The sequence below is a fragment of the Streptomyces sp. NPDC008139 genome, from assembly GCF_042957025.1.
Classification (GTDB): Bacteria; Actinomycetota; Actinomycetes; order Streptomycetales; family Streptomycetaceae; genus Actinacidiphila.
The window spans coordinates 172,055-226,962 of sequence record NZ_JBIBHM010000001.1 but is presented as its reverse complement, the minus strand read 5'-3'; the positions used below and the strand labels follow the sequence as shown (position 1 = coordinate 226,962).

Below are 54,908 nucleotides of genomic sequence, written 5' to 3'. Positions count from 1 at the left end.
GGCTGGGCGAGGCCGTCGCGCTCGCCGCCGTCACGTGCGACCTCGTGTCGGGTGACGCGGCGACGGCGGACGGCGCCGCCGTCAGGGCGGCCAGTGCCAGGACGGCGACGGTGGCCACGGTGGTGGCGCGGCGGCGCAGGAGCATGAGGAACACCCTAACGTCCCGGTGCCGCGCTATACGGCCCGGTACGTCACCGGGTCGGACCCCGGCACCGGCTCGGCGCGCCCCGCCTTGGTCAGCCGCCGCAGGTGCGCCTCGGTCTCGGAGACGGCGATGGTCCGCGAGGACGTGGGGATCCGTGACCAGGGACGGTTCCAGGGCAGCGCCTCGGCGAGCTGCCAGGGGGTGCGGGGGCCGGGGGTGATGAGGGCGAGGAGCTCGGCCAGGCGCGCGGCGTGGTGCTCCAGGAGTTCGCCGACCCGGTCGGCCGCGCCCGCGAAGGCGTACTGGTGCGCCGGGAGCACCTGGGCGGGGGCCAGGCGGGCGATGCGTTCGAGCGAGTCGAGGTAGTCGCCGAGCGGGTCGGTCTCGACGACGGCGTCCGGGTCCTCGTACAGGCCGATGTGCGGCGAGATCTCCGGCAGGAGGTGGTCACCGGAGAACAGCCGGCGGCTCTCCTCCAGATACAGGCAGACGTGCCCCGGCGTGTGGCCGGGCGTCCACACCGCGCGCAGCCGGCGGCCCGCCAGCGGCAGCGGCTCGCCGGGGACGATCTCGCGGTCCGGCAGCGCGGGCGGCCGTCCCGGCAGCGCCTGCCCGCCGTACTCGCGCAGCGGCGCCAGGTGCTCCTCGGGCGCGCCCGCAGCCGCCAGCCGCGCCAGCAGGTACTCCACCCACACGCCCGGCTCGGCCTCCCGTGTGCGCCGCACCACGTCGATGTCGGCCGCGTGCATGGCGATCCACGCCCCCGACGCCTCCCGCACCCGCGCGCTCAGCCCGTGGTGGTCGGGATGGTGGTGCGTCACCAGCACCCCCAGGACGTCAGCCACCGACGTGCCCGCCTCCCGCAGCCCGCGCTCCAGCGCCGCGAACGAGTCCGGATGGTCCCACCCGCTGTCCACCAGCACCGGCCCGTCGTCGGTGTCGAGCAGATGCACCAGCGTGTACCCGAGCGGGTTGTCGGGAATCGGCACCGGCACGCTCCACACCCCGCCGCCGTGGTCGACCACCCGCCCCCGATCCTCCCGCCGGCCAGCCGTGCCGTGGTCCGCCATGGGATGGCTCCTCTCCGGCCGCCGCCGGGCGTGCCGCGTCCATTGCCCACTATAACGAGAACTGGTATCAGTTCTGACTGAGCGTCAGAAATGGTTCGAGCGGAGACAGCGAGAGCGGCGGAGGCGACAGCGATGAACGATCCCGGTCCTGGTTCCGACTTCATCGAGCACGGAAAGCTGTTCATCGGAGGGGCGTTCGTCGATCCGGCGGGGGACGGGGGGACGATCGAGGTCGTGTCGCCGCACACGGAGCGGGTGTTCGGACGGGTGCCGCACGCGTCGCGGGCGGATGTGGACCGGGCGGTGGCGGCGGCCCGCACCGCGTTCGACGAAGGGCCCTGGCCCCGCACGACGTTGGCGGAACGGATCGAGGTCGTCGGCCGGATCAAGGACGCCGTCCTGGTCAGGCACGAGGAGATAGCCCGGCTGATCAGCCGGGAGAACGGCTCCCCCGTCTCCTGGAGCGTCCTGGCCCAGGCGCTCGGCGCGATGATGGTCTGGGACGCCGCGATCACCGTGGCGCGCGACTTCCGTTACGAGGAGCGGCGGGCCGGAGCGCTCGGGCCGATCCTGGTACGGCGCGAGCCGGTCGGCGTCGTCGCGGCCGTGGTGCCGTGGAACGTGCCGCAGTTCACGGCGGCGGCGAAGCTCGGGCCCGCGCTGCTCGCCGGGTGCACGGCTGTGCTCAAGCCGTCGCCGGAGTCGCCGCTTGACGCGTATCTGCTGGCGGAGATCGCGCAGGAGGCCGGGCTGCCGGACGGGGTGCTGAACATCGTGCCCGCCGGACGCGAGGTCAGCGAGTACCTGGTCGGCCACCCCGGTGTGGACAAGGTGTCGTTCACCGGCTCGGTCGCGGCGGGCAAGCGGGTGATGGAGGTGGCCGCGCGTCATCTCACGCGCGTGACACTGGAGTTGGGCGGCAAGTCGGCGGCCGTGATCCTGCCGGACGCGGACCTGACGGCGGCCGTCGCCGGGATCGTGCCCAACGCGTGGATGAACAACGGCCAGGCGTGCGTGGCCCAGACCCGCGTCCTGGCCCCCCGCACCCACTACGACGAGATCGCCGAGCGGCTGGCGGCGGCGGCCTCCGCGCTGGTGGTCGGCGACCCGCTGGACCCGGCCACCGAGGTCGGCCCGCTGGTCGCGGAACGCCAGCGGCAGCGCTCCCTGGACTACATCGCGATCGGCCAGCGCGAGGGCGCCAAGGTGCTGACCGGCGGCGGCCGGCCGAGCGGCCTGGACACCGGCTGGTACGTCGAGCCGACGCTGTTCGGCGACGTCGCGCCGGGGATGCGGATCGCCCGCGAGGAGATCTTCGGCCCGGTGATCTGCCTGCTGCCGTACGACGACGAGGCCGACGCCGTACGCATCGCCAACGACTCCGACTACGGCCTGTCCGGCAGCGTGTGGACCTCCGACACCGAGCACGGCATCGACATCGCGCGCCAGGTGCGTACCGGCACGTACTCCGTCAACACCTTCAGCCTCGACATGCTCGGCCCCTTCGGCGGCTACAAGGACTCAGGTCTCGGGCGGGAGTTCGGGCCCGAGGGGTTCAGCGAGTACCTGGAGCACAAGATGATCCACCTCCCGGCCGACTACCCGGCCGCCCCGGCGCAGGAGGCCGCCGGGGCAGCGGGCACGGCGGGCGACACGGCGGGCGGCACCGACTGATGGGCGACCGCTGGCACGTGGACGTGGACCGGTCCGTCTGCATCGGCTCGGGACTGTGCGCGATCGGCGCCCCCGGCGCCTTCGTGCTGGGGGGCGTGCCCCGCCAGGCCCGCGCGGTGGAGGCGGAGGCGGACGCCTCGGAGGGCCTCCTCGCGGCGGCCGAGAGCTGCCCGGTGGAGGCCATCACCCTGACCGTGCAGGGGTCGGGAGAGCCGGTCTTCCCGCCGGAGGAGTGACCGGACGGACGGTGCGAACAGCCCGCCCGGCCGGAATCATCCGGCCGGGCTACCCGTCGTCACCCTTGCGGCCGTGCCCGGGCCGGACCGGCCCGGCCCGGGCACGGCGGCCCGGGACCGCCCCCGCCTCACCCGCCGCGTTTGATGGCCCGCAGGAAGCGGGCCAGCGCGGTCGGCGTCGTACACAGCACGACCCCTGGGTCGTCGCTCTCGCGGAGCAGGACCGCGCCGCCGTCCTCGGCCAGCTCGACGCACTCGCCCTGTTCCTGCGAGTACGTGGACTTCTGCCAAACGAGCGGCGCGGGCGCGATCATCGGCGGGCCTTTCAGAGGTCTTGGGAGATGTCGCGGATGAAGTCCCGTGACCGGGACTGATCCAGCGCAACCTCCGCGAGAGTGTTGTAGAGCACGCGGTAATTGGACAGATGCGGTGCCGCGTGCAGAAAGCTGATGCCGTGTGCGGAGTCGATCTGAACGGTGTCGAGCGGCCGTACCGGACCGCTCGCGTAGAGCATCGCGTGGCCGGAACCTATGTGACCGTCCACCGCGAAGGGGATCACCCGCACGCTGATGTGCGGCAGATGGCTCAGCTCCTGGATGTGTTCGAGCTGGGCGCGCGCCACCTTCCCGCCGCCGAACCGCATGCGCAGCGCGGCCTCGTGGATCAGCGCCTCGTACGGCGGCGCCGTCTCCCGGTAGAGCACTCCCGAACGCTCCATGCGCTGGGCCACCCGAGCCTCCAGCTCGTTGTCCGGCAACGGCGGGATGGCGTAGCCGAAGACCGTACGGGTGTAGTCCTCGGTCTGGAACACACCCGGAATGTGGGTGATCTGGATGGTACGGAGCCGGGTGGCGTGGTGTTCGAGCTCGGCGATGTCCAGCAGTCCGGCCGGTACGACGCCGCGGTAGGTCTCCCACCAGCCCTTGCGGCCCTGGCTGTTGGCCATGACCACGAGCGCGTCGATCAGCGCGGTGTCGCCGCACTCGTAGAACGCCGCGAGTCTGCGTAACCGCTCCTCGCTCACGCCGAGCCGCCCGGCCTCGATGTGGCTCACCTTCGCCGGGTCGGTGCCGAGCAGCCGCGCGGTGTCCCGCGCGGTGATCGCTGCGGCTTCCCGCATTTTCCGTAGCTCCGCACCGAGGCGCTCCTGGCGGGCGGTTGCGGTGCTTCTGAGCGGCATGGTGTCCCTTCTGAATGGTGGTTCCGAGTCTGCCGTTCCGCTCACGCGGGGTCCAGATCGTTTCTGGAAATTTCGGAGACAAGGTTGCAGTGGGGCATTATTGCCCCATATGCTGCGCGCGCTTACGCGCACGCGGACAGTCAACTCCCTTGAGGTGTAAGTGTGTTGACCGGGTATCGGTTACCGGCGATCCCGCTCCGACGGTACGACGCGCGACGGGTCGGCGAGGACCCGGTGAAGGTCCCGTGAAGGGGGCGTGAGGCCCCGGTCGCCGGGCGGTGGCGGCCGGAGACGGCCGCGATCTTCACCCGCGATCCTCGGCCGGGAGCGCGCCGGGCCGCGCCCGCGCGGGCGCTACTCGGGGGACGTCAGGTCGATCAGACGGCAGACCGTCTGGATGTCGATCTTCACCTGGGCGATCGAGGCCCGGCCGGAGAGCCAGGTGACCAGCGCGGAGTGCCAGGTGTGCTCGATGACCCGGACGGCCGAGAGCTGCTCGGCCGTGGGGGGCGCGTCCAGGCCCATCGCGTCCAGGATGATCGCCGTGGTCAGCCGCGAGACGGTGTCGACCTCGGCGCTGACCGAACGGTCGGCGAAGGTGAGGGCGCGCACCATCGCGTCGGCCAGATGCGGCTCGCGCTGCATCGCGCGGAAGGCCCGCATCAAGGTCTCCGCGACCCGGTCGGCCGGCTCGGCCGCCACCGGGGGCCGCTTGCGCAGCGTCCCGTGCAACTGCCCGAGCTGGTCCTGCATGGTCGCGACCAGCAGATGGATCTTGGAGGGGAAGTAGCGGTAGAGCGTGCCGAGCGCGACGCCCGACGTCTCGGCGACCTCCCGCATCTGCACGGCGTCGAAACCGCCCCGGCAGGCGAGCTGCGCGCTGGTGTGCAGGATGCGGCGCCGCCGCGCCTCCTGCCGCTCCGTCAGCGGCGGCGAGTGCGGCGCGGGGGAGTGCGACGGTACGCGCGGGAGCGGCGGGCCGGACGGCTTGGAGTCAGTGCTCATGTGTCCCATCCCGTGCCGTTCCCGTACCCGTTTGCGTGCCGGTCCGCGGGCCGGTCGGCCCGTGCCGCCGGTGTCCCGCGCTGCGTGCATGATGGCAGGGCGGGTGACGTGGTGCGAGTCACCCCCGGCCCGCACCGGGCCCCGCCCCCGGCGGCGTGATCCGACCGTCCGGCGGCCGGTGGACTGGCTTTCTGTACCATCAAGTCTGAAACTTGTTCTAGATTAGCGCGACAGCGGTTACGCTCCGGCTCAATCGCGACTGAGAAGGGGGCCGGAGTGACCTCACAGGCCAGGCCGCTGCGGATTGCCCTGCTCAGCTACAAGGGAAATCCCTTCTGCGGCGGCCAGGGCGTGTACGTCCGGCACCTGTCCCGCGAGCTGGCCGCGCTCGGCCACAGCGTCGAGGTGATCGGCGCGCAGCCCTACCCCGTGCTGGACGCGGTCGGCGAGGGCGTCACCCTCACCGAGCTGCCCAGCCTCGACCTGTACCGGCAGCCGGACCCGTTCCGTACGCCCAAGCGCGGCGAGTACCGCGACTGGGTCGACGCCCTCGAGGTCGCCACCATGTGGACCGGCGGCTTCCCTGAACCGCTCACTTTCAGCCTGCGTGCCCGGCGTCATCTCGCCGCCCGCCGGGCCGAGTTCGACGTCGTCCACGACAATCAGACGCTCGGCTACGGACTGCTCGGCCTCGGCCTGCCGCTGGTCACCACGATCCACCACCCCATCACCGTGGACCGCCGCCTGGACCTGGCCGCCGCGCAGGACTGGAAGCGACGGCTGTCGGTACGCCGCTGGTACGGCTTCACGCAGATGCAGAAGCGGGTGGCCCGCCGCCTGCCGTCCGTGGTGACCGTCTCCGGTTCCTCGCGCGACGAGATCATCGAGGACCTGGGCGTACGGCCGGACCGCATCCGCGCCGTCCCGATCGGCGCCGACGCCCGGCTCTTCTCGCCCGACCCCGCCGTGGCCGAAGTGCCCGGCCGGATCGTCACGACATCGAGCGCCGACGTGCCTCTCAAGGGCCTGGTCTTCCTGATCGAGGCCCTCGCCAAGGTACGGGCGCAGCGGCCGTACGCCCATCTCGTCGTCGTCGGCAAACGGCCGGAGAAGGGGCCCGTGGCCGAGGCCATCGCCGACTTCGGCCTCGAGGACGCCGTCGAATTCGTCAAGGGCATCAGCGACGCCGAGCTGGTCGACCTGCTGCGCGGCGCCGAGGTCGCCTGCGTGCCGTCGCTCTACGAGGGCTTCTCCCTGCCCGCCGCCGAGGCGATGGCCACCGGCACCGCGCTGGTCGCCACCACCGGCGGCGCCATCCCCGAGGTCGCCGGGCCCGACGGCGTGACCTGCCTCGCCGTGCCCCCGGGCGACGCCGGTGCGCTTGCCGCCGGGCTTGAACGTGTCCTCGACGACGCCGACCTTCGCAAGCGGCTCGCCGCCGCCGGCCGCGCCCGCGTCCTGGCCCACTTCACGTGGGAGCGGGCCGCCGAGGCGACGGTGGCCCTGTACCGCGAAGCGATCGCCTCCGCCCCGCGGGCTCGTGGGCCTGTGTCCGATGTGCGGCTGCCGCCGCGTGGGCGCGAGCAACCCGCCACCGGGCCGGTGGTCGCGGAACAGACCGCGTCTGCCCCGCTGGGGCGGTCGGTGAGCCGCGGCGCCGCATCGGCTGAGCGCGCGGTTCCCCGCGCCCCTGAAGGGCGCCCCCTTGCGCGAGGTGAAGCCGCGGTGCCCCGCGTCGGGGAAGGGCGCCCGCCTGCGCAAGGTGAACGTATGGGGGACGTGCCCCCCGAGACCGAGTCCGGCCCGGTAGGGAGCAACCGCTGATGCTGACCGTCGACTTCACCCGTTTCCCGCTCGCCGCAGGCGACCGCGTGCTGGACCTCGGATGCGGCGCCGGGCGCCACGCCTTCGAGTGCTACCGGCGCGGAGCGCACGTGGTGGCGCTGGACAGGAACGGCGAGGAGATCCGCGAAGTCGCCCGCTGGTTCGCGGCGATGAAGGAGGAGGGCGAGGCGCCGGAGGGCGCGTCGGCGGTGGCGATGGAGGGCGACGCCCTCCAACTCCCGTTCCCCGACGAGAGCTTCGACGTCGTCATCATCTCCGAGGTGATGGAGCACATCCCCGACGACAAGGGCGTCCTCGCCGAAATGGTGCGAGTGCTGCGCCCCGGCGGCCGGATCGCGGTCACGGTGCCGCGCTACGGCCCGGAGAAGGTCTGCTGGGCGCTGTCGGACGCCTACCACGAGGTCGAGGGCGGCCACATCCGCATCTACAAGGCCGACGAACTGCTCGGCAGGATGCGGGAGGCGGGCCTGCGCCCGTACGGCACGCACCACGCGCACGGGCTGCACGCGCCGTACTGGTGGATCAAGTGCGCGGTCGGCGTGGACAACGACAAGGCGCTGCCGGTGAAGCTGTACCACAAGCTGCTGGTCTGGGACATCATGAAGAAACCGCTGGCCACAAGGGTCGCCGAACAGGCGCTCAACCCGCTGATCGGCAAGAGCTTCGTGGCCTACGCGACCAAGCCGCACCTGCCGGTGGGCGCCGCCTCGCCGTCCGCGGACGACACCGACGTCACAGCCGCCCCGGGCGCCGCCAAGTGACGTACCCCAGCCGGAGGCCGGACCGCACGGAGCGGCTGGCGCTGCCCGGTGTGCTCACCGCCCAGCAGGCCGCGGCGACGGTGGACGCCGTCGCGGCGGTCCAGCGCGAGGACGGCGCGATCCCGTGGTTCCGCGGCCACCACCTCGACCCCTGGGACCACGTCGAGGCGGCGATGGCGCTGGACGCGGCGGGCGAGCACGAGCGCGCGCGGGCCGCGTACGACTGGCTGGCCAGGCACCAGAACGAGGACGGGTCCTGGTACGCCGCCTACCAGGACGGCGACCCGCAGCGGCCGACCGACCGCGGCCAGGAGTCCAACTTCTGCGCGTACGTGGCCGTCGGCGTGTGGCACCACTATCTGTCCACCGGGGACGACGCGTTCGTGGACCGGCTGTGGCCGACGGTCTACGCGGCGGTGGAGTTCGTGCTGGGGCTCCAGCAGCCCGGCGGCCAGATCGGCTGGAAGCGGGAGGCGGCCGAGCACGGCGGGGGAGTCGTCACCGACGCGCTGCTGACCGGGAGTTCGTCGATCCACCAGGCGCTGCGCTGCGCGCTGGCCATCGCCGAGCACCGCGAAGAACCGCAGCCGGACTGGGAGTTGGCGACCGGCGCGCTGGGGCACGCGATCCGCAGCCACCCGGAGCGGTTCCTGGACAAGAGCCGCTACTCCATGGACTGGTACTACCCGGTGCTGTCCGGCGCGCTGCGCGGGCCGCGCGCGCTGGAGCGGATCGAGGAGGGATGGTCCCGCTTCGTGGTGCCGGGCCTCGGCGTCCGCTGTGTGGTGCCCAACCCGTGGGTGACCGGCGGCGAGACCGCCGAACTGGCCCTGGCGCTCTGGGCGGTGGGCGAGTCCGACCGCGCCGTACGGCTGCTGGCCGACATGCGGCACCTGCGCGCGGACGACGGCCTGTACTGGACGGGGTACGTCTACGACGACGACGCCGTCTGGCCGGTGGAGCGCACCGCGTGGACCGCTGCCGCCGTGCTGCTGGCGGTGGCCGCGCTCGGGGGGGACGAGGCGACCACCGCCGTATTCAGCGGGGAACGGCTGCCGGTCGGGCTGGAACCCGAGGCTTCCGGCAGGACGGGCTGCTGCTGAGACGCGTGCCGTACGTCAGGCGCGGTTGACCCGGCCTGCCACCGCGTGCGCGACCAGCAGGTAGACGGCTGCGGGCAGACCGTAGTTGAGCACGGTGCGCCACTTGGCGTTGTCCACCGTGAACAGGTCCTTCGACCAGCTCGCGAGCCAATTCGCCGAGTGATGGACCCAGTTGACCAGGTCGTTCGCCCGGTTGGCGTCGAACACGAAGAAGAAGATCCACAGGATCAGGATCAGTGCAGCGATGTCTGCGACGATGAGGATGATCGCCGCGGCGGGGTTACCGCCATACCGTCTGGCCATGACAACCGCATTGCCCGGCTCCGGCGATTGAAACTCCTTTCGATTCCGCGGTGACGGCGCGCCCTCGCGAAGCGTGAGGATCTGGCCAGAACTCCCGAGTGGCGGGCGGACCGGGGCCGGGTGATGCTGCCAAAGATCACGCACGCCCCGCACCCGTAGCCCCGTATGCCACCCCGGAGGTCCCCGTGCCGACAGGCATCCCGTTGCGCCGGACGATCGTCGCGCTCCTGCTCGCCGTCACCTTCTTCACGGCGACCGCCTGCGGCAAGTCCACGGACTCCATGTCGACCGGCAGTTCGGACCCGAGCGCGTCGCCGACCAGCACCGTCGAGAAGCAGAAGCTGGCCAAGACGCGCTTCGTCGCCAACGCGGGCCTCGCGGCCGGGGCCACGTACCAGTGGATCGTGAAGCCGTACAAGGCGGGCAAGTTCAAGAAGGGCACGAGCGGCCGGACCTTCGCGCTGGTCAAGGCCGGTCTCGCGGGCACCTTCGCCTACAACAGGCTGAAGGCGGCGGCCGGGAACGCCAAGGCCGACCCCACGCTGAGCAAGGCGGTGGCACCGCTGACGGCGGGCATCGACGCGCTCAAGGACCTGCCGTCCAAGCTCCGCAAGGGCGACTCCACCGACCAGGCGGCGAGCAGCTTCGACGACGTGATCAACAAGGTCAAGGAAGCGGGCAAGAGCGCCGGGGTGGACGTCACCGACAACGTGCCGTCGCTCAAGGACATCGGCGGCTGAGGACATCGTCGGCTGACGCGCTCGGAGCCCACCGCCGGGCCGCCCGCTAGGCGTTCAGCTCCGCCAGCACCCGCAGCGTCTCCCGGTCGGGCGCGGTCACCAGCAGGTCGGTGACCGGGCCCGACCGCCAGGCCGCGAGCCGGTCGGCGATCCGTTCACGCGGCCCGACCAGCGAGATCTCGTCGGCGAAGGCGTCCGGCACGGCGTGCACCGCCTCCTCGCGGCGGCCCTCGGCGAAGAGCCGCTGAATCCGCCCGGCCTCCTCCTCGTACCCCATCCGGCCCATCAGCTCGGCGTGGAAATTACGGCCGCGCGCGCCCATGCCGCCGATGTAGAAGCCGAGCATCGCCTTGACCGGGAGCAGCCCGTCGGCCGGGTCCGCGCAGACCTGCGCGCGGACCAGCGGGGCGACCATGAAGTCCTCGGGCGCCTCGGCGAGCGGCGCGTGGTAACCGTCGGTACGGAACGGCGACCAGTACAGCGGCAGCCAGCCGTCGGCGATCCGTACCGTCTGGGCGATGTTCCTGGGACCCTCGGCGCCCAGCAGCACCGGCAGGGCGGCGCGCAGCGGGTGGGTGATGGGCTTCAGCGGGCGGCCGAGCCCGGTGCCGTCGGGACCGGCGTACGGCAGCGCGTGGAAACGGCCGTCCAGCCGTACCGGCGCCTCGCGGCGCAGCACCTGGCGGATCACGTCCACGTACTCGCGGGTCGCGGTCAGCGGGCTGCTCGGGAACGGGCGGCCGTACCAGCCCTCCACCACCTGCGGTCCCGACAGGCCGAGGCCGAGCATCATCCGCCCGCCGGAGAGGTGGTCGAGGGTGAGCGCCTGCATCGCGGTGGCGGTGGGGGAGCGGGCCGCCATCTGCGCGATACCCGTGCCCAGCCTGATCCGGCTGGTGTGCGCGGCGATCCAGGTGAGCGGGGTGAAGGCGTCCGAGCCCCACGCCTCCGCGGTCCACACCGAGTCGTAGCCCAGCCGTTCCGCCTCCTGCGCCAGCCCCACATGGCCGGGGTCCGGGCCGCGGCCCCAGTAACCGAGCGCGAGTCCGAGCCGCATGAACGCCTCCTGGGGGCAAGTGATATGACGGAGCGTCAGGAATAGTGGGAGGGTACGCGCGCCCGCCGCGGGCCGGAAGACCGGCGGCCGGGCGCAGAGCCGTTCGCAGGCAGCGGGCGGCCGGGTGACGGGCTGGGGGCAGGCGGCCGGGGGGAAAGAACAGCGGCCGGTCCCGGCGTCCGGAGGTCCGGAGCGGGACCGGCCGCTGTCGCGTACCGGAAGGAGAAACGATCAGCCGCGCTGGATGCCGCTGCTGTCCTGGAGCACACCGCGCCGCCCGTCCTGGGTCTGCGCGATCAGCGCGGGGCCGCGCTGGTCCACGGCCAAGTACCAGGTACCCGGCGTCAGTTCGGCGATCTGCGTGCCCGGGTTGTCCTCAGCGAACAACGGGCGCGGCACCGGCACCGCGAACCAGAAAGCGGTGAAGTCCGACGACGGACCCTGCGCGGCGGCCGGCTGCGGCGCCGACTGCTGCGCACCGTACGGCTGCTGGGCCTGCTGCGGCTGACCGTACGGCGTCTCGACGGACTGCGCGCCGCCCGGGTAGCCGTAACCGGCCTGCGGCGGACCCGCCGCGTACGGCTGCTGGCCGGGGCCGACACCGTACGGCTGGGCCGCGGGCCGCGGGGCGCCGAGCAGCGGGGCCTTGAGCGCGGGAAGACGGTTGGACAGCGGGGCCGCCACCGCGATGACGACGCCGAACAGCAGCGTCAGCCAGTTGCCCGCGCCCTTGTCGACGCCGTCCGGGTTGTCGAACAGCGTCGCCCACAGGGCGGTCCAGCCCACGAACAGCGAGATCGCAACGGCCCACTGCTCAAGCGAGAGCCCCAGGATCTGCCGCCCGACGAGCGGACCGGTACGCGCCAGCACCACCGCGGCGGCGGCGATCAGCGCGGCCAGCGTCACCGAAGGCAGGATCGGGAAGTAGTCCGAGTGCCACAGGTTCCGCGAACTTTCCGCGCCGTTGAACGGCGACTTGAAGCTGAAGAACGGCAGGAACGAGGCGATCAGCAGCAGCACCGCTGCTCCGATCACCGCGCCGTCTCCTCGGGTCAGGGAGCGGATGTTCACGTCAGGTCCTGTCCTTTGTCAGTTCGGTTAACTCGGCCGTACTCAATCGGGCGGTGCCCCATCGTACGGGTGTGATCATGTCCGGCCAGCCGGGTATGACCATTGGTGCACGATCCATACCGGACTGCTACAGCCCTGTCACCTCTTCCCTTCGAGGAAGGCGGTGAGGCCGTCGGCGATCCCCTGGGCAGCGTGCTGCCGCCACGCGGAGTCCGTCAACGACTTGGCGTCATGAGCGTTGCGCATGTTCCCGCACTCGATGAACACCTTCGGAACGGTGGACAGGTTGAGCCCGCCGAGGTCGTCGCGGACCGTCATCCCCGTACCGCCGCCCAGGTAGTCGGCGAAGTGCTCGCCGGTCGCCGCGGCGAAACGCGAACGCAACGTCGTGGCCAGCAGATACGAGGGCGCCGCGATCTTACGGGTGTCCGCGATGCCCACGTGCACCGACTTGGGCGCGATCACATGGAAGCCGGACGCCGACGCGGGCGCGCCGTCCGCGTGGATCGACAGCGCAGCGTCCGCGTGCGCCGCGTTCCCGATCCGGGCCCGCTCGTCCACACACGGGCCAAACGCCCGGTCTCCGTCGTACGTGAGCTTCACCTGCGCGCCGCGCGCCAGCAGGATCGCCCGCACCCGGTGCGCGACGTCCAGGGTGTACGTCGCCTCCGCGTAACCGGAGTTGGTCTCCGTCCCCGTGGTGTCGCACTCCTTGCGGGCGGTGCCGATGTTCACCAGCTTGTTGATCTCCGCCGTGTGCTTGGCGTTGTTGAGATTGTGGCCGGGGTCGAGGACGACGACCTTTCCCGCCAACGGCCTCTTCGCGCCTGTGGTGTTGAGCGGTCTGGGGGAGGCCGTCGCCTGCGCGGTCGGGGCCGTGCCCGCCAGGTCCGCCTGCGGCGCCGAGCCCTTCTGGTCGTCGTCGCCGGTAACCGCCGAGGTCGGTGAGGCCGACGGCGAGGACGTCGGCGCGGCCCGTACCGCGCTGTCCTGCTCCGAGCCCCCGGAATCGCCCACCGCGTGGTACACCAGACCGCCTGCCAGGCAGGCCGGTACGATCACGGCGACGGCGATGATCAGAGTGCGGCCCTTGCCGCCCCCGTACGACTCGTTCCTGAACACGCCAGCGACTCTATCGGCCTCGCGGACATCCCTGAAGGGCGGTGGCTCGGCGCGGCCGGGGAGCTACGGAGGGCGAGGTAGTCGTGACGGCGACGGGTGGCGTAAGCCGCGCGGGCCGTGCGGGGCGCGGCGTGAACGGGCCGCGGTTCTCGCGGAGCACGGCGGTGAACGGGCCGCGGTTCGTGCGGCTGCCCAGCCGTAGGACGCGCGGGCTATGGTTCGAACGGGCCCGGCAGCCTGCGCAGCACATGCAGCGACCCCGTCGCCGAGACCTCGGCGAAGGCGCCGGAGTCCAGCGCGCGCCGGTACACCCGGTACGGCGCCTGCCCGCCGTCGGCCGGGTCCGCGAACACGTCGTGGATCACCAGCAGCCCGCCCTCGGCGACCAGCGGCCCCCACCCCTCGTAGTCGCCGCCCGCGTGCTCGTCGGTGTGCCCGCCGTCGATGAACACCAGCCCGAGCGGCTGCCGCCACACCTTGGCGACCTGCGGTGACCTCCCGACCACCGCGATCACGTGCTCCTCAAGGCCCGCCTCGTGCAGCGTCCTGCGGAAGGCCGGGAGCGTGTCCATCAACCCCGTCGCCTCCTCCACCACCAGCTCCGGGTCGTGGTACTCGCCGTTGCCCCAGTCCCGCTGCTGCTCCTCGCTGCCCCGGTGGTGGTCGACCGTCACCGCCACCGTGCCCGCGCCCCGGGCCGCGTCCGCCAGCAGGACCGTCGACCGCCCGCAGTACGTGCCCACCTCCAGCAGCGGCAGCCCGAGTCCGGCCGCGGCCTCCTTCGCCGCCGCGTACAGGGCCAGGCCCTCGTCCCGTGGCATGAACCCCTTCGCGGCCTCGAACGCCGCCACCACATCCGTCATGGGGTCACCTTATTTCCGCCGGGACGCGGGCCGGGACCTGGGCCGGGACCTGGGCCGGGACCTGGGCCGGGACGGGGCTGGGGTATCGAGCTAGGGCTTTATGCGTCGGCGCCCGAGGCCGCGAGGCCGATGCGCAGCACGGCGGCCCTGCCCACGACGCCGAGCACCTGGGGCTCAGCTTGTTGACCCGGCCCTTGGTGCCCGCCTCGCAGGTCAGGTCGATGCCGTGGGGGTCGTCGGTGTGCGGGACGGTGGTACGGCACGGCCCGCGCCGTCGGAGCGGCCGCAGCCGCCCGCGCCGTCGTCGCCGCACGATACGAGGACGGCGGCCACGGCCGCGAACAGCACGGCGCGGACGAGCGGACGGGAACGGGCCGGGTCCGCGGAAGGCAGGTGGTTCATGCGTACAGCCAAACCCACCTGTCCCGGGACCGGTCCCGAAGCACGTCCCCCCGGAAGTCGGCCTAGGCCCCGGCAGGGCGGACGTAGGCCAAAATCCCGATGCTTTCGTGACAGTCGGGACGGCAGCATGGTCCCCATGAGCGATCTCCTCGGACAGCGCGAACGAACCCCCCGCCGTACCGGGCGCCCGGCGCCGCCCGCATGGGCGGTGCTGGTCGCGGTGTGCGCGGGCCAGTTCCTCGTGGTGCTCGACGTGTCCGTCGTGAACGTGGCGCTGCCGTCGATGCGTACGGACCTGGCGCTGAGCCAGGCCGGTCAGCAGTGGGTGGTGAACGCGTACGCGATCACGTTCGCCGGCCTGCTGATGCTCGGCGGCCGGGCCGCCGACCTCTTCGGCCGCAAGCGCGTCTTCCTCGTCGGCCTCGGCCTGTTCACGGCCGCGAGCCTCGCGGGCGGCCTCGCCCAGTCCTCGGGGCTGCTGATCGCCGCCCGCACCCTCCAGGGCATCGGCGCCGCCGTCCTGGCGCCCACCACGCTCGCCATCCTCACAACGTCCTTCCCCGAGGGCCCCGAGCGGACAAGGGCGATCGGCACTTGGACGGCGGTCGGCGCGGGCGGCGGCGCGGCGGGCGGCCTGGTCGGCGGCCTGCTGACCGACTACCTGTCGTGGCGCTGGGTGCTGCTGGTCAACGTGCCGATCGGCGCGCTGGTGATCGTCGGCGCCGCGCTGTGGCTCACCGAGAGCCGCGGCGGTACGAGCCGCCGTCTCGACGTACCCGGCGCCGTCCTCGTCACCGGCGGCGTCGCCGCCCTCGCGTACGGCATCGCCGAGAGCGAGTCGCACGGCTGGACGTCCGCCACCGCGCTGCTGCCGATCATCGGGGGCGCCGTCCTGCTCGGCGGCTTCGTCGCCGTCGAGGCCAGGACCGCCCAGCCGCTGATGCCGCTGCGCCTGTTCCGTATCCGTTCGGTGTCCGCGGCCAACACCGTCCTGCTCGCGGCCGGGGCCGCGACCTTCGCCACCTGGTACTTCCTGTCGCTGTACATGCAGAACGTGCTGCACTACAGCCCGGTGCGGGCCGGTCTGTCCTTCCTGCCGCACACCGTCAGCATCATCGTCGGCTCCAAGCTGGCGCCCCGGCTGATGAGTTACGTGGACAGCCGGATCGTCGGCGCGGCGGGCGGGCTCATCTCGGCGGCGGGTCTGGCCTGGCAGAGCCGGCTCACCGTGGACGGGGCCTTCCTCACCTCGATCCTCGGGCCCGGCGTCCTCACCATGTTCGGCGCGGGCCTGATGATGACCCCCATCGCGGCGGCGGCCACCTCCGGTGTCGGCATGAGCGAACAGGGGCTCGTCTCCGGCCTCCTCAACACCTCCCGCCAGCTCGGCGGGGCACTCGGGCTCACGATCCTCGCGACCGCCGCCGCCAGCCGTATCTCCTCCCGCGGTCACGCGGGAGCGTCGGCGGCGCGCGCGCTGACCTCGGGCTACTCCCTGGCCTTCCTGATCAGCGCGGCCTTCCTGGTCGTGGGCACCGCGCTCACGGCGCTGTTGCCGAAGCCGACTCCGAAGATCGTTCCGGTGTCGTAGCCGTAGCCGGGCCTGTGGTCGCGGCCGGGGCCGTCGTCGCGCCGTCGCGGAGCAGCGCGAGCTTCTTCGCGGCGTCGGTGCCCTCGACCGGGAACGACGCCAGCATCCGAACGCCATCCTCCGAGCCCGCCGCGCTTTTAGCCAGGGAGAACCTGTCCCCGGCTACCGCCCGCGCGCGGACGTCGTGTGCTGGAGGCCGCGGATGTAAGGGGCGAAGAGCAGGGACCAGTTGCCCACGGCGTGGTGGGCGCGCAGTGCCTGTTCGGTCTCTTCCGCGTCGGCGGGGAGGTCGGCGGGGAGGTCGGCCGGGAGGCCAACTACTGGGAGGTCCGCGGGCGCGTGGCCGTCCCAGTCGGTGGCCGCGTCGAGCAGGTACAGCAGGTGTCCGGCCGCCGGGCCCGCGTCCCCGGCCTCCAACGCGCTCGTCGTGAAGGCGCGCTGTTCGTCCCGCCACACCAGGTCGGAGCTGTCGACGGCGGACGCGACCAGCTCCGCCCAGTACGCCTCGTCGTGGGCGCCGGTGCGCTGCCGCATGTGCCGCGCGGCGAACCGCGCCATGGCTCCCGCGTCGTCGATCAGCGGGGAGAGCACCTGGTCGGAGGTGAAGTCGAAGCCGAACCAGAGGCGACGGCCGTCGAGGACCAGCGATTCGATCCCGCCGACCACCTCGGTACGCCCGGCCGGCCCGGCCTCCGTATCCGTTGCCGCGCCCTCGACCGCCATGGTGGCCCCCTCATCGCTCGTTCCCGCTACCGCCGGAGTCTGTGAGGAGTTGTCTATCGCACGGCACTGACACCTGCGGGACGCCTTACGCCCGTCCGGCCGCTTCGAGCAGGCTCTTGAGCCGGGCCAGGTCGGCGGTGACGGACTCGGCGTCGCGCCGGAAGTCGTCGTCGCTCATCTCCGGCTGTCGCCGCAGCGTGAAGACGACCTCGCTGGCCGGGCCGTCCGCGATCACCCGGACCGGGTTGTAGACGGTCTGCCCGGAGGGCAACGTGACGTCGTGGTCGAGCACGCCCCACGCGTTGGCGGGCGAGAGGGCGACGGTCACCCGCCCCAAGGGGGCGGATCGCGCGACCCATTGACCGTCGATCTCCTCGATCGAGCCGCCCAGCCCGTGCGCCCACTCCGGCAGATTCGCCGGGTTCGAGGCGTAGTCGTAGACGTCCTTGACGGGACGGTCGATACGGATGCCGAGGTGCCGGGATTCCCTGCGTGCGCCGTCCCTGCCTGCGCTGTCCATCCCTGTGCTGCCCATGCCGTTGCTGTCCATGACCGCGACGCTACGGCCGACCGGCACCGTTTTCTTGAACGAATCGGACATGGCGGGAATCCCGGGGCGCTCAGCCGAAGTAGTGGCCGTCCTTCAGGTCCGCGAGCAGGCCGGGACGGGTCGGCCGCCAGTCGAGCAGATCGCGCGTGATCCGCGCGGAGGCGGGGCCGTCCACGGCCCAGAAGCGGCCGAGCCAGCCGACGTACTCCCCGGCCCGCTCGGCCGTGACGGAGACGGCGGGGACGCCGAGGCGCGCGGCGAAGATCTCGGCGACCTCGCGGATCGGTACGCCCTCGTCGGCGACCGCGTGCAGTACGGAACCGGCGGGCGCGGATTCGAGCGCGAGGCGGAACAGCCGGGCGGCGTCGTCGCGGTGGACGGACGGCCAGCGGTTGCCGCCGTCGCCGACGTAGGCCGCGGCGCCCTTCTCGCGCGCGAAGCCGATCGCGACCGGCATGAACCCGTTGTCGCCGGTGCCGTGCGTGGCGGGAGGGAGGCGTACGACGCAGGAGCGGACGCCGTGGCCGGCGAGGGCCTGGACGTAGTGGGCGTTGCCGATCCGGCCGCCGGAGCCGCTGATCGGGGCGTTGGTGCCGTCGGTGTCGCCGGTGCCATCGGTGTCGTCCTCCGTGCTCGCGGCCCGCGCGAGGCCGTCGCGTTCGGTGGCGACGACGCCGGGCGCAAGCCCGAGCACGCCGAGGATGCCGGAGGCGATGACGAAAGGCTTGTCCGTACCGGTCAGGGCCTCGCCGAAGGTCTCGATCGCCGCGCGGTCGGCGTCGGTGGCACCGGCGAAGTCGCCCGCGAAGGCGATGTCGTGCTTGAACGCGAGGTGGACGACCCCGTCGGACGACGCGGCGGCCTCCCGCAGCGTGCCGAGGTCGTCGAGCGAACCCGGCAGGACCTCGGCGCCCGCGGCCCGCAGGGTCCGGGCGGCGGCATCGGAGCGGGCGAGCCCGACGACCGAGTGACCGGCGGTGATCAGCTCGGGTACGAGCCCGCGGCCGACCCAGCCCGACGCTCCTGTGACGAAAACGCGCATGGAAAACCTCCAGAAAGGGGCGCGCCCGTCCGGCGGATCCGTAGCGGGCGGCCTTGCGGTCACCCTCCATTCTTTGTACGGTCGTGCAAGAAAAGTCAAGCGGTGACGGTGGCCGGTGCGCGAGGGAGGATGGACGACGGCGGACCGCGACGATCACGGCGGACCGCGACGAACAGGACGGACCGTGACGGTCGCGACGGACCGCGACGATCAACCGGAGGCAGCGATGGCGGGGCGCCCCGTCGACCACCAGCGGCGCGCGGAACTGCTCGACGCGGTGGTCGACTACACGGTCGAGCACGGCTTCTCCGAGGTGTCGTGGCGGCCGGTCGCCGCCGCCCTCGGGGTGTCGCCCACGACCCTCGTCCACCGCTTCGGCACCAAGGAGCAGATGCTCCAGGCCGTCCTCGGGCGCCTGCGCGAACGTATCTTCCAGGCCACCAACGAGACGGCCGGACACCAGCCCGATCTGGCGACGTCCGTACGCGCCGTCTGGCAACGCGCCTCGGACCCGCGCCAAGGCGCCGAGTTCCGGCTCTTCTTCGCCGTCTACGGGCGGGCACTCCAGGCGCCCGAGCAGTTCTCCGACTTCCTCGACCACGTCGTCACCGACTGGATGAACGCCCTGTGCGCCGCCCAAGGACCCGACGTATCACCCGAGTTGGCAGTGCGTACGGCCACCCTCGTCATCGCCACCGTTCGCGGCCTGCTCCTCGACCTCCTCGCCACCGGCGACCGCGCTCGCGTCGACGACGCGGCCGAAGCGTTCCTCGCCTCGCTGGCGTGAGGGATCAGAGCCAGCCGTTCTGGCGCGCGTGGCGTACGGCTTCGATGCGGTTACGGGTGCCGGTCTTGCCGATGGCCGCGGAGAGGTAATTGCGCACGGTGGACTCGGAGAGGAAGACGCGGGCCGCGATGTCGGCGACGGTGGAGCCGTCCGCGGCGGCGTTGAGCACGTCGCGCTCACGCGGGGTGAGCGGGCTGGGCCCCGCGCTGAGCGCTGCCGCGGCCAGCGCCGGGTCGATGACGCGTTCGCCGCGCAGGACACGGCGGATGGCGTGGGCCAGTTCCTCCACGGGCCCGTCCTTGACCAGGAATCCGGCCGCGCCCGCTTCCATGGCGCGCCGCAGATACCCCGGCCGACCGAATGTGGTGAGGATGAGCACCTGGCACGACGGCAGCCGCTCGCGCAGCTCCGCCGCAGCGTCGAGCCCGCTGCACCCCGGCAGTTCGATGTCCAGCAGTGCGATGTCCGGCCGCGCCTCCAGCGCCTCCGCCACGATCCGGTCCCCGGCGGCCACCTGCGCGACGACCTCCAGGTCGTCCTCCAGATTCAGCAACAACGCGAGCGCGCCCCGCATCATCCCCTGGTCCTCCGCGAGCAGCACCCGCGTCAGCGCCCCGTCCCGCCGGTCGCCGTGCTCGCCGCCCTGCTCCCCGCCCTGCCCTGTCTCCCCGTCGGTCATCCCCCCACCCTAGACAGCCCTGCCCGCGCGGTCCGCTCACCGCGTCCGGGACATGGCTCGCACGGCGACTATTGCCGCGAGTGGGCTGGTACTACTGGTACATGCATGAAGAGACCGCGCAGTCCGCGATCGACACGTTCATCTCCGCGTTCAACGCGTCGGACGACACCTACGTGACCGGGCTGCTCTCCCAGGCCCTGACCTCGGATGTCCTCTTCTGGGGGCCGTTGGGACGCAGCGAGGGGATCGAGGCGGTCGAACGCTTCGTGCTGGACATCCGGCGCCACCCGGCGGGGGCCGGCACGATGGAGCGCTGCTCGGCGGTGGACATGCCCGACGAATGGGCCCGGTACGAGTGGGTCTTCACCACTCCCGACGGAGGCCCCCGGCTGACGGGAACCGACGTCGTCCATCTGCGACGGAGCCTCATCGACCAGGTCATCGTCTTCGCCGGAGAGATCCAGCCGGCCGATTCCCCCGCCGCCCCCGAGTTCCCCACGACGTGACCTGAGCCCGTGCGGCCGTCCGGCAAGCGGGGGCGGGCGGTCAGCCTCGGGGGCCGTCGTGGTAGCCGAGCTCCAGGTAGCGGGTGCGGGTGCTCCAGGAGCCGAGGTCGGGGGTGTCGGCGAGGACGTCGTGCCGGGGGAGGGCGCCGGGATCTCCCGCCTCGCCGGAAGCCGCCTTGGAGGGGCGCCCGGACCAGAGCCGTACTCCCGACCGCGCCTCGGACGCGCGGACCGGCTCCCACGAGCCCACCGAGAACACGCCGGCGAGCTGGTGCATGGCGATGAAGCTGGCCACGCCGCCCTCGGGGTCCGTGCGGTCCGGGCGCTCGGTGAGGGCTTGCCACAGGACGTACACGTTCGGCAGCCGCACCTCGGGCCGGAACCGGTACGCGAGGCGTTCCAGCCTGATCGAGCCGATGCGCGGCAGCCGCACCCGGGCGAGCGGGACGACCTCGCGCGCGCCGCCGCTCCAGGTCAGCCTCTCGTTGAGGCCCCGGTAGCCGGGTTCGCTGAAGACCGTGACATAGAGGTGTTCCCTGCGGTCAGACCTGCGGTTGTGCAGCAGGGACGCGCCGGTGACGGCGCCGCCCACGGAGGCGAGGCCTGCCAGGAGGAATCTGGTCTTGCGCTTCATCGGGGCGCGACACCTCGCTTCTGGCCGTACGGGCGCCTCCATCATGCGCCGCCGACGGCCGGTTGATCCACCGTCAGGCCCGCACCGATCGCGCAGATCCGATGATCTGAAAGAAAAGCCCTAGGTGTCCCGCCACGGGGTAGCGGTCGGGATGGGAGAAGGTGGCCTCGTCGGGCACGCGGTTCGCGGGAGGACGGTGCCGCACCTTTTCCGGTTGGGCCGCAGGCACGTCGTAGAGGAGTGAATTCGTATGACGGATGACGTCTTCGGGAGTTCCGAGGCATTGAGGGAACTGACGATCCACGACCGGCACGGGCAATTCATCGGCCGGGTCAGCCATGTGTACGTGGACGACTGGGACCGTCGGCCGCAGTGGGTGACGGTGAGGACCGGGATGCACGGCTTCGAGGAGACGTTCGTCCCCTTGGCCGGCGCCGAGCACGAGATCGGGCGCGACACGGGCGGCGGTGTGCTGCGGGTGGCGTACGACCTCGACACGATCAAGGCCGCGCCGCGCGAGGACGCCGAGCAGCACCTCGGACTCGACCAGGAGCAGGAGTTGTACGCCCACTACGGGCTCCTCCCGCCGGAGGGCCAGGCGTCCGGCGCCCCGGGCGTGGGCGCCGACCGCCCCACCGCCCCCCTCACCGGCCACGACGAGGGCATGGACGACATCCAGGAACTCTCCGACGACCCGACCCCCGCCCCCGCCCGCTCCCGCCTCCGCAAGGCCACCCCCGCCGAAACCACCCCGCCCGCGTCCACCCCCTCCGAGACCCCCACCCCCTCCGAGACCCCCACCCCCTCCGAGACCCCCGCCCCCTCGGAGCCCACCGCCTCCTCCGAGACCCCCACCCCGGCACCCGAGGCGACCCCCTCCACCCCTCCGCCCCCTCCCGCCCCCGACGACAAGTCCTAGGCGCCCCAAGAATCCCGTTGGCGTTGTCAGACCCCCGGCGTAGCAGCGCCGGGGACGCCAACGGGACGGGATACCGGACCTCTACGCGGCCACCAAGCACGGCGTGCTGAAGTTCTTCGCCGGTCTGCCCGGCGGCGGCTACGCGCCCGGGGTCGGGGCGCGGGGCGGGCTGGACTGGGCGGGGGTTGTGGCGGCGGACTGACCGGAGGAAAAGCGGATAAAGGGGCTGCGGGGGGAATTCGTCCCGGAATCCGGTCGGCGGAAAGGGCGGCGGGAAAAGGCTGTACATACCTCGGGGTTCGTGAACCCCGAGGTACGTATCGGAGCAGGTGGCGGCAGGTGCAGAAGGCGGGATTCCACTTCATTTTTTCCTGAAAGGATCGACGCGCTTCGTTAGATGGACACAGAATCCACTTCGCTCATAGGGGAGTTCGGGTGGAACGGGGTGGGGGCGCAGCACCCCGGACAAGGGCCTGCACCTGGACGGGACGTCGGGGTACGCCTCGACGGCGGGGCCCGTACTGGAGACCCGCTCGGCTTACACCGTCTCGGCGTGGGTGAAGCTGGACACCACCACGCCCAACGGCATTGTGCTCTCGCAGGACGGGGTGACGTACAGCCCGTTCATCTGGCCTACGACCACGGCCTGGGCACCTGGTTCTTCGGGGTGAAGCAGCAGGACGCCAACACCGGCACCGCGTACTACGGAGTGGCGGCCAAGTCCCCGCCCAGGACCGGGGTGTGGACCCATCTGCTGGGCAGCTACGACCCGGCGACCTCGCAGAGCGCGGTGTACGTGAACGGCGTGCTCCAGGGCACCGCGACCACCACCGGCTCGTGGTCGGCGACCGGCGCCTTCCAGATCGGGCGGTACAAGTGGGGGACGTACCAGTACAACTTCCCCGGCAGCATCGATGAGGTGAAGGTCCGGCAGCGGACGCTGACCTCGCAGGAAGCCTCCGACGAGGCGCGGCTGCTCGGCACCGACGGCAAGGCCCGGGTCGAACTCACCGCGGTCTGGGACCCGTCGGGCGCCTCCGGCACCACCCTCGCCGACACCGCCTCCGGCTACGGCCGCACCCTGACCACCTCGGGCGGCGCCACCCTCGACGGCGACACCATCGCCCTCGACGGCGCCACCGGTTCGGTCTCCACGCCCGGTTCCGTCGTGGACGACACCGGCTCCTTCACGGTCACCACCCGCACCCAGCTCGACGCGGCGGCCCTGGTCACCCACCCCGTCGGCTACACCGAACAGATCGCAGGGCAGCGCTCGGCCGACGGCTCCTCGTGGGGCGTGTGGTTCAAGTACACCGGCGCCACCACCACACTGGACGACGACGGCAACGTCATCACCGTCCCCCAGGGCCGGTGGCTCTTCGGCCGGGTCGCCACCGACGGCACCTTCACCGGCGCCGTCTCGCCCAACGACGACCCCAGCGGCGGCAGCGCCGACGGCACCGTCCAGGTCACCGGCGTCCTCGACGCCCAGTCCGGCACGGTCAGCCTCTACCTCGGCGACAACCTCCAGGACACCCAGCCCTTCACCGCCGTCCAGGGAGCGGGCGACTTCACCGGCGGCCGCGCCTACGTCGGCGCGACCTGGGGGCACTACCTGGCGGGCCAGATCGAGGACATCCGCGTCTGGTCGGGCGCGATGACCGACTCCGACCAGATCACGTCGGTCATCGACGGCTGACCCCGGTCGGACGGGGGCCCCGGCCGGTCAGCGCGCCGACACGGCGTGACCGGCCGGGGCCGCGTCCTCCTCCACCGGGAGGGCGGCCGTCAGGCGGAAGCCGCCGTCGGCGGCCGGTCCCGAGGTGAGGGAGCCGCCGGCGGCGGCGAGGCGTTCGGTCAGGCCGCGCAGGCCGGTACCGGTGCGGGTCCTGATGTCGCCGTCCTGACCGGACGGCGGCGGACAGGACCCGCGGCCGTTGTCGCTGATGGTCAGATGGGCCCGGCCGCGCCCGGTGGCGAGTTCGATACGGGTCAGCGTCGCGCCGCTGTGCCGGACGACGTTGGTGACGCCCTCGCGGACGACCCAGCCGAGCAGCGCCTCGGTCTGCGGGGGCAGGGGCGGGCCCGATTCCTGGACCACGACCTCGATGTCGGAGGCGGTCAGGACGGAACGGGCCCGGTCGAGTTCGGTGGACAGGCTGCCGTCGCGGTAGCCGGTGACGGCCTCACGGATCTCGGTGAGGGCCTGGCGGCCGACCGCCTCGATGTCGGCGACCTGGGCGAGCGCCGCGTCGATGTCGCGCGGCGCGATCCGGCGCGCGGCCTCGGATTTCACCACGACCACCGACAGGGTGTGCCCGAGCAGGTCGTGCAGGTCGCGTGAGAACCGCATCCGCTCCTGGGCGACCGCGCTGCGGGCCAGCTCCTGCCGGGTCTCCCTGAGCTGGGCGACGGCGTAGGAGAGTGTGATGATCACCGAGACGACCAGGCCGGACAGGAAGGTGCCGTACGCCAGGCCCGCCGTGCCCCAGAAGCCCTGGCCGTGCGTGCTCGCGGTGACTCCGGCGGTCGCGCTCAGCGGCATCAGCATCAGGCCGAGGCCGCGGCGGGTGGAGGCCACGGCGCCGACGCTCAGCGAGACCAGCGTGTACAGCAGCAGGAAATTCCCGCCGTAGGCGATGGCCAGCGTGGCCGTACAGACGGCCAGCGCACCCAGCAGACGGTACGGGACCGGCCCCCTGCGCCACGGCTCGTGGAAAGCCGAACGGACCGTGAACACGTACAGGAGGCAGAACAGCGCGAGGCCGCAGCCCGCGAGCCAGGGGGCGGGGACCCGGCCCTGGGCGATGTCGGCGCCGGGGCCGATGACCATCAGCAGCCAGGGGTAGAGCGCGTTGCCGTCGGGGGACTTGATGTGCTCGATCTCGCGGGCGAAGTCGTGCGGTGCGCCGCGCCGCCACCAGGCCCTGCCGCACGGCTTGTCCGTGGTCTCGGCCGGGTGGCCTGCCCCGCCGGCCGGGCGGTCGGTCACGCCGTCGGCCATGCCGCTGTTCGCCGTCATGGCGGTCACCGTCCCCGTTCGGTACGCGCTGTACGTGTCCCGGCGGGGGGTCGCCAGCCGCGTCGTCGTCATGCGGTCCGCGCACCCCGCCGGTAGGAGAGGACGGCGTAACCGGCGAAGACGACCAGCCATCCGCCGAGCACCGCCACCGTACCCGCGCCGGGCGCGTGCCGGTCAAGCACGCTCCAGCCGAGCTGGCCGAAGCGCTGGGCGGGCGTCCACTGGGAGACCTGGGCGAGCCAGTGCGGGAAGGCGTCGACCGGAATCCACAGGCCGCCGACGATCGACAGGCCCATCATGCAGGCCATGCTCGTGACGCCGGTGGTCTGCGCGGTCAGCCCGTAGCCGTTGCCGAGGCCGAGCAGGGTGAAGGGGATCGTGCCCACCCACAGCAGCAGAGCGGTGGCGACCCACTGCCACGCGGCCAGGTGCACGCCGTTCACCAGCGCCCCGGCCAGCAGGACGGCGCAGATCGCGGGCAGGACGGTCACCCCGGCGGTCAGCGCCCGGCCGACCACCACACGGAACGGGCTGAGCGGGGTGACGCGGAGCTGCCGCAGCCAGCCCAGGCCCTTGTCCTCGGCGACGCCGGTCCCGATGCCCATCGACGCGCCGAGCGCGCCGTACGCCGCCATGCCGACCATGTAGTACCGCGCGTAGTCGATCTTGTCCTGGCCGTCGCCGCCGACACCGAGGTTGGTGAAGAGCAGGTACATCAGCACGGGCATGGCGAAGCCCATGACGATGAAGCCGGGGTCGCGCAGGGCGCGCCGGACTTCGAGCTTCACGTACTCGGTCATCGGACGGCTTCCTTCTTGAGGGGGTGGGCGGGAGTGGAGCGTGGCGCCGCAGGCTCGGCGGCCGGGGTCCCGGTCGCCGGGTGAGGTGCGGTCAGGGTAAGGAAGGCGTCCTCCAGGCTGGCCGGGACGACCTCCAGACGGCGGACGCGGTCGCTCGCCACGAGGGCGACGACGGTGGCGTCGGAGTCGGAGGTACGCAGCAGGGCCCGGTCGCCGCGGATCTCGACGCCGGTCACACCCGGCAGCGTGCGCAGGCCCGCGGAGCCGGACCCGGCGAGGTCGAACGAGACGAGCGTGCCGCCGACGGCCTGCTTGATCTGCTCGCCGGTGCCGTCGGCGACGGTGCGGCCCTGGTCGATCACCAGGATGCGGTCGGCGTGCTCGTCCGCCTCCTCCAGGTAGTGCGTGGAGAACAGCACGGTGTTGCCGCGCGCCGCGTAACCGCGCATCGACCGCCAGAACACCCGCCGCGCCTCCACGTCGAGGGCGGCCGTCGGCTCGTCCAGCACGATCAGCGCGGGGTTGCCCGCGACGGCCAGCGCGAAGCGGAGCCGTTGCGTCTGGCCGCCGGACAGCTTGTCCACGCGGCGGCCCGCCAGCTCCGTGATGCCGGCCAGCGACAGCGCCTCGGCGACGGGCATCGGCCGCGGATACGTGGCCGCCACGAACGTCACCAGCTCCTTGACGGTGGCGCGCGGGATCGGCCGCCCGTCCTGGAGCATCGCGCCGACCCGCCCGGCCCTGACCGCCTCCTGCGGCGGGCCGCCGAACAGCCGCACCTCGCCCGCGTCCGGCCGGTCCAGGCCGAGCAGCAGGCTGATGGTGGTCGACTTCCCGGCTCCGTTGCGGCCGAGCAGCGCCATCGTGCCGCCGCGCGCGATCTCCAGGTCGATCCCGGCCACGGCCCTGACCGGTCCGAAGCTCTTGTGGACGGCGGTGAAGCGTACGGCGGGCGAGGTGTCGGACGGGGTGCCGGGCGAGCCGTCGGGCGGGGTGCCGGGCCGGGACGTGGACGGGGTTTTCTCCATGGCCACGACGCTACGGAGGGGGGAGGGGCGGTGGGCAGAGGGGAATGTCCGCAGGGGGGCAGGACAAATGTCACGGGTGCGGTGCCCCGGCGGACGGGGACGGCCGGGAATCCGCCGCGTCGGCGGGCGGGGACGGCCGGGAATCCCTTCAGCTGACGATGTATCAGCTCTTCTCACTTCCTGGGCTTTGCGTTATACAGGGGCCATCTCTAGAACATGTTCTAGTCAGAGCCCCGGAAGTACCCGTCACCGGAAGTACCCGTCACCGGAAGTGCCCCGGAGGGACCATGCCCATCGATGTCGCCAAGGCCCTCGCGGCCGAGCCGCGCCGCACCGAAATCGCCTGGAACCACAAGGACGTTCTCCTCTACCACCTGGGGATCGGCGCCGGGCGCCCGGCCACCGACGCGGACGAACTGCGCTACACGCTGGAGAGCCGGCTGCACGTCCTGCCGAGCTTCGCGACCGTCGCGGGCGGCGGACCCGGTTCGGTGGACGGCTCGATCGGCCCCGGCATCGACGTGGACCTCGCCGCCGTCCTGCACGGTGGCCAACGCCTCGTCCTCCACCGGCCGTTGCCGGTGAGCGGCCGTGCCGTACGGACCGGATCGGTCGCCGCCGTCCACGACAAGGGGAAGGCCGCAGTCATCGTGCTGCGCTCCGAAGTGGCGGACGACGACGGGCCGTTGTGGTCCTCCGACAACGAGATCTTCGTCCGCGGCGAAGGCGGCTTCGGCGGCGAACGCGGGCCCTCCCGCCGTCCGGAACCGCCAACCCGCGCACCCGACAAGGCCGTTGACGTACCCGTCCGCGAGGACCAGGCGCTGCTCTACCGGCTGTCGGGCGACTGGAATCCGCTGCACGCCGACCCCGAATTCGCCGCCACCGCCGGATTCGACCGCCCGATCCTGCACGGCCTGTGCTCGTACGGCGCCACGCTCAAGGCCGTCACCGACACACTGCTCGGCGGCGACGTCGCCCGGATCCGGTCGTACGCGACGCGCTTCGCGGGCGTCGTCTACCCCGGCGAGACGCTGCGGGTACGGATGTGGGCGGACGGGGACGGCGGCGGCGCGGGTCCCGGCCGGATCGTGGCCGCGGTGTCGGCCGTGGAGCGGGACGAGGCGCCGGTCCTGGCGGACACCGTCATCGAGCACACCTGAGCCCGTGGGGCACACCGGGCCGCGCGCCCGGCGGCTCTCGGCTCAGCAGCTTTCGGCCCGGTCGTCGGCCGGGCCTCAGTAGCGACCACCGTCTTCGCACCATCCGAGGGGAGCCGTACCGTGCGCGCAGCCATCCAGCAGGAGACCGGCCAGGACAAGCTCGAAGTCGTCGACGACATCGAGGCCGCGGGCTTCGGGCCCGGCAAGGTACGTATCCGCGTCAAGGCGACCGGACTGTGTCACTCCGACCTGTCCGCGATGAGCGGCGTCCTGCCGCAGCCCGCCCCCTTCGTGCCGGGCCACGAGGGCGCGGGCGAGGTCGCCGAGGTCGGCGAGGGCGTCACGTCCGTCACGGCGGGCGACCGCGTCCTGGTCTGCTGGCTGCCCGCGTGCGGCGAGTGCGCGTCCTGCAAGCGCGGCCAGACCGAGCTGTGCATCGCCGGATTCCTCAACGCGGGCACCGCCAACTACCGCCGCCCCGGCGCCGCTTCACCCGACGTCTTCGGTTTCGCCGGGACCGGCACCTTCGCCGAGGAGGTCGTGGTCGATGCCAGGTGCGCGGTGCCGATCCCCGACGACGTACCGTACGAGATCGCCGCGCTGATCGGCTGCGGGGTCACCACCGGCATCGGCGCCGCCCTCAACACCGCCCAGGTGGAGGCGGGTTCGTCGGTCGCCGTGATCGGCTGCGGCGGTGTCGGGATCAGCGTCATCCAGGGCGCGCGGGCCTCGGGCGCCGCCGAGATCGTCGCCGTCGACCCGGTCGAGTCCCGCCGCGAGGCCGCCGTCCGCTTCGGTGCCACCGAGTCCGTCGACCCCGACGGCCTCGCCGACGCAAAGAACCGGCTCACCGCGGGCGAGGGCTTCGACTACGTCTTCGAGGTGGTCGGCAAGTCCGCGACCGCGCGCGCCGCATACGACGCCACCCGGCGCGGAGGCACCCTGTGCATCGTCGGCGCGGGCGCCATGGACGACAACCTCCAGATCAACATGTTCGAGCTGTTCTTCGACGAGAAGCGCATCCTGCCGTCCCTCTACGGCGGCGGCGACGTCCTGCGCTCCTACGACCGCGTCATCCGGCTCTGGCGCGCCGGGCGCATCGACCTCGAAGGGCTGATCACGCACCGCGTGCGCCTGGAGGACATCAACGAGGCGATCGACCAGATGCGGACGGGCGTCGCGCTGCGTACGAGCATCACGATCTGATGGGGGATCAGCCAATGCCGAACGGTGAACTCCCGCTCGCCGGGCGGACCGCCGTCGTCACCGGCGCCGGGCGGGGACTCGGGCGCGCCGAAGCACTCGAACTCGCCCGGCTCGGGGCGCACGTCGTCGTCAACGACTTCGGCCAGCCCGGTCGCGACGGCTCCGGCGCCTCCTCCGCCACCCCGGCGCAGGAGGTCGTCGCCGAGATCGCCGCCGCGGGCGGCAGCGCCGTCGCCCACCACGGCGATGTCGCCGACCACGAACAGGCGTCGGAACTCGTCCAGTTGGCCGTCGAGCGCAACGGGCAGCTCGACATCCTCGTCAACAACGCCGGGATTCTCCGCGACCGCATGGTCTTCTCCATGACCGAGGACGAGTGGGACTCCGTCATCCGGGTGCACCTCAAAGGCCACTTCAACACCATTCGGTTCGCCGCCGCGCATTGGCGCTCGCGCGCCAAGTCCGCCGGGGCTCCGGTCTTCGGGCGCATCGTCAACACCGCGTCCGAGGCGTTTCTCGCCGGGTCGGCCGGACAGCCGAATTACGCTGCCGCCAAGGGGGGCATCGTCGGCCTCACGACGTCCACCGCGGAGGCGCTTCGGCGGTACGGGGTCACCGCCAACGCCATCTGTCCGCGGGCGCGGACGCGGATGACTCTTGATGTGTTCGGCTCTGCCGAGCCCGGGGGGCTCGATCCGCTGGCTCCCGAGCATGTCGCTCCGCTTGTCGGGTACCTTGCCGGGCCCGCTGCCGCGGGGGTGTCCGGGCAGGTTTTCGTTGTGCACGGGGGGATGGTGGCCGTTCTGCAACGGCCGGTGGTGGCGGCGCGCTTCGAGACGGCGAAGTCGGTGTTTTCGTATGGGGAGCTTGATGGGGTTTTGACGCCGTATTTCGAAGGGGGTGAGCGGGGCTCTTTCGCTGCCGTTGAGGTGTTGGGGCTGCGCCGCTCGTAGTTCTTCTTGCCCGCCCTCCCCCTACCTTCGGCGGGGGACCCCCATGCCGTGCGGGTGTTTTGTCGTCTGCGGGTGCCGCTTGTGCCTGGTCGGTGCCGGGCCGGGGTACCTCCTCGAAATCCGTCTCACCTGGTCCTGGGTATCCGGTGCCGTTCCTGTTGACGTATTTCTGCGGGGGCACCCCGGCCCGTCCCCTCCGGGTACGTCGGCGTCCGCGTGCCGGTGGGGGTGGGTGGGGGTGAGGTCGTCGGCGTCCGGCCGCCGGTGGGGTGGGTGGGCGGTGGGCTCGGGTGCGTCGGCGTCCGCCTGCCGGTGGGAGTGCCGGGAGGGGGTTGGGTGGGGCGCCGCAGGCTTGTGGGAGCCGTCCTGTCGGGGTCGGGCTCGGGTGCGGCGGCGTTCGACGGCCCGCTGTGGTGCCGGTCGCTGCCGTCGCTGCCGTCGCTGCCGTCGCTGCCGGTAGGGGGCTGGGGGGTCAGGCGGGGGATTCGGTGGGGGGGTCTTCGAGGGTGTGGGAGTTGGTGAGGGTGAGGGCGCCGCCGGCGGCGATGAGGCCGACGAGGAGGGAGAGGAGGGCGTAGGTGACGCGTTCGCCGTGGAAGAAGGAGGCGACGAGGTCGCTGCTCCAGGTGCCGGGCGGGAGTTGGGTGGTGACGAGGGCGGCGATGAGGGTGCCGACCATGGCGGTGCCGACGCTGGAGCCGACTTCTTGGGCGGTGTCGTTGAGGGCGGCGCCGATGGAGGTGCGGTTGCTGGGCATGGCGTCGACGAGGGCGACGGCGCAGATCGTCATGACGGTGCGCAGTCCGATGGTCATGACCACCATGCAGACGGCGATGGCGGCGTAGCCGTGGTCGACGCCCCAGGAAAGACCGGCGAGGGCGCCGGCCAGGCAGGCCGCGCCGACGAGGCAGGCGATGCGGTGGCCGAACCGGCGGGCGAGCCATTCGGACAAGGGGGTCGCGGCGAGCATGGTCACGATGATCGGCAGGTTGGCGAGGCCGGCGCGTACCGGGCTCCAGCCGTAGGCGTACTGGAAGTGGAGGATCAGCCCGAACATCACGCTGGCCATCGCGATGGACGTGCCGATCTGGGCGATGGCGGCGCCGCGGACGGTGCCGTTGGAGAAGAGGCTGAGGTCCAGCATGGGCGCCGGGGTGCCGCGCTCGTGGCGGACGAAGGCGATCGCGGCCACGACGGCGCCCGCGATCGACGCGAGGGTGATCGCGGAGAGCCAGCCGTGCTCGACGCCGCTGGTCAGGGAGTAGCAGGCGAGCCCGATGGCGGCGACGCTCAGGACGGCGCCCGGCAGGTCGAGCTTGTCGTGGGTCAGGTCCTCCGGCCGGTCGGCCGGGACGCCGAGCCGGACGCCGACGCACGCGATGACGGCGATGGGGGCGTTGACGACCAGCAGCCATTCCCAGCGCACGTGCGCCAGCGCGGTGCCGCCGAGCAGCGGTCCGAGGACGAAGCCGGACATGCCGACGACGATCATCACCGTCATCGCGCGCATGCGCAGGGCCTTGTCGTCGAACAGCCGGAAGACCAGTGAGTTCGTGATCGGCGCCATCGCCGCGGCGGCGACGCCGAGCGCGGCCCGCAGGGCGATGAGTTGGCCCGCCGTGGTGACGAGGACGACGCACAGGCTCAGCGAGCCGAACACGGCGAGTCCGACCAGCAGCACCCGGCGGCGCCCGAGCCGGTCGGCCATCGACCCCGCCGTGAGCAGCAGGCCGCCGAAGGTCAACGAGTACGCCCCGGTGACCCACTGAAGCGCGGTCGTCCCGCCGCCGAGGTCGCGGCCGATCGTCGGCAGCGCGATCGACAGCAGCGTGTTGTCGACCATCTCGACGAAGAAGGCCAGGCAGAGGGCGGCCAGCGGAATCCACGCCGCGCTCAGGGACGGATAGGTATGTGACGTTTTCTGAAGCGTGGGAGTGGTCATGGCAGTCCTCCGATCGAACGTCATTCGGTTATCGAACAACGTACGATCCGCTACGATAGAACAACGTTCGATACGATGCAAGATCGCGATGGGGATGTGAGCCATGGCACGCCTGCAAGACCGCTCGACCCAGGGACGCCGACGGGCTTCTCACTCGATGGAGTCCGTCCTCACGGAGGCCGTGGCCCTCCTGGACGAGGCCGGGGCGCCCGGCCTGACCTTCCGCGCCCTCGCGCAGCGCCTCGGCGGCGGCGTCGCCAGCATCTACTGGTACGTCGAGAGCAAGGACGAACTACTCGACCGCGCCACCGACCACGCGATGGGCGCGATCCTCGCCGACGTCGAGGCCCTTCCGCGGAGCGACGACCCGATCGACGACCTTCGCGCGATGGCCCTGAGCCTCTTCTACGCGATCGTCCGCCGGCCCTGGCTCGGCGCCTACTTCATGCGCAACACCGACGTGCAGGCCAACTCCCTGCTCGTCTACGAGAAGCTCGGCGAACAGACCCTCCGCCTCGACCTCACCGCCCGGCAGCGCTTCCACGCCGTCTCCGCGATCGTCGGCGTCGTCGTCGGCTCCGCCGTCGACCTCGGCCAGGAGCCCCCGTCGGAGGTCCTCAACGGCGCCGTCAACCGCGACGAATTCCTCGGCCGCTTCGCCAAGACCTGGCGCGAACTCGACCCCGCCGACTTCCCCTTCGTCCACGAAATCGTCGACGAATTCGACGGCCACGACGACATCGACCAATTCCGCGCCGCCCTCGACCTCACCCTGACCGGCCTCCGCCTCCAAGCCAAAGCCTGAGTCGGGCTGAGTCGGGCCCGACCCCGAGCCTCGAGGACAGCTCCCACAAGCCTGCGGCGCCCCCTTCCCCGGACGCCGACGTACCGGAGCCCGCCCACCCCGCCCCGGTACCACAGCGGACCGTCGGACGCCGACGTACCGGAGCCCGCCCACCCCGCCCCGGCACCACACCGGACAGGCGGACGCCGACGTACCGGAACCCGCCCACCCCCGCTCCGGTACCACAGCGGACCGTCGGACGCCGACGTACCCGAGCCCGCCCCCCACCCACCCCGCCGGCGGCCGGACGCCGACGACCTCACCCCCACCCACCCCCTCCGCCACCCCCACCGGCACGCGGACGCCGACGGGCGAGGAGGGGACGGGCCGGGGTGCCCCCGCAGAAATACGTCAACAGGAACGGCACCGAATCCCCAGGACCAGGTGAGACGGATTTCGAGGAGGTACCCCGGCCCGGCACCGACCAGGCACAAGCGGCACCCGCAGACGAAGAAAGCACCCGCACGGGTGGGCGGGCGGGAAAGAAAAACCCGCTAATCGTCCGAAGGACGCCGATGCTTCCCCTGAGGCTGAGCCTCACCCTCCTCAGAGGAAGAAGCAGGCCCCCGGTGGCGCCCCGAGCTGTCCCCGGACCCCCCGTGGTCGTGAGAGGAACGCGCGTCGGACGACATCTTCCTGAATCTCCCCGAAATCCCCGTGGAACAACGAACCGGCCTACGCCGAAAGCGCGCGAACAAACTCGACCCGGACTGCGGCGAAGCCGCCCCGCGGTGGTCACGCGGAGTGCCCGGATGCGCGGCTTCGGGTGAGTCTACTGGCGGGGTCGACGTCACGGTCATGGGGGTCACCCCGCCTTGGCGGCAGCCAGCGGCGCCTGCTGAAGCGGCAGCACCCGCCAGGGCAGCCGCGTCGGCGCGGGCAGAGCCGCACCGGAAGAGCCGAGGCCAGTAGAAGAGCCGAGGTCAGTAGAAGAGCCGAGGCCAGAGGAAGAGCCACGGGCACCGGAAGAGCCGAGGCCGGCGGAAGAGCCAGGCCCAGGCAGAGCGGCGGGCACCGCACCCCGCCCGCGCCGGGACCCCGAAGCCCCGGCCGCAGGCCGCACCCGTGGCGCCTCGTACGGCGCCACCCCGCAAGGCCACTCCGGCACCGAACACGGCAGCCGCAGCAAATCGTCGGCCCCCCAGTACCCCGTCGCCCCCAGCCACCCCGGAGGGGACGCCCGCCAGTGCAGCCGCCGCTCACCCGGCCGCCACAGCGCCAGCGACTCCGCCCCGCCCGGCGCCTCCGCGCGGAGCGCGACCGCCGCCGCCTCGGGCATCAGGATCTGCCCCGGCTGCGCGGCGACCGGCGTGAGCAGGATGCCCGGCACCTGGAGCGCGTCGGGGAAACGTACCGGCCGACGGCTGCCGAGGACGCCCCAGCCGAGCCGCGCCTCCCCGGTGGCGTCGCTGCGCAGGAGCAGCAGCCCGCTGTCGGGTTCCGCGAGGACGAGCCGGTCGTCGCTGTCCTCGGTGATCTGGAGGAGCGGGCTGGCCTCGCCGAGTTGCAGGTCGACGGCGACGGCCTTGGTGCGGCCGGCGAGCGTACGGTCGACGGCGAGCAGCCGCCCCGTACGGTCGAGCCAGACGCCGCCGGTGCAGCGGCCGGGCACGCGCATGACGGCGACGGGCCCGTCCTTCCCGGCGCCGTACACCTGCCAGACGGTCGTGACCCCGTCCCCCTCGGCAGAGTCCCCCTCGCCGTAACCCCCATCGGCGGAGCTCCCCTCGCCAGAGCCCCCCTCGTACACGAGCGCGAAAGCCGCCCCACCCAAGGGGCACGGGGGAAGAAGCGTTACTGCATCTCCGCCGAGCGACCCGATCGGCACCTCCCCGGTACCGGCCCCCGCCGGATACAGCAGCGCCAGGTCGTGGCGGTCGGCGACCCGCCGCCGGATCAGGACGCGCCCGTCGGGCAGCGGTACGACCTGCGTCCCGGCCTCCTCCGGCTGGGCGCCGGGCAGCGGCACCGCGTACGGCTCGGGCCCGAGCGTCCACCGTTCGGGGAACCAGCCGCTGACACCGCCCCCGCCGTACTCGTCCACGTTCCCGTCCCCCTCCGGCGCGGGTACGCGAGCCTCGGCGAGGCAGGCCGCGTACGACCCGTCCGCGGTGATCGTGAAGCCCGACCGGCGCAGTACGCGGACGGCCGGGGGGATCTCCATGGCACGGGCACTGGCATCTGTACTGGCGCTCATATGGCTCATCCACCTCCGGCACAGGACCGTAGTTTTCATTTTTCCGGACGATCAACGCGACTCGGTGCGGTTCACACGTAAGAGTGCGGGTTTTCCCGTTCTGCTCCGTGCGAAGGTGCAGATGTGCTCCGCCCGGCGAGCGGTCGCGCTCCCCGCGGACGTCGGATGCGCCCCGCGCGCCCTTGACTCACGGGTGCCGAACGGGTGACGAACGGGCCCGCACACCCGTCGTGGCACCCCCCGGCGCTCGCGGTCACGGCGTACGGCATCCGGCGGACACGGGCGGCCAGGTAACCTTCCTACCGTGCCCACACTGTCCGACGTCATCGCCGCGCTCGACGCCCTCTGGCCCCCGGAGCTGGCCGAGGCGTGGGACGCCGTCGGCCTGGTCTGCGGCGAGCCCGAGGCCGAGGTCGGGCGCGTGCTGTTCGCCGTCGACCCCGTGCGGGAAGTCGTCGACGAGGCGGTACGGATCGGGGCGGACCTGCTGGTCACGCACCACCCGCTCTATCTGCGCGGTACGACGACGGTGGCGCCGACCGGCCCGGCCGGTTTCAAGGGCCGCGCCGTGCACGACCTGATCAGGAACGGGGTCGCGCTGCACGTCGCGCACACCAACGCCGACCGCGCCGACCCCGGCGTCTCGGACGCCCTGGCCGCCGCGCTCGGCCTGCGGATCACCGGCCCGCTCGTACCCGACCCCACCGACCCCGCGGGCCGCCGCGGCCTCGGCCGGATCGGCGAGACCGCCGCGCCGCTGACGCTGGCCGAATTCGCGCAGCGGGCGGCGCGAGGGCTGCCGCGTACCGCCACCGGGCTGCGGATCGCCGGCGACCCGCAGGCCACGGTCCGGACGGTCGCGGTCTGCGGCGGCTCGGGCGACAGCCTCTTCGCCGAGGTCCGCGCGGCGGGCGTCGACGCGTACGTCACCGCCGACCTGCGCCACCACCCGGTCTCCGAGGCGCGCGAGTCCGGCCCGCCCGCGCTGGTCGACGCCGCGCACTGGGCCACCGAGTGGCCGTGGTGCGAGCAGGCCGCCGCGCAGCTCGACGAGATCTCCGACCGGCACGGCTGGGCGCTGCGCACCCATGTCTCGTACGCGGTCACCGACCCGTGGACAGCGCACGCTGTCGCCCCGGAGCGCTCGGACACCCCGGAATTCCGGGGCGGCCAGGAGCTCCCGCAATCCACTTCCCGCCCTTCCAGCCGCACAGGAGCCCCCCGCTGAACGCCGAGCCCGCCGACCAGATCCGACTTCTCGAAGTCCAGGCCCTCGATTCGCGTATCGCGCAACTCGACCACAAGCGCAAGACCCTGCCCGAGCACGCCGAACTGGAGCGGCTCGGCGCCGATCTCGCGCAGCTCCGTGACCTGCTGGTCGCCGCGCAGACCGAGGAGAGCGACACCGCGCGCGAGCAGACCAAGGCCGAGCAGGACGTCGACCAGGTACGCCAGCGCTCCGCCCGCGACCAGCAGCGTCTGGACTCCGGCGCGGTCACCTCGCCGAAGGACCTGGAGAACCTCCAGCGCGAGATCACCTCGCTCGCCAAGCGGCAGGGCGACCTGGAGGACGTCGTGCTCGACGTCATGGAGCGGCGCGAGGGCGCCCAGGAGCGCGCCACGGAACTGGCCGCGCGCGTCGAGTCCGTCCAGGCCAAGGTCGCCGAGGCCGAGGCACGCAAGTCCGCCGCCATCGAGGGCATCGACGCGGAGGGCTTCACGGCGGCCAAGGAGCGCGAGGTCATCGCCGGGACCGTGCCCGACGACCTGATCAAGCTGTACGACAAGCTCCGCGGGCAGCAAGGCGGCGTCGGCGCGGCGCGGCTCTACCAGAAGCGCTGCGAGGGCTGCCGCCTCGAACTCAACATCACCGAGCTGAACGAGGTCAGGGCCGCGCCCGCCAACACCGTCCTACGGTGCGAGAACTGCCGCCGGATCCTGGTGCGTACGGCCGAGTCCGGCCTGTAGTGGCGTTGGTTCACGAGGGTGCGGCGCCCGACATGGCGGCGCCCACCACCTTCGTCCTGCTGCGGCACGGCGAGACCGCGCTGACGGGGGAGAAGCGGTTCTCCGGGAGCGGCGGAAGCGATCCGTCGCTGTCGGCCGCCGGGCGGCGCCAGGCCGAACGGGCCGCGGCGGCGCTGGCCGTACGCGCCGAAGGGCCGGTGCGCGCGGAGGGGCCGGTGCGCGCCGAGGGGTTGGTGCGCGCCGAGGGGCGACTGAGCGGAGGCCACGGCATCGAGGCCGTCGTCAGCTCGCCGCTCACCCGCTGCCGGGAGACCGCCCGGATCGCCGCCGACCGCCTCGGCCTGGACGTCCACCTCGAAGAGGGCCTGCGCGAAACGGACTTCGGGGCCTGGGACGGCCTCACCTTCGCGGAGGTACGGGACCGGCAGCCCGCCGACCTCACGGCCTGGCTCGGCTCACCCGACGTCCCGCCGCCCGGCGGCGAGAGCTTCACCGACGTCGCCGCCCGCGTCGCCGCGGCCCGCGACGCGCTGCTGACCGCCCACCGCGGCCGTACCGTACTGCTCGTCAGCCACGTCACCCCGATCAAGACGCTCGCCCGCCTCGCCCTGGACGCGCCGCCCGAAGCGCTCTTCCGCATGTACCTCGCCCCGGCGTCGCTCTCGGAGGTGGCGTACTACGCGGACGGCAACGCGTCGCTGCGGTCGCTGAACGAGACGGCCCACCTGCGGTGAACGGGCCTTTCCCGTAAGGGCCTTCTCCGTACGGCTGTTGAGGGCGTCAGCCCCGTAGCGTCGCCGCCTCGCGCGCCAGGCTCTCCACGAGATCCCACCGCCGGGCCCGCACCGCGTCGCCCGGAACCATCCACGTACCGCCGACGCACCCCACGTTCGGCAGCGCCAGGTACTCGGGCGCGCGGGCCGCGTCGATGCCGCCCGTCGGACAGAAGCGGGCCCGGGGGAGCGGTGAGGCCAGGGAGCGGAGGTACGCGACGCCGCCCGCCGCCTCGGCAGGGAAGAACTTCATGTCGGTGACGCCGCGTTCGAGCAGCCCGAGCGCTTCCGAGGCGGTCGAGACGCCCGGCAGGAACGGCACGCCCGCGCCGCGCATCGCGTCGAGGAGGCGGTCCGTCCAGCCGGGGCTGACCAGGAAACGGGCCCCCGCCCCCACGGCCGCGTCCGTCAACTCGGGCGTCAGCACCGTGCCCGCGCCGACCACCGCGCCGGGGACGCCGTCCGCGACCGCCCGGATCGCGTCCAGGGCGGCGGGCGTCCGCAGCGTGATCTCGATCGCGGGCAGCCCGCCCGCGACCAGCGCCCGCGCCAGCGGTACGGCGTCCGCCGCGTCCTCCAGGACGACCACGGGGATGACGGGGGCGAGGTCGAGCACGGAAGTCATGCGCGTCATCCTGCCTGGCGTCCGCCAGCGTGCGCAACGGCCGTTGCGCAGGGCGCAACGAGGGCCTTGCTCCGTACCGTCGCGCCGCGTGCCTCAGTGGATCTCGCGCACCAGGACGTCGAGCCGTCCCGTACCCGGCTGCTCCTCCACCGTGAAACCCAGCTTCCGCAGCGTTCGCGCGAGGCCCTTGGGGTCCTTCGGCCGGGCGCCGGACTCCAGCAGGGCGCGGACCAGACGGCCCTTGGTGGCCTTGTTGAAGTGGCTGACGACCGTCCGCTTCTCGACCCCGCCGACCACTGTCACCTGGAGCACGCGGACCGTCGCCGTACGCCCGGCGACCTCCCCGGCCGGCTTCCAGGCGCCCGCGTACGACGACGAGCGCAGGTCGAGCACCAGGCCGTCGCCCGCCTCGGCCGGCAGGACATCGGCCGTCTGCCGCCGCCAGTACGCCGCCAGGCCGCCGACGCCCGGCAGCTTCACGCCCATCGAGCAGCGGTAGGAGGGGATGCGGTCGCCGAGCCGTACCGCGCCCCACAGTCCGGAGAACACCAGCAGCGACTCCTCGGCGCGGCGCCGCGCCGCCCGCCCGAGCGTCGCCAGGCCCAGCGCGTCGTACAGCACTCCGGTGTACAGCTCCGCGGCGGGCATCGCGGGCGCCGTTCGCAGCGCCGCGTTCTTGGCGACCTCGCCGCGCAGGCCGGGGCTGAGCCCCAGTACCTCCGCCGCCTTCTCCTCGTCGCCCGAGCACAGCTCCACCAGCTCGTCGAGGACTGTCGCCCGCGCCTCGTTCAGCCCCGGCAGCGACAGCGAGTCCAGCGCGACCGCGGCCCCCGTCCCCCCGGTGGCCTTCCCCTCGGACGGCGGCAACAGGACGAGCACGGCATCTCCTTCATACGGTTCTTGCGGTTCGTACGGTCCAGGCGGTCGTACGGTGCGCGTGGTCGTACGGCTCGCGCTCGGGCCGCCCGCGCCTGGTCGGGGGGCCCGCACCAGAGTAGGACCTGGGCGGCCCGCCCACGGGGCCTGTCCGCCCGCGCCCGACCGGCCGGCCCCGGCGGGCCGCCGTACGCTCGCCGCCGACCCCGCGGTGCTCTTCGCCCCCGCGCAGCCACTACCATGGTCCACACGGCAGACGAGCCGAGCGGACGGCCGCGTGGAGCCCTTTCGGGGGCTTCCCGAGGAACGTCCGGGCTCCACAGGGCAGGGTGGTGGCTAACGGCCACCCGGGGTGACCCGCGGGACAGTGCCACAGAAAACAGACCGCCGGGGATCTCGGTCCCCGGTAAGGGTGAAACGGTGGTGTAAGAGACCACCAGCGTCCAGGGTGACCTGGACGGCTAGGTAAACCCCACCCGGAGCAAGGTCAAGAGGGCGTCGTAGCGATACGGCACCCGCGCGGACGTTCGAGGGCTGCCCGCCCGAGTCCGCGGGTAGACCGCACGAGGCCGGTGGCAACGCCGACCCTAGATGGATGGCCGTCTCCCGGCCGGCCGCGAGGCCGCCCGGCGACAGAACCCGGCGTACAGCTCGACTCGTCTGCCGCCCACCGCCCCCTTGGGCTTGCCCTGGGGCGCTGGGCGGACACCGGCGGCCTGACCCTGTTGGCGAGCCCGCGCCGTGGAGGTCTGGTGTGCACGCGGCCGGCGTCAGTGCCGGGCGAATCGGTGCAGGGCGTCGAGTACGGGTGGCGCGAGTGCGGGCGGGTGGGCGGCGTCGTGCATCCTTCATGCGTTCCTGGGGGTCGCGAGGGCTCTTGCCGGGAGTCGCGCGGCTCCCGGACCGCAGGTGGGGGCGCGCGGGTCCACCGGGAGGGGGTGATCGCGCGGCCGGTACGCCGTGTGAGTCACGGTGAACAAAGAGTCGCTTTACTTGCTCTTTATGTTTTTATTGGCTAATTGTCCGTAATGTCTTAAATCAACCGTTGGCGGATGATCGGACTTTGCCGTGATGACCAGCCCCAACTCCAGCCACGCTTCTTCCGAGGGTGCGTCCGGTGCGGGCGGCCGGGTCGGTGCCGTGCTGACGGAGATGATTCCGCAGCAGCCGCCCAGTGCGCTGAGCGCGCCGTCGGGGGCGGGGTCGGACGACACGCTCGGCATCATCGTCGTCGACGAGCGGCTGACCGTGCTGGAGGCCGATCTGGCCGGGACGTGGCTCGACGGGGTGGTCGACGGATCGGGCGCGCGGGCGACCGACCTCTTCCCGACCGAGGACGCGGCGGCGATCGCCGCCCGGGTGGAGCGTGTGCTGGCCACCGGCCGCCCGCTGCTGGCGCGGGTCCAGCGCATGGTCCGGCCGGACGGAACGCCCGCGGTGGTGTCGCTTTCGGTCCTCCCGGCGGCTCCGGGCCGGGTGGTGATCAGCCTGATCGACGTCAGCGCCCAGCTCGATGTCTTCGCCGCTTCCTCGACCCTGGGCACCTCCCTGGAGATCGAAACGACGGCGCGCCAGCTCGCCGAAGGTCTGCTGCCCTGGGGCGACGCCGTCACGGTGTCGCTGGCGCAGTGCCTGTGGAGCGGGGATCTGCCCGATCGGACCGAGCCGCAGTGCCGCGCCGCGTACGCCCGCGCGGGGAACCGGCCGTGGCCGCGCGGCTTCCTCCGCCTGGGTGAGCGCCTGCCGGACCTGCCCGCCCACCCCGCCTCCGGCACCACCGGTCACCCCGGCGTCACCGTGCTGCCCGACCGCGCCGCCATCGAGCGGGCCCTGGGCGACGACCCGGACGTGATACGGGCCCTGGTGCCGGACCACGGCCCGCTGGCGGTTGCCTTCGCGCCGCTGACTGTCCCCGACGCCGACCGGCGGCAGCGCGTACTCGGCACGGTCGCGGTCTGGCGGCGTGAGGACAATCCCCGCGGCGCCTTCGACGGCGACGACCAGCTCGCCGTCCAGGAACTGGCCTTCCGCGCCGCGATGAATCTGGAGCACGGGCGCCGTCATCAGCGGGAGCACCGGCAGGTACTGGCGCTCCAGCGCAGGCTGCGCCCGCCGCACTCCCCGAGCCGGGCGATGCACACCGCGGGCGCATACCGGCCCGCCGCGCCCGACAGCGCCGGCCTCGGCGGCGACTGGATGGACGTCATCGGCCTGTCGGGCGGCCGGATCGCGCTGGTGATCGGCGACGCCGTCGGGCACGGCCTGGCCGCCGCCGCCGTCATGGGCACCCTGCGCCAGGCCGCCCAGACCCTGGCCGCCGCCGATCACCCGCCGGTCGAGGTGATGGCCCACCTGGACTCCCTCGTGGGGAGCCTGCACGCGACCGCCGAGACCGACGGCGAACTGGGCGCCGCGGCGGCGGCGCTGGGCACGACCTGCTGCTACGCCGTGTACGACCCGGCCGCCCGGCGGCTCACCGTGGTCAGCGCCGGGCACCTGCCGCCGGTGCTGGTCCACCCGGACGGGGCCGCGGAACTGCTCGCCCCGCCGCTGCACCCGCCGCTGGGCACGGCCCGCGAGGAACCGTACGAGGCCCTGGAGGTCACCGCCGAGCCGGGCGCCCTGATCGGGCTCTACACCGACGGCCTCGTGGAGCACCCGGGCCGCGACCTCGACGACGGGATGACCGCCCTGCTGGAGGCACTGTCCTGGCACTACGCGACCGGTGACCTGAGCGCCGTCGTCGGACCGGTCGTCGACCACGTCACCGGGTCGCCGCCGCAGCACGACGACCTCACGCTGCTCCTGGCGCGTATGGACGGTCTGCCCGCGGCCGACATGCCCGCACTCCGCCTGCCCGCGGGCGATCTCACGGCGGTCGCCCGCGCACGGGCGTGGACCGGCGCCCGCACCGCCGAGTGGGGCATCGCCGACCCCCACGGCCGCAGCGCCCTGGTGGTGTCCGAACTCGTCACCAACGCCCTGCGGTTCGGCACCGGCGGCCCGGTGACCCTCCGGCTGCTGCACCTGTCCGACCGTCTGATCTGCGAGGTCACCGGCCCCTCGCACGGCAGGCCGCAGGCCCGGCGCGCCGGGGTGTCCGAGACCAGCGGGCGCGGGCTCCTCGTCGTCCAGCACACGAGTGCCGCGTGGGGGACGCGGCTCGGGGAGACCGCGGGGGAGCGCACGGTGTGGGCCCAACTGACCGTCACGGGCGGGCAGGTGTGACCAGGGCCGACCGTCGGCGGGTAGGTGTCATCCGGACTGACCGTCGGTGGGGGGCAGTTGTGAACCGGACTGAACGCTGGCGGCGGGTAGGTGTCACCCGGACTGACCGTCGGCGGCGGACAGTTGGGCCCGGACCGACCCTGTGACCCGCGCGTCCCGTACGGCGGGCTAGAGCCACACCCCGTCCATCGCGGTGGCCGTCAGTCCCGGCGCCGCTCCGTACAGTACGGTCCGGGCTCCGGCGGGTACGCCCGCGCGGAGGGCGCGGTCGAGGACGTCGAATACGGCGGCGCCGCCACGGTTGCCGGTGACGATGCTGCTCCAGGAGTGGTCCAGCAGGTGGTCGGGCCAGGACCCCGGGACGTCGGGCCAGGAGCTCGGGACGCTCTCCTGGATGAGTTCCAGGACGCGGGTGCCGCCAGGGTGGGCCACCAGCAGGTCCGGGTGCCAGTCCGGGTCGGTGTGACGGCCGCGCACCCACTCCCACATGGGCGGGAGCGTCGACTGCACCCACTTGGGCCCCGAGCGGTCCATCTCGTAGTGCACCCCGTCGGCGCGGGTGTGCAGCCGGTGGATGTCGGCTGTGCCGGGCACGGTGCGGTGCCACGAGGCGTCCAGCCGCAGGAACGCGCCCTGTTCCGGCCGGCTGCGGACGACGGCGGCGACCGCGGTGTCGGCGAACAGCAGCCGCATCAGCAGCGAGTCGATGCCGGTGTCGTCGGGCTGGTAGGTGGTGCTCAGCGCCTCCGCGATGACGATCAGCACCGTCGCGCCGGGGTCGGCGGCCAGCAGTTTCGAAGCGGTGGCCAGCGACCTGGTACCGGCGATGCAGGCCCACTGCGAGAACGGCAGCAGCAGCACGTCCTCGCGCAGCCCGAGCCGGTTGAACAGGGCGATGTCCAGGCCCGGCAGGGCAGGGGTGGTCGAGTTGCTGGTGACCACGTAATCCACCTGGTCAGGGGTGACTCCCGCGGTCTTCAGTGCCTGGCGGGCCGCCCGCTCCGCGCAGTCCTGGACCGTCCCCCACACCGACGCGGTGCGCTCCTCTACGGTCTGCGGCACCGGCGGGCCGGCCTCGGCCGTCTTGCCCGTCTCGCCCGTCGATGAGGCAGCGGGCCCGGGGAAGCCGCTGCGGCTCGGCGCCGTGATCGCCTCCAGGGGCTGCATCCACCGCCGCTCCCCGATCCCGGTGTTCTTGGCCATCCCGTCCGCACGCTTCAGCCAACCCGCCCCCGGGTGGCGGCCGTTGACCTCGGCGAGGATCTCCTCGGTAGTGATGGTGTACGGCCCCGGCACCACGGCGGGAGGCCACATGTACACGCTCATCCCGCACCCCCTTCCCGGCGCCCGGACGGCGCCGTATCACCGTATTGTCCCTCTCCCCGAAACGGAAGCCTGGATTCCTCATTGACCGTTTCGACCCCTGTGTCCAGGATTTCACCGATCTGACCGGTCAACTCGGCCGGACCCAGCGGCCCGTGCGGACCGGCCGTTCCGTGGGCGCGGCGAGCGCGATGCCCGAGGCGGCGGCGTAGCTGTAGGCGCGTTCGGCGACGAAGGAGGGGACGAGGGCCGCGACGGCGCCCTGGTGGATGTCGACGCAGGCATGCCCGAAGGACAGCAGCGTGATCGAGGTGTCTTTCGGCACGTCACCCATGGTCTTCACGCGGTGACATGTCGGGCGCCCACCAGTCGCGGGACCAGGCCGGATAGCTCCTCCGCGGACGGTCAGGGAGCGGCCGTCGCCAGGCGCAGCGTCTCCTCGACGGCCGCCGGAATGTCCTCGACGGGGAAGAGGACGTGCCGCACGGTGCGGTCAGGGGCGAGGACGAGGATGAGCCGTTTGAGGCGGAGCCGCCCGGCGCCGCGGAAGGTCGGCAGCCGCAGGGCGGCGGCCAGATGCTGCTGGGCGTCGGAGAGCAGTGGGTACGGGACGGCTTCGGCGCTGGCGAAGGCCGCCTGTTCGTAGGGGAGTTGGGTGCTGACGCCGTGGACGGCGACGTCGGCGCGGCGGAAGTCGGCGTAGGCGTCGCGGAAGAGCCGGTTCTCCAGTGTGCAGCCGGGCGCGCCGGGGATCGGGTCCTCGCCCCAGTCGACGCCGGTGCCGGGGTAGGTGAACAGGACGGTGGCGGCGGCGTCCGGCGCGACGACGGGGCGCTCGGAGCCGTCGCTCGCGGGCAGTCGGAGATCCGCGGGCAGCTGCGCGCCCGTATTCGTATCGGCACCGCCGCCCGCCAGGGCGTGCACGCGTGCGTGCTCCGCCCCGTCCGGCGGCGCGGTCGCCGTGGTCGTCCCGTCGCCGAGGACCCAGCGGTCGCCCCAGTCCTGCATCGCCACCAGGAGCGGGAGCAGGGCGAGTCCTGAGTCGGTGAGCAGGTATTCGTAGCGGACCGGGCGGCGTTGGTAGAGGCTGCGCCGCAGGACGCCGCGGGCGACGAGCGCGCCGAGCCGTTCGGTGAGCACCTTGCGGGAGAGGCCGAGTTCGGAGGCCAGGGCGTCGAACCGCACGTGCCCGCGCGCGATTTCGCGCAGCACGAGCACGTTCCACCAGTCGGCCATCACCACGGCGGCCTGGGCGATCCCGCAGTCCTCGTCGGCGTTGTGCATCCTCATCCGCACAGAGTACATTCACTTTCTGAACTCACTTTGTTCTCGCTCGGAACTTAATCGTCGTCGTCCGCGTCGTCGTCCGCGTCGTTGTCGTCCGCACCGCACGTGAGGAGCACCACCGCCATGGCCGCCAGGAACACCATCACCCGCGTCGTCGCCCGCGAGATCATCGACAGCCGGGGCCATCCGACCGTTGAGGTCGACGTCGAGCTGGCCGACGGCTCCACCGGCCGCGCGGCCGTACCCTCCGGAGCCTCGACCGGCGCCCGCGAGGCGGTGGAACTGCGCGACGAGGACCCGTCCCGCTTCCACGGCAAGGGAGTTCGGCGGGCCGTCGACGCCGTCAACGAGTCGATCGTGGACGTCGTCGTCGGCCTGGAGGCGGAGGACCAGGCCGCCGTGGACGCGGCGCTGATCGAGCTGGACGGCACGCCCGACAAGTCCCGGCTCGGCGCGAACGCGATCCTGGGCGTCTCCCTGGCCACCGCCAAGGCCGCCGCGCACGCGCACCGGCTGCCGCTCTACCGCTACGTCGGCGGCGTGGACGCCCGGCTGCTGCCGGTGCCGATGATGAACATCGTCAACGGCGGCGCGCACGCCGACAATCCGCTGGACTTCCAGGAGTTCATGATCGCGCCGATCGGCGCGGCCACCTTCGCCGAGGCCGTACGCATCGGCTCCGAGGTATTCCACACCCTGCGCGGCGACCTGCTGGCCGCGGGGCACAGCACCGCGGTCGGCGACGAGGGCGGCTTCGCCCCCGACCTGCGGACCGCCGAAGAGGCGCTGGACTTCGTCGTACGCGCCGTCGAGCGCAGCGGGTACAAGGCCGGCACCGACATCACCGTCGTCATGGACCCCGCCGCGTCGGAGTTCTTCCGCGACGGGGTCTACGACTACACCGGCGAGGGCGTACGCCGCAGCGTGGAGCAACACGCCGAGTATCTGGCCCAGTTGGTGGCGGACTACCCCGTGGCGTCCATCGAGGACCCGATGGCCGAGGACGACCGCGACGGATGGCGGCTGCTCATGGCGCGGCTCGGCGACCGCTGCCAGCTCACCGGCGACGACGTCTTCTGCACCAACGAGACGCTGCTGCGCGAGGGAATCCGCGACGGCGTCGCCAACTCCGTTTTGGTGAAGGTCAATCAGATCGGCACGCTCACCGAGACGTTGGCGACCGTCGGCACCGCGCACCGCGCGGGCTACACCGTCGTGATGTCGCACCGCTCCGGCGAGACCGAGGACACCACCATCGCCGACCTGGCCGTCGCGACCGGCTGCGGCCAGATCAAGACGGGTTCGCTGTCGCGCTCCGACCGCACCGCCAAGTACAACCAGCTCATCCGGATCGAGGAGGAGCTGGGGACGCAGGCGCGGTACGCGGGCCGCGAGGCGCTCGGGCTGCGGCGCTAGCGGCACGGTGGGCCCGGGGGTGTGGCCGGGGGGTCGGAGCGGGTCCAGGGAACGTTTTCGTGGGGCGCCCGGCGAATACGAGGCGAAAGGGCTGGATCCCGCCGCATGTGGTAATCGTCAACGGTGTCTGGCCTCGCATGAGCGGACGCCGGACCTCCACGCACCGCCGGACCTCAACGCACCACCGGATTCCAGCGCGCCACTGGAACTCCACCGCACCACCGGGACCGCCGCCGTGCCATCGACCCGCATCGACCCGCAGGGAAGGACGATCACCCAGTAGGAAACGACGAGCTTCCCCCGGGACAGCGCAAGGTCAGGGGCTGGCCCGTCTCGCACTACGGACCCGTGCCCAGATTCCGGGCGGACCGGTGGAGTCTGAAGGTGTTCGGCGCCACCGCCGCGGGCGGCGAACACACCTGGACCCTCGAGGAGTTCAGCGCCCTGCCGCGCGCCACGGTCGCCGCCGACCTGCACTGCGCGTCCGGGACGACCTCGACCGGCCACGAGTGGTTCGGCGTCACCGCCCGCACCCTGCTGGACCTGGCGCCCCCGGCGCCGCACGCCACCCACGTCATGGCCTGGGCGGAGTACGGCTACAGCGCCAATCTCCGGCTCGCCGACTTCACCGCCGACGGCACCCTGCTGGCCACCCACCACAACGGTGACCAGCTCACCCCGGAACACGGCTTCCCCGTACGCCTGGTCGTACCGCATCTGTACAGCTGGAAGGGGCCCAAGTGGCTCCGCGCCATCGAGTACATGACGACGGACCGGCGCGGCTTCTGGGAGGAGCGCGGCCACCACAACCTCGCGGACCCCTGGAAGGAACAGCGCTACACGCACCAGGAGGAGGACGGCGACGGCCCGGCGGTGTGACGACCGGCGTACGGGGCCGGCCGCCGTGGTCCGGTGCGTTGACGGCGGCGGCCGGGAAGCCGGCATCGGTCACAGGGCGTTGCGCGCGCCCCAGCGTCCGCGGCGCCTTCTTGTGCGGGCCGCCGAAGTGGCCCAGCAGCACGAGCGCCGGCTGTTCTGGGCTGGAAAGCGGCGGCCGGAGCGGGCCATTGACCTCACCCATGGCGACGTCTCGTTCACGGACGCCTTTTGACGTCGTTCGCGCGGTGAACCGCACAGAAGACAGGCGGTGTTGCGCTCGGGAAGCGTCCGGGCGATCCCGGCGCCTCCGGTGACGTCCACGCGGGCCGTCCACGTCGTGAGGAGAACAGGGAGCACCCCATCAGAACCGGCCTTCACGGGTTCCACCTCCTCGCCGGGTGTGACGGTCCTGCGGACGCTACCAACGGCGCATCGCGCGCCCAACCGGTTTTACGGCCAAGCCCGCCCCGGCTCCGGCGCGTCGGTGCGGCCGGAACGGATGGATAGGCTCCCCGCATGGACGCCCGCGTAGAGATCGTCCGGGAGATCGGCCCGGAGTCCGGTCAGGAACTCGTCGACGCCTTCGCCCGGCTGCTGCCGCAGCTGTCCGCGACGGCGCGGCCCCTCGACGCCGCGGCGATCGACCGGCTGGTGGCGTGCGACGCCCACACGCTGCTCGTCGCCCGGACGGCCGAGGGCATTGTCGGCACCCTGACGCTTGTGCTGCTGCCCCTGGCGTCGGGACTGCGGGCGCGGGTCGAGGACGTCGTGGTCGACAGCGCGGCGCGGGGTCAGGGCATCGCGGGGCTCCTCACGGAGGAGGCACTGCGGCTCGCCCGCGAGGCGGGCGCCCGGACGGTGGATCTGACGTCCCGCCCCGACCGCGCCGCCGCGAACCGGCTCTACGAGCGGCTGGGCTTCCGGACCCGCGAGTCGACGGTCTACCGCTTCCCGATCGACTAGCCGGGCCCAGGGCCCTTCCGGCCCACGGCGAGCGGGCCCTACGGCGAGCGGCCCCCGCGGCGAGCGACCCCACACCGAGCGACCCCACAGCGAGCGACCCCACACCGAGCGGCCTCACACCCAGCGACCCCACGGCGGCGGTCCCACCATGAGCGGGGTCCGCCGTCACATCAAGCTGCGGTCATTTGCCTAAAGGGTTTAGGTATGTGCATGATGGACTTAGGTGACGAGGAGGGCGGCTGTGGTGCGCGTAGGACTGACACGGGAGCGTTTGGTGCGGGCGGGGGCGGAGCTGGCCGACGAGGTCGGGTTCGACGCGGTGACCGTCTCCGAGCTGGCCAGGCGGTTCGACGTGAAGGTCGCGAGCCTGTATTCGCACGTGCGGAATTCGCACGATCTCCAGACCGGGATCGCGCAGCTCGCACTGGCGGAAATGGCCGATCGCGGTGCCGCCGCACTGGCGGGCCGGGCCGGGAAGGACGCGCTCGCCGGGCTGGCGAACGTGTACCGCGACTACGCCCGGGAGCACCCCGGACGGTACGCGGCGGCCCAGTTCCGGCTCGATCCGCAGGCCGCCGCCGCGAGCGCGGGCGGGCGGCACGCGGAGATGACACGGGCGATCCTGCGCGGCTACGACCTCGACGAGCCGGACCAGACCCACGCGGTGCGGCTGCTCGGGAGCGTGTTCAACGGCTACGTCGGCCTGGAGATGGGCGGCGGGTTCAGCCACAGCGCGCCCGACACCCAGGACACCTGGGAACGCGTCATCGACGCCCTCGACGCCCTGTTGAAGAACTGGCCCGAAAAAGACGGAAGTTGAAGAGCAATGCCTACCGAGAACGACGCACGGACCGAACACGGCGACTGGACCACGACCCTCTTCACCACGCCCGAGGGCGCGGAACTGGTGCGCGGCGCGCTGGAGTTGGAGCACACCGAACACGGCGTGCTGCCGCACCGGCTGCCCGCGCGGGCCCGCGCCCAGTGCGCCGACGCCCAGCTCGCCATGGCCGAGGCCCAACCCTCCGGCGTACGGCTGGTGTTCCGCACCCGCGCCACCACCGTGGAGCTGGACACACTGCCCACCAAGCGCGTGTACGTGGGCGCGCCGCCGCGCCCCGACGGCCTCTACGACCTGCTGGTCGACGGCCGCCGCGCGGGCCAGGGCAGCGTGGCCGGCGGCCACACCCTGACCGTCGACATGAGCACCGGAACCGCCGAGCACAAGCCCGGCGACCCCGGCACCCTCCGCTTCGCCGAACTGCCCGACGCGGACAAGGACATCGAGATCTGGCTGCCGCACAACGAGACGACCGAGATCGTCGCGCTGCGCACCGACGCGCCCGTCGGCCCGGTCCCCGACCGGGGCCGTAAGGTCTGGCTGCACCACGGCAGTTCGATCAGTCACGGCTCCGACGCGGCGAGCCCCACCACCACATGGCCCGCTCTCGCGGCCTCCCTCGGCGGTGTGGAGCTGATCAATCTGGGCCTGGGCGGCAGCGCGCTGCTCGACCCGTTCACGGCCCGCGCCCTGCGCGACACGCCCGCCGACCTGGTGAGCGTGAAGATCGGCATCAATATCGTCAACGCCGACCTGATGCGGCTGCGCGCCTTCGGCCCCGCGGTGCACGGCTTCCTCGACACCATCCGCGAGGGCCACCCGGACACCCCGCTGCTGGTCGTCTCGCCGATCCTGAGCCCGATCCACGAGAACACCCCGGGCCCCGCCGCCTTCGACCTCGAAGCGCTCAGCACCGGAAAGCTGCGGTTCCGCGCCACCGGCGACCCGGCGGAGCTGGCGGCGGGCAAGCTGACCCTGACCGTCATCCGCGCAGAACTGGAGCGGATCGTCGCCGAGCGCGCGGCCACCGACCCGCACCTGTACTACCTCGACGGCCGCGAACTCTACGGCGAGGCGGACTACGCCGAACTGCCGCTGCCCGACGAGCTGCACCCGGACGCCGCCACCCACCGCCGTATCGGCGAACGCTTCGCCGAGCGGGCCTTCGCGGAGAGCGGCGCCTTCGCCGAAAGCCGGTAGCAGTACCCCTGAACAGGGCGGATGTGCGTCCGGGACCCCTCCCGGCGCAGGTGGTGACAATGGGCGACGGCCTGCGGCCGGTATCAGCAGCAGCTCGACCAGTACCCCGGCGACCGGCTCGCCGCCAAGGCCCGCAGCGGCGTCAAGGAGGCCGCCTTGACCAGTGAGCTGGACAACGTCCGTACGCTGCTGGGCACTTCGGCCGACGCCGAGCCCGACTACTGCTCGAAACCGGCGAAGTACAGCGCCGCCGCCCCCTACCGCAAGGGCACCAACTACGCGCTGTTCCCCGGCGACGACGAGTACACCCGCAAACTGCCCGGCTCCTGGTCGGCCGGCGACGTCACCAAGGCGGTACTCGTGGTCTGCGTCGGCGACAGGGACTACGGCACGACGGTCACGACCTGCCCGTACGAGAACAAGCGGCTGCCCGACTTCCCCCGCGAGGTGAAATTCCGCAAGATCGCGATCCCGGTGAAGGTGTTCGACCTGCGCACCGGCAAGCTCGTGTCGAGCCGTACCGTGCGGATCGGCGGCGGGAGTTGCCCCGGCTACGGTGTCGTACACCACCTACGGCACCATCGACACCGGGCCGCCGTCCGAGGTGTACGTCACGCCGTCCACGTCCGACATCCGGTCCGCGTTCAGACCGCTGATCGTCCGCTGAAGCCCGCTGCGGGGTCCGGGTCCGGGTTCGGGGCCAGGGCCTCGGTGAAGCGCCCTCGCCGACGCGCTGCGGCTCGCCCCCGACGAGCGCGCGCATCTCTTCACCGTCGCCGACGTGACCCAGGCCGCGGCGGCCGTACGGCAGCGGCCCGCCGAGCAGCGCGTCGACCCGCAGCTCCGGCGACTCCCCAGGTGGGCTTTCCGCCGGGCAGGCCCTTCTCGGCCGCCGTCAGGACGTACTCGCCTGGAATCGGGCCGCCGCGGCGCTGCTCACCGACTTCGAGGCCCTGCCGGCGCGTGAGCGGAATCTGTACCGGCTGACCTTTCTCGATCCGGCGTACCGTGCGCTGTACGCGGACTGGTCGCGGGTCGCCCGCGAGTGCGTCGCGGTGCTGCGGATGGAGGCGGGCCGCGATCCCGACGATCCCGAGCTGGCCGCGCTCGTCGGTGAACTCAGCCTTCGGGACGAGGACTTCCGGATCTGGTGGGCGAGCCACCAGGTCCGCGGGCCCCGGCAGCTCATCAAGACCTACCGCCACCCCCGTGGTCGGCGAACTCACCCTTGACGTAAAGGAGTTGTCCATCGCGACCCGGCCCGACCAGCACCTGATCACCTACATCGCCCCGCCCGGCGGCCCCGCCGCCGAGGCGCTGCACTTCCTGCTCCTGTGGTCGGGGCAGCGCGACGACGAACCGGCTGACCGGGCGTAGGCGTACCGGGCCTGGTCGATCGGTCTGGTCGATCTGTCCGGTCAAGCGGGCCTGGTCAACCGGGCCTAGACGTCGGCCAGTACGCGCTTCAGGGCCGCGCGCCCGGCGACTCCCCAGGTGGGCTTTCCGCCGGGCAGGCCCTTCTCGGCCGCCTGGCCGACGCTGATGAGACCGAGCGCGGCCCGGACCGCGTAGCCACGGGCGCGGCGGACCGTGGCTACGCGGCCCGGACCGCGTAGCCACGGGCGCGGCGGACCGTGGCCGGGTCCGTGCGGCAGTAGGCGGCGAAGAAGCGGGGCGCCGCGCCCGCGGGCAGGAGCAGCCAGGCGGCGGCGAGGTCGTTCGCCGCGTCGCCCGCGCACAGTTCGCCGAAGTCGATCACGCCCGCGAGGGTGCCGTCTGTGACGACGACGTTCGCGGGGTGCAGGTCGCCGTGCAGCCACGTCGGTGGGGCGGTGCTCTCGGGGGCGGCGACGGCGTCCGCCCAGACCCGCCGGGCGCCGTCGGCCAGGCGCGCGTCGAGGCCGCCTTCGGCGAGGGCGGCCACGCCCTGGTCGAACCCGTCGGCCAAGGACTTCAGCGGGACACCGCGGTCCGGGTTGGCCGGTGCGTCGGCGGGTGCCTCCCGGTGCAGCGCCGTGAGGAACCCCGCGAGCGCGTCGGCCGCGTGCTCGCCCCGGCTGATCGGCGTGAGGTCCGCCGGGCTCCCCGGCACCCACCTCGTGACAGCCCACGGCCGCGGGAAGCGGGCGGACGGCTCACCGCCGCGTACCGGCGCCGGAACCGGCAGCGGCAGGCGCGGCGCCAGCAGCGGGAGCCACCGGCGCTCCTTCGCCAGCAGCGCCGGTGCGCGCGGCGTACGCGGCAGTCGTACGGCCAACTCCTCGCCCAAACGCCACAGTTGGTTGTCCCAACCGCCGTCCACCGGACGCAGCTCCAGCTCCGCCAGGTCCGGGTGCTGCTCCCGCACCAGCCACCGCACGACGTCCGCGTCGGCCGTCACGTGCCCGTGCCCGTCCACCTCCACCACGCGCCGTCCCGCCTCTCGCCGTGAGGTTCCCTCTGCGACCGTATCCCCACAGACGCGCCGTCCGCGCCGCGCTTGCCCACCGGGCCGGTGGTCCGGGGACGGCCGATTTGCCCCGCTGGGGCGGGTGGTGAGGTGCGGGAGCGTTCCCCGCGCCCCTGAAGAGATCGGCTCGCCGCCCGGACGGGAGTGGGTGGGCCCCGTGAGGGGCGCTGGGGGCACCTCCCGGCCGAAGGCTGGGGGAGGAACTGCGCGGTCCGCCCCCACCGGCGGGTGGTCCGGGGACGGCCGATTCGCCCCGCTGGGGCGGGTGGTGAGGTGCGGGAGCGCGGTGGCTTGTCGCGCAATTCCCCGCGCCCCTGAAAAGCAGGCCCTGCGCCAGTGCGGCGCACCTTCCCCGCGCACCTACGGGGCACAAGCCCTTGGGAGGGTCGCCCCCCGCAGGGGCCTGGTAAAGGCACGTTCTCCTCCGCCCGGCGCGAGCGTATGGCCTTGACGGATGGGACTGTGAGCGCTAACACTTAGCAGCATCACGGAACGGAGAGCCATGTCTCGCACCGCGGACCCGGCAGCGCCCCGCAGGGCCCCCACCATGGCGGATGTCGCCCAGGTGGCGGGAGTCTCGCATCAGACGGTGTCGCGGGTGCTGAGCGATCACCCGAATGTGCGGGACACCACGCGCGCGGAGGTGCTGCGGGCGATCGAGGCGCTGGGGTACCGGCGCAACTCGTCGGCGCGGGCGCTGGTGACGCGGCGGACGCTGACGCTGGGGGTGGTGGCGTGCAATCCGACACTGTTCGGGCCGGCGAGCACGCTGTTCGGGCTGGAGGAAGCGGCGCGGGACGAGGGCTACATGGTGTCCGCGGTGACCCTGCGGCGGCACACCCCGAAGGCGCTCGCCGACGCGATCGACCACCTCAGCGACTGGGGGGTGGAGGGCATCGTGGTGATAGTGCCGGAGCGGGAGGCCGTCGCCGCACTGGCCGAGCTGAAGCTGCCGTTCCCCCTCGTCACGGTAGAGGGCGGGCACGGCCTGCCGATCCCCGGCGTCTCGGTGGACCAGGAGCTGGGCGCGCGGCTGGTCACGGGCCATCTGCTGGCCGGCGGCCACCGCACGGTCTGGCATGTCGCGGGCCCGCAGAACTGGCTGGAGGCCGAGGCCCGCGTGCAGGGCTGGCGCGCCACGCTGGAGGAGGCGGGCGTCGAGGTGCCGCCGCCGCTGGTGGGGGACTGGACGCCGCTGTCGGGCTACCGCGCGGGGCAGGAGCTGGCGGGCCGGGTCTCGGCGGGCTCCGGGCGCCGCGGTTCACCCGAGGTGTCGGCCGTCTTCGTCGCCAACGACCAGATGGCGCTGGGGGTGTTGCGGGCCTTCCGGGAGGCCGGTCTCTCGGTGCCGGGCCAGGTCGCCATCGCGGGCTTCGACGACATCCCTGAAGCCGAGTTCTTCGCCCCGCCGCTGACCACCGTCCGGCAGGACTTCACCGCGGTCGGTCAGGCCAGCATCCGACTGCTGGTCGATCAGTTGGAGTCCGGTACCACCCGCGGCGGCGAACGCGTCGTCATCGAACCGCGCCTGATCGTCCGCAGCAGCAGCAACCCGTCCTGAGGGCGGCGGTCCGTACGGGCGGCGCACGGCACCGCGGCACGTATCGCAGCACGCATCGCCGCAGGTCCGGCCACCGGACCGGCACCGAGTCCGGCAGGAAGCCCCGCAGCACGTCCCGCAGGACAGAACAGGATCGCACCGCCGCAGAGTTCACACCGCAGGGCAATCGGTACGCGACCGGCTGCCGGAGCCCCCGGCGTATGGGGAGACACGCATGATGACCGATCCTCCCGCCGTCACCGTCGGCATCGATTTCGGCACGCTGTCCGGGCGCGCCCTGGTCGTGGCGGTCGACGACGGCAAGGAGCTGGGCAGCGCCGTCCACGAGTACACCCATGGGGTGGTGGACGGCGCGC

At 72.6% G+C, this 54,908-nt stretch carries 53 protein-coding genes, 1 other RNA gene and 3 pseudogenes (2 of these 57 running past the window's edge); 30 read left to right on the top strand and 27 right to left on the bottom strand.

All coding sequences use genetic code 11. The annotated features are described in order from the left end of the window. Positions 1–145, bottom strand: the 5' portion of a protein-coding gene (locus ACFZBB_RS01000; protein WP_391116525.1) for a hypothetical protein. The gene continues 131 nt to the left of window position 1, outside the view; only the first 145 of its 276 coding nucleotides appear in the window; the start codon lies at positions 143–145; its stop codon lies beyond the left edge, outside the window. Between the two features lie 29 nt (positions 146–174). Continuing rightward, positions 175–1,215, bottom strand: a complete 1,041-nt coding sequence (locus tag ACFZBB_RS00995; RefSeq protein ID WP_391116523.1) for an MBL fold metallo-hydrolase — start codon at positions 1,213–1,215, stop codon at positions 175–177. 132 nt (positions 1,216–1,347) lie between these two features. Between ACFZBB_RS00995 and ACFZBB_RS00990 the strand changes: the two genes are divergently transcribed. Both ACFZBB_RS00990 and ACFZBB_RS00985 read left to right on the top strand, forming a co-directional pair. Then, entirely contained in the window at positions 1,348–2,889 is a 1,542-nt protein-coding gene (locus ACFZBB_RS00990; RefSeq protein ID WP_391116520.1) for an aldehyde dehydrogenase family protein, read from the top strand. Beyond that, positions 2,889–3,125, top strand: a complete 237-nt coding sequence (locus ACFZBB_RS00985) for a 4Fe-4S domain-containing protein (protein ID WP_391116518.1) — start codon at positions 2,889–2,891, stop codon at positions 3,123–3,125. Before ACFZBB_RS00990 ends, ACFZBB_RS00985 begins: the two co-directional genes overlap by 1 nt. Positions 3,126–3,253: 128 nt before the next feature. Here ACFZBB_RS00985 and ACFZBB_RS00980 read toward each other — a convergent pair whose 3' ends face one another. The 3 genes from ACFZBB_RS00980 to ACFZBB_RS00970 form a co-directional block, all read right to left on the bottom strand. Further along, positions 3,254–3,439, bottom strand: a complete 186-nt coding sequence (locus ACFZBB_RS00980) for a DUF397 domain-containing protein (RefSeq protein ID WP_188285067.1) — start codon at positions 3,437–3,439, stop codon at positions 3,254–3,256. Between the two features lie 11 nt (positions 3,440–3,450). Further along, on the bottom strand, positions 3,451–4,305 hold the full coding sequence (locus tag ACFZBB_RS00975; RefSeq protein ID WP_188285066.1) for a helix-turn-helix transcriptional regulator: 855 nt from the start codon (positions 4,303–4,305) through the stop codon (positions 3,451–3,453). Between the two features lie 354 nt (positions 4,306–4,659). Further along, on the bottom strand, positions 4,660–5,310 hold the full coding sequence (locus ACFZBB_RS00970) for a TetR family transcriptional regulator (RefSeq protein ID WP_391116516.1): 651 nt from the start codon (positions 5,308–5,310) through the stop codon (positions 4,660–4,662). 276 nt (positions 5,311–5,586) lie between these two features. Between ACFZBB_RS00970 and ACFZBB_RS00965 the strand changes: the two genes are divergently transcribed. Genes ACFZBB_RS00965 through ACFZBB_RS00955 form a run of 3 tightly spaced genes read left to right on the top strand, consistent with a single transcriptional unit; the run spans position 5,587 to position 9,019 of the window. Then, positions 5,587–7,134: a glycosyltransferase gene (locus tag ACFZBB_RS00965; RefSeq protein WP_391116514.1), complete on the top strand. Its 1,548-nt coding sequence runs from the start codon at positions 5,587–5,589 to the stop codon at positions 7,132–7,134. Continuing rightward, complete coding sequence (locus tag ACFZBB_RS00960) at positions 7,134–7,916, top strand: methyltransferase domain-containing protein (RefSeq protein WP_391116512.1); 783 nt, start codon at positions 7,134–7,136, stop codon at positions 7,914–7,916. Before ACFZBB_RS00965 ends, ACFZBB_RS00960 begins: the two co-directional genes overlap by 1 nt. Continuing rightward, the gene (locus ACFZBB_RS00955; RefSeq protein WP_391116510.1) at positions 7,913–9,019 is read left to right on the top strand and encodes a prenyltransferase; all 1,107 of its coding nucleotides are present in this window, start codon (positions 7,913–7,915) and stop codon (positions 9,017–9,019) included. The genes ACFZBB_RS00960 and ACFZBB_RS00955 overlap by 4 nt, the downstream gene beginning before the upstream one ends. Positions 9,020–9,034: 15 nt before the next feature. On the opposite strand, the gene ACFZBB_RS00950 is transcribed toward ACFZBB_RS00955, so the two are convergent. After that, positions 9,035–9,322 (bottom strand): hypothetical protein, encoded by a 288-nt coding sequence (locus ACFZBB_RS00950; protein WP_391116508.1) that lies wholly within the window; start codon positions 9,320–9,322, stop codon positions 9,035–9,037. Positions 9,323–9,507: 185 nt separating this feature from the next. Between ACFZBB_RS00950 and ACFZBB_RS00945 the strand changes: the two genes are divergently transcribed. Further along, positions 9,508–10,062 carry a hypothetical protein gene (locus ACFZBB_RS00945; protein ID WP_391116506.1) on the top strand — a complete coding sequence of 185 codons (555 nt, stop codon included), beginning with the start codon at positions 9,508–9,510 and terminating at the stop codon, positions 10,060–10,062. Between the two features lie 46 nt (positions 10,063–10,108). Here ACFZBB_RS00945 and ACFZBB_RS00940 read toward each other — a convergent pair whose 3' ends face one another. From ACFZBB_RS00940 to ACFZBB_RS00920, 5 genes are all read right to left on the bottom strand, one after another. After that, entirely contained in the window at positions 10,109–11,119 is a 1,011-nt protein-coding gene (locus ACFZBB_RS00940; protein WP_391116504.1) for an LLM class F420-dependent oxidoreductase, read from the bottom strand. Positions 11,120–11,350: 231 nt separating this feature from the next. Further along, positions 11,351–12,190 (bottom strand): hypothetical protein, encoded by an 840-nt coding sequence (locus ACFZBB_RS00935; RefSeq protein ID WP_391116502.1) that lies wholly within the window; start codon positions 12,188–12,190, stop codon positions 11,351–11,353. A 138-nt stretch (positions 12,191–12,328) separates the two neighbouring features. After that, entirely contained in the window at positions 12,329–13,312 is a 984-nt protein-coding gene (locus tag ACFZBB_RS00930) for an N-acetylmuramoyl-L-alanine amidase (protein WP_391116500.1), read from the bottom strand. A 212-nt stretch (positions 13,313–13,524) separates the two neighbouring features. Beyond that, positions 13,525–14,175: a class I SAM-dependent methyltransferase gene (locus ACFZBB_RS00925; protein WP_391116497.1), complete on the bottom strand. Its 651-nt coding sequence runs from the start codon at positions 14,173–14,175 to the stop codon at positions 13,525–13,527. 213 nt (positions 14,176–14,388) lie between these two features. After that, a complete protein-coding gene (locus ACFZBB_RS00920) occupies positions 14,389–14,577 on the bottom strand; it encodes a hypothetical protein (RefSeq protein WP_391116495.1) in 189 nt (62 codons plus the stop codon). Between the two features lie 136 nt (positions 14,578–14,713). Here ACFZBB_RS00920 and ACFZBB_RS00915 point away from each other — a divergent pair, with 136 nt between their 5' ends. Further along, positions 14,714–16,168 carry a DHA2 family efflux MFS transporter permease subunit gene (locus ACFZBB_RS00915; protein ID WP_391116493.1) on the top strand — a complete coding sequence of 485 codons (1,455 nt, stop codon included), beginning with the start codon at positions 14,714–14,716 and terminating at the stop codon, positions 16,166–16,168. Positions 16,169–16,330: 162 nt separating this feature from the next. Here ACFZBB_RS00915 and ACFZBB_RS00910 read toward each other — a convergent pair whose 3' ends face one another. The 3 genes from ACFZBB_RS00910 to ACFZBB_RS00900 all read right to left on the bottom strand — a co-directional run bounded on the left by ACFZBB_RS00910 (position 16,331) and on the right by ACFZBB_RS00900 (position 18,483). Beyond that, entirely contained in the window at positions 16,331–16,891 is a 561-nt protein-coding gene (locus tag ACFZBB_RS00910) for a hypothetical protein (protein ID WP_391116491.1), read from the bottom strand. Positions 16,892–16,976: 85 nt separating this feature from the next. Beyond that, on the bottom strand, positions 16,977–17,411 hold the full coding sequence (locus ACFZBB_RS00905; protein WP_391117457.1) for an SRPBCC family protein: 435 nt from the start codon (positions 17,409–17,411) through the stop codon (positions 16,977–16,979). 100 nt (positions 17,412–17,511) lie between these two features. Further along, positions 17,512–18,483 carry an NAD-dependent epimerase/dehydratase family protein gene (locus tag ACFZBB_RS00900; RefSeq protein WP_391116489.1) on the bottom strand — a complete coding sequence of 324 codons (972 nt, stop codon included), beginning with the start codon at positions 18,481–18,483 and terminating at the stop codon, positions 17,512–17,514. Positions 18,484–18,667: 184 nt separating this feature from the next. On the opposite strand from ACFZBB_RS00900, the gene ACFZBB_RS00895 reads away from it, so the two are divergent. Then, positions 18,668–19,270 (top strand): TetR family transcriptional regulator, encoded by a 603-nt coding sequence (locus ACFZBB_RS00895; protein ID WP_391116487.1) that lies wholly within the window; start codon positions 18,668–18,670, stop codon positions 19,268–19,270. A gap of 4 nt (positions 19,271–19,274) precedes the next feature. On the opposite strand, the gene ACFZBB_RS00890 is transcribed toward ACFZBB_RS00895, so the two are convergent. Then, a complete protein-coding gene (locus ACFZBB_RS00890) occupies positions 19,275–19,880 on the bottom strand; it encodes a response regulator (RefSeq protein ID WP_391117455.1) in 606 nt (201 codons plus the stop codon). A gap of 170 nt (positions 19,881–20,050) precedes the next feature. On the opposite strand from ACFZBB_RS00890, the gene ACFZBB_RS00885 reads away from it, so the two are divergent. After that, positions 20,051–20,455, top strand: coding sequence for a nuclear transport factor 2 family protein (locus ACFZBB_RS00885; RefSeq protein WP_391116485.1), 405 nt, complete (start codon positions 20,051–20,053; stop codon positions 20,453–20,455). A 40-nt stretch (positions 20,456–20,495) separates the two neighbouring features. Here the strand turns inward: ACFZBB_RS00885 and ACFZBB_RS00880 are convergent, their stop codons facing one another. Continuing rightward, positions 20,496–21,089, bottom strand: a complete 594-nt coding sequence (locus ACFZBB_RS00880) for a hypothetical protein (protein ID WP_391116482.1) — start codon at positions 21,087–21,089, stop codon at positions 20,496–20,498. Positions 21,090–21,339: 250 nt separating this feature from the next. Between ACFZBB_RS00880 and ACFZBB_RS00875 the strand changes: the two genes are divergently transcribed. After that, entirely contained in the window at positions 21,340–22,008 is a 669-nt protein-coding gene (locus ACFZBB_RS00875; RefSeq protein ID WP_391116480.1) for a PRC-barrel domain-containing protein, read from the top strand. Between the two features lie 667 nt (positions 22,009–22,675). Next, the gene (locus ACFZBB_RS00870; RefSeq protein WP_391116478.1) at positions 22,676–23,707 is read left to right on the top strand and encodes a LamG-like jellyroll fold domain-containing protein; all 1,032 of its coding nucleotides are present in this window, start codon (positions 22,676–22,678) and stop codon (positions 23,705–23,707) included. Between the two features lie 27 nt (positions 23,708–23,734). On the opposite strand, the gene ACFZBB_RS00865 is transcribed toward ACFZBB_RS00870, so the two are convergent. The 3 genes from ACFZBB_RS00865 to ACFZBB_RS00855 form a co-directional block, all read right to left on the bottom strand. Next, complete coding sequence (locus ACFZBB_RS00865; RefSeq protein ID WP_391116476.1) at positions 23,735–25,030, bottom strand: histidine kinase; 1,296 nt, start codon at positions 25,028–25,030, stop codon at positions 23,735–23,737. A 68-nt stretch (positions 25,031–25,098) separates the two neighbouring features. Continuing rightward, on the bottom strand, positions 25,099–25,830 hold the full coding sequence (locus ACFZBB_RS00860; RefSeq protein ID WP_391116474.1) for an ABC transporter permease: 732 nt from the start codon (positions 25,828–25,830) through the stop codon (positions 25,099–25,101). Continuing rightward, positions 25,827–26,858 (bottom strand): ATP-binding cassette domain-containing protein, encoded by a 1,032-nt coding sequence (locus ACFZBB_RS00855; protein WP_391116472.1) that lies wholly within the window; start codon positions 26,856–26,858, stop codon positions 25,827–25,829. The genes ACFZBB_RS00860 and ACFZBB_RS00855 overlap by 4 nt, the downstream gene beginning before the upstream one ends. A gap of 287 nt (positions 26,859–27,145) precedes the next feature. Between ACFZBB_RS00855 and ACFZBB_RS00850 the strand changes: the two genes are divergently transcribed. The 3 genes from ACFZBB_RS00850 (at position 27,146) to ACFZBB_RS00840 (ending at position 30,180) form a co-directional block, all read left to right on the top strand. After that, on the top strand, positions 27,146–28,021 hold the full coding sequence (locus ACFZBB_RS00850; RefSeq protein ID WP_391116470.1) for a MaoC/PaaZ C-terminal domain-containing protein: 876 nt from the start codon (positions 27,146–27,148) through the stop codon (positions 28,019–28,021). 120 nt (positions 28,022–28,141) lie between these two features. Next, the gene (locus ACFZBB_RS00845) at positions 28,142–29,227 is read left to right on the top strand and encodes an alcohol dehydrogenase catalytic domain-containing protein (protein ID WP_391116468.1); all 1,086 of its coding nucleotides are present in this window, start codon (positions 28,142–28,144) and stop codon (positions 29,225–29,227) included. A 14-nt stretch (positions 29,228–29,241) separates the two neighbouring features. Further along, positions 29,242–30,180, top strand: a complete 939-nt coding sequence (locus tag ACFZBB_RS00840; protein WP_391116466.1) for a 3-oxoacyl-ACP reductase — start codon at positions 29,242–29,244, stop codon at positions 30,178–30,180. A 472-nt stretch (positions 30,181–30,652) separates the two neighbouring features. Here the strand turns inward: ACFZBB_RS00840 and ACFZBB_RS00835 are convergent, their stop codons facing one another. Then, positions 30,653–32,122: an MFS transporter gene (locus ACFZBB_RS00835; protein WP_391116463.1), complete on the bottom strand. Its 1,470-nt coding sequence runs from the start codon at positions 32,120–32,122 to the stop codon at positions 30,653–30,655. A gap of 157 nt (positions 32,123–32,279) precedes the next feature. Between ACFZBB_RS00835 and ACFZBB_RS00830 the strand changes: the two genes are divergently transcribed. Further along, positions 32,280–32,927 carry a TetR family transcriptional regulator gene (locus ACFZBB_RS00830; RefSeq protein WP_391117453.1) on the top strand — a complete coding sequence of 216 codons (648 nt, stop codon included), beginning with the start codon at positions 32,280–32,282 and terminating at the stop codon, positions 32,925–32,927. 844 nt (positions 32,928–33,771) lie between these two features. Here ACFZBB_RS00830 and ACFZBB_RS00825 read toward each other — a convergent pair. After that, positions 33,772–35,163: a hypothetical protein gene (locus ACFZBB_RS00825; protein ID WP_391116461.1), complete on the bottom strand. Its 1,392-nt coding sequence runs from the start codon at positions 35,161–35,163 to the stop codon at positions 33,772–33,774. Positions 35,164–35,467: 304 nt separating this feature from the next. Between ACFZBB_RS00825 and ACFZBB_RS00820 the strand changes: the two genes are divergently transcribed. The 3 genes and pseudogenes from ACFZBB_RS00820 to ACFZBB_RS00810 all read left to right on the top strand — a co-directional run. After that, a complete protein-coding gene (locus ACFZBB_RS00820; protein ID WP_391116459.1) occupies positions 35,468–36,391 on the top strand; it encodes a Nif3-like dinuclear metal center hexameric protein in 924 nt (307 codons plus the stop codon). Beyond that, positions 36,388–37,131: a C4-type zinc ribbon domain-containing protein gene (locus ACFZBB_RS00815; protein WP_391117451.1), complete on the top strand. Its 744-nt coding sequence runs from the start codon at positions 36,388–36,390 to the stop codon at positions 37,129–37,131. The genes ACFZBB_RS00820 and ACFZBB_RS00815 overlap by 4 nt, the downstream gene beginning before the upstream one ends. Before the next feature lie 17 nt (positions 37,132–37,148). Beyond that, a pseudogene (locus ACFZBB_RS00810) lies at positions 37,149–37,865 on the top strand (histidine phosphatase family protein); the annotation flags it as partial. A gap of 46 nt (positions 37,866–37,911) precedes the next feature. Here ACFZBB_RS00810 and eda read toward each other — a convergent pair. Both eda and yaaA read right to left on the bottom strand, forming a co-directional pair. Further along, entirely contained in the window at positions 37,912–38,529 is a 618-nt protein-coding gene (eda, locus tag ACFZBB_RS00805; protein WP_391116457.1) for a bifunctional 4-hydroxy-2-oxoglutarate aldolase/2-dehydro-3-deoxy-phosphogluconate aldolase, read from the bottom strand. A 93-nt stretch (positions 38,530–38,622) separates the two neighbouring features. After that, positions 38,623–39,408 carry a peroxide stress protein YaaA gene (gene yaaA, locus ACFZBB_RS00800; protein ID WP_391116455.1) on the bottom strand — a complete coding sequence of 262 codons (786 nt, stop codon included), beginning with the start codon at positions 39,406–39,408 and terminating at the stop codon, positions 38,623–38,625. A gap of 254 nt (positions 39,409–39,662) precedes the next feature. Between yaaA and rnpB the strand changes: the two genes are divergently transcribed. After that, an RNA gene (gene rnpB, locus ACFZBB_RS00795) (RNase P RNA component class A) lies at positions 39,663–40,068 on the top strand. 408 nt (positions 40,069–40,476) lie between these two features. Next, a complete protein-coding gene (locus ACFZBB_RS00790; RefSeq protein WP_391116453.1) occupies positions 40,477–42,633 on the top strand; it encodes a SpoIIE family protein phosphatase in 2,157 nt (718 codons plus the stop codon). Between the two features lie 168 nt (positions 42,634–42,801). Here the strand turns inward: ACFZBB_RS00790 and ACFZBB_RS00785 are convergent, their stop codons facing one another. From ACFZBB_RS00785 to ACFZBB_RS00775, 3 genes and pseudogenes are all read right to left on the bottom strand, one after another. Next, complete coding sequence (locus ACFZBB_RS00785) at positions 42,802–43,959, bottom strand: type III polyketide synthase (RefSeq protein ID WP_391116451.1); 1,158 nt, start codon at positions 43,957–43,959, stop codon at positions 42,802–42,804. 175 nt (positions 43,960–44,134) lie between these two features. Then, positions 44,135–44,290, bottom strand: a pseudogene (locus ACFZBB_RS00780) (MFS transporter); the annotation flags it as partial. Between the two features lie 71 nt (positions 44,291–44,361). After that, positions 44,362–45,246, bottom strand: coding sequence for a winged helix-turn-helix transcriptional regulator (locus ACFZBB_RS00775; protein WP_391116449.1), 885 nt, complete (start codon positions 45,244–45,246; stop codon positions 44,362–44,364). Positions 45,247–45,366: 120 nt separating this feature from the next. On the opposite strand from ACFZBB_RS00775, the gene eno reads away from it, so the two are divergent. The 8 genes from eno (at position 45,367) to ACFZBB_RS00735 (ending at position 51,919) form a co-directional block, all read left to right on the top strand. Continuing rightward, the gene (eno, locus tag ACFZBB_RS00770) at positions 45,367–46,659 is read left to right on the top strand and encodes a phosphopyruvate hydratase (protein WP_391116446.1); all 1,293 of its coding nucleotides are present in this window, start codon (positions 45,367–45,369) and stop codon (positions 46,657–46,659) included. A 240-nt stretch (positions 46,660–46,899) separates the two neighbouring features. Then, positions 46,900–47,538 carry a molybdopterin-dependent oxidoreductase gene (locus tag ACFZBB_RS00765; RefSeq protein ID WP_391117449.1) on the top strand — a complete coding sequence of 213 codons (639 nt, stop codon included), beginning with the start codon at positions 46,900–46,902 and terminating at the stop codon, positions 47,536–47,538. A gap of 516 nt (positions 47,539–48,054) precedes the next feature. Then, positions 48,055–48,501, top strand: coding sequence for a GNAT family N-acetyltransferase (locus tag ACFZBB_RS00760; RefSeq protein WP_391116444.1), 447 nt, complete (start codon positions 48,055–48,057; stop codon positions 48,499–48,501). 241 nt (positions 48,502–48,742) lie between these two features. Further along, the gene (locus tag ACFZBB_RS00755; protein WP_355334633.1) at positions 48,743–49,321 is read left to right on the top strand and encodes a WHG domain-containing protein; all 579 of its coding nucleotides are present in this window, start codon (positions 48,743–48,745) and stop codon (positions 49,319–49,321) included. Positions 49,322–49,327: 6 nt separating this feature from the next. After that, positions 49,328–50,542, top strand: a complete 1,215-nt coding sequence (locus ACFZBB_RS00750; protein WP_391116441.1) for a GDSL-type esterase/lipase family protein — start codon at positions 49,328–49,330, stop codon at positions 50,540–50,542. A 156-nt stretch (positions 50,543–50,698) separates the two neighbouring features. Further along, entirely contained in the window at positions 50,699–51,529 is an 831-nt protein-coding gene (locus tag ACFZBB_RS00745) for a hypothetical protein (protein WP_391116439.1), read from the top strand. Continuing rightward, a complete protein-coding gene (locus ACFZBB_RS00740; RefSeq protein ID WP_391117447.1) occupies positions 51,475–51,774 on the top strand; it encodes a hypothetical protein in 300 nt (99 codons plus the stop codon). Before ACFZBB_RS00745 ends, ACFZBB_RS00740 begins: the two co-directional genes overlap by 55 nt. Next, on the top strand, positions 51,752–51,919 hold the full coding sequence (locus ACFZBB_RS00735; protein WP_391116436.1) for a hypothetical protein: 168 nt from the start codon (positions 51,752–51,754) through the stop codon (positions 51,917–51,919). The genes ACFZBB_RS00740 and ACFZBB_RS00735 overlap by 23 nt, the downstream gene beginning before the upstream one ends. A 65-nt stretch (positions 51,920–51,984) precedes the next feature. Here the strand turns inward: ACFZBB_RS00735 and ACFZBB_RS00730 are convergent. Beyond that, positions 51,985–52,949, bottom strand: a pseudogene (locus tag ACFZBB_RS00730) (phosphotransferase). A gap of 544 nt (positions 52,950–53,493) precedes the next feature. Between ACFZBB_RS00730 and ACFZBB_RS00725 the strand changes: the two are divergent. Together ACFZBB_RS00725 and araB are read left to right on the top strand one after the other, a co-directional pair. Next, positions 53,494–54,552 carry a substrate-binding domain-containing protein gene (locus tag ACFZBB_RS00725; RefSeq protein ID WP_391116434.1) on the top strand — a complete coding sequence of 353 codons (1,059 nt, stop codon included), beginning with the start codon at positions 53,494–53,496 and terminating at the stop codon, positions 54,550–54,552. Between the two features lie 214 nt (positions 54,553–54,766). Beyond that, a protein-coding gene (gene araB / locus ACFZBB_RS00720; RefSeq protein WP_391116432.1) for a ribulokinase crosses the window boundary here: on the top strand, positions 54,767–54,908 show its beginning. It continues 1,535 nt past the right edge of the window; 142 of the gene's 1,677 nt are visible here — the first part of the coding sequence; it begins with the start codon at positions 54,767–54,769; its stop codon lies off the right edge, out of view.

What these genes read in the sequence shown, in the direction of transcription:
- ACFZBB_RS00995 (WP_391116523.1), bottom strand. Translation starts at nt 1,215, where the DNA reads ATGGCGGACCACGGCACGGCTGGCCGGCGGGAGGATCGGGGGCGGGTG.
- ACFZBB_RS00990 (WP_391116520.1), top strand. Translation starts at nt 1,348, where the DNA reads ATGAACGATCCCGGTCCTGGTTCCGACTTCATCGAGCACGGAAAGCTG.
- ACFZBB_RS00985 (WP_391116518.1), top strand. Translation starts at nt 2,889, where the DNA reads ATGGGCGACCGCTGGCACGTGGACGTGGACCGGTCCGTCTGCATCGGC.
- ACFZBB_RS00980 (WP_188285067.1), bottom strand. Translation starts at nt 3,439, where the DNA reads ATGATCGCGCCCGCGCCGCTCGTTTGGCAGAAGTCCACGTACTCGCAG.
- ACFZBB_RS00975 (WP_188285066.1), bottom strand. Translation starts at nt 4,305, where the DNA reads ATGCCGCTCAGAAGCACCGCAACCGCCCGCCAGGAGCGCCTCGGTGCG.
- ACFZBB_RS00970 (WP_391116516.1), bottom strand. Translation starts at nt 5,310, where the DNA reads ATGAGCACTGACTCCAAGCCGTCCGGCCCGCCGCTCCCGCGCGTACCG.
- ACFZBB_RS00960 (WP_391116512.1), top strand. Translation starts at nt 7,134, where the DNA reads ATGCTGACCGTCGACTTCACCCGTTTCCCGCTCGCCGCAGGCGACCGC.
- ACFZBB_RS00950 (WP_391116508.1), bottom strand. Translation starts at nt 9,322, where the DNA reads ATGGCCAGACGGTATGGCGGTAACCCCGCCGCGGCGATCATCCTCATC.
- ACFZBB_RS00940 (WP_391116504.1), bottom strand. Translation starts at nt 11,119, where the DNA reads ATGCGGCTCGGACTCGCGCTCGGTTACTGGGGCCGCGGCCCGGACCCC.
- ACFZBB_RS00925 (WP_391116497.1), bottom strand. Translation starts at nt 14,175, where the DNA reads ATGACGGATGTGGTGGCGGCGTTCGAGGCCGCGAAGGGGTTCATGCCA.
- ACFZBB_RS00920 (WP_391116495.1), bottom strand. Translation starts at nt 14,577, where the DNA reads ATGAACCACCTGCCTTCCGCGGACCCGGCCCGTTCCCGTCCGCTCGTC.
- ACFZBB_RS00915 (WP_391116493.1), top strand. Translation starts at nt 14,714, where the DNA reads ATGAGCGATCTCCTCGGACAGCGCGAACGAACCCCCCGCCGTACCGGG.
- ACFZBB_RS00910 (WP_391116491.1), bottom strand. Translation starts at nt 16,891, where the DNA reads ATGGCGGTCGAGGGCGCGGCAACGGATACGGAGGCCGGGCCGGCCGGG.
- ACFZBB_RS00905 (WP_391117457.1), bottom strand. Translation starts at nt 17,411, where the DNA reads ATGGACAGCGCAGGCAGGGACGGCGCACGCAGGGAATCCCGGCACCTC.
- ACFZBB_RS00900 (WP_391116489.1), bottom strand. Translation starts at nt 18,483, where the DNA reads ATGCGCGTTTTCGTCACAGGAGCGTCGGGCTGGGTCGGCCGCGGGCTC.
- ACFZBB_RS00885 (WP_391116485.1), top strand. Translation starts at nt 20,051, where the DNA reads ATGCATGAAGAGACCGCGCAGTCCGCGATCGACACGTTCATCTCCGCG.
- ACFZBB_RS00880 (WP_391116482.1), bottom strand. Translation starts at nt 21,089, where the DNA reads ATGAAGCGCAAGACCAGATTCCTCCTGGCAGGCCTCGCCTCCGTGGGC.
- ACFZBB_RS00875 (WP_391116480.1), top strand. Translation starts at nt 21,340, where the DNA reads ATGACGGATGACGTCTTCGGGAGTTCCGAGGCATTGAGGGAACTGACG.
- ACFZBB_RS00865 (WP_391116476.1), bottom strand. Translation starts at nt 25,030, where the DNA reads ATGACGGCGAACAGCGGCATGGCCGACGGCGTGACCGACCGCCCGGCC.
- ACFZBB_RS00860 (WP_391116474.1), bottom strand. Translation starts at nt 25,830, where the DNA reads ATGACCGAGTACGTGAAGCTCGAAGTCCGGCGCGCCCTGCGCGACCCC.
- ACFZBB_RS00855 (WP_391116472.1), bottom strand. Translation starts at nt 26,858, where the DNA reads ATGGAGAAAACCCCGTCCACGTCCCGGCCCGGCACCCCGCCCGACGGC.
- ACFZBB_RS00850 (WP_391116470.1), top strand. Translation starts at nt 27,146, where the DNA reads ATGCCCATCGATGTCGCCAAGGCCCTCGCGGCCGAGCCGCGCCGCACC.
- ACFZBB_RS00840 (WP_391116466.1), top strand. Translation starts at nt 29,242, where the DNA reads ATGCCGAACGGTGAACTCCCGCTCGCCGGGCGGACCGCCGTCGTCACC.
- ACFZBB_RS00835 (WP_391116463.1), bottom strand. Translation starts at nt 32,122, where the DNA reads ATGACCACTCCCACGCTTCAGAAAACGTCACATACCTATCCGTCCCTG.
- ACFZBB_RS00830 (WP_391117453.1), top strand. Translation starts at nt 32,280, where the DNA reads ATGGAGTCCGTCCTCACGGAGGCCGTGGCCCTCCTGGACGAGGCCGGG.
- ACFZBB_RS00825 (WP_391116461.1), bottom strand. Translation starts at nt 35,163, where the DNA reads ATGAGCGCCAGTACAGATGCCAGTGCCCGTGCCATGGAGATCCCCCCG.
- eda (WP_391116457.1), bottom strand. Translation starts at nt 38,529, where the DNA reads ATGACTTCCGTGCTCGACCTCGCCCCCGTCATCCCCGTGGTCGTCCTG.
- ACFZBB_RS00790 (WP_391116453.1), top strand. Translation starts at nt 40,477, where the DNA reads ATGACCAGCCCCAACTCCAGCCACGCTTCTTCCGAGGGTGCGTCCGGT.
- ACFZBB_RS00785 (WP_391116451.1), bottom strand. Translation starts at nt 43,959, where the DNA reads ATGAGCGTGTACATGTGGCCTCCCGCCGTGGTGCCGGGGCCGTACACC.
- ACFZBB_RS00775 (WP_391116449.1), bottom strand. Translation starts at nt 45,246, where the DNA reads ATGAGGATGCACAACGCCGACGAGGACTGCGGGATCGCCCAGGCCGCC.
- eno (WP_391116446.1), top strand. Translation starts at nt 45,367, where the DNA reads ATGGCCGCCAGGAACACCATCACCCGCGTCGTCGCCCGCGAGATCATC.
- ACFZBB_RS00760 (WP_391116444.1), top strand. Translation starts at nt 48,055, where the DNA reads ATGGACGCCCGCGTAGAGATCGTCCGGGAGATCGGCCCGGAGTCCGGT.
- ACFZBB_RS00750 (WP_391116441.1), top strand. Translation starts at nt 49,328, where the DNA reads ATGCCTACCGAGAACGACGCACGGACCGAACACGGCGACTGGACCACG.
- ACFZBB_RS00725 (WP_391116434.1), top strand. Translation starts at nt 53,494, where the DNA reads ATGTCTCGCACCGCGGACCCGGCAGCGCCCCGCAGGGCCCCCACCATG.